The sequence below is a fragment of the Mycobacterium sp. E735 genome, assembly GCF_001666955.1.
GTDB lineage: Bacteria > Actinomycetota > Actinomycetes > Mycobacteriales > Mycobacteriaceae > Mycobacterium.
Genome location: NZ_LZIX01000003.1, coordinates 1 through 57,671 on the forward strand (window position 1 = coordinate 1; position 57,671 = coordinate 57,671).

At 69.2% G+C, this 57,671-nt stretch carries 47 protein-coding genes and 1 riboswitch (1 of these 48 running past the window's edge); of the genes, 32 read left to right on the forward strand and 15 right to left on the reverse strand.

What is annotated here, in order from left to right; genetic code table 11:
• Window positions 1-768, forward strand: a 768-nt coding sequence (locus A5704_RS00490; protein WP_156737572.1) for a DUF2867 domain-containing protein, incomplete at its 5' end; no start/stop codon positions are given.
• Here A5704_RS00490 and A5704_RS00495 read toward each other — a convergent pair.
• From A5704_RS00495 to A5704_RS00505, 3 genes are all read right to left on the reverse strand, one after another.
• Window positions 765-1,487 carry a CPBP family intramembrane glutamic endopeptidase gene (locus A5704_RS00495; RefSeq protein ID WP_067755865.1) on the reverse strand — a complete coding sequence of 241 codons (723 nt, stop codon included), beginning with the start codon at window positions 1,485-1,487 and terminating at the stop codon, window positions 765-767. The genes A5704_RS00490 and A5704_RS00495 overlap by 4 nt on opposite strands.
• Window positions 1,484-2,620 carry an NAD(P)H-binding protein gene (locus A5704_RS00500; RefSeq protein ID WP_067886929.1) on the reverse strand — a complete coding sequence of 379 codons (1,137 nt, stop codon included), beginning with the start codon at window positions 2,618-2,620 and terminating at the stop codon, window positions 1,484-1,486. The genes A5704_RS00495 and A5704_RS00500 overlap by 4 nt, the downstream gene beginning before the upstream one ends.
• Window positions 2,621-2,717: 97 nt before the next feature.
• Window positions 2,718-3,527 (reverse strand): enoyl-CoA hydratase, encoded by an 810-nt coding sequence (locus A5704_RS00505; protein WP_067755859.1) that lies wholly within the window; start codon window positions 3,525-3,527, stop codon window positions 2,718-2,720.
• A gap of 97 nt (window positions 3,528-3,624) precedes the next feature.
• Between A5704_RS00505 and A5704_RS00510 the strand changes: the two genes are divergently transcribed.
• The gene (locus A5704_RS00510) at window positions 3,625-4,710 is read left to right on the forward strand and encodes a CaiB/BaiF CoA-transferase family protein (protein ID WP_067755856.1); all 1,086 of its coding nucleotides are present in this window, start codon (window positions 3,625-3,627) and stop codon (window positions 4,708-4,710) included.
• Window positions 4,711-4,754: 44 nt separating this feature from the next.
• Window positions 4,755-5,507 carry a 3-hydroxyacyl-CoA dehydrogenase gene (locus tag A5704_RS00515; protein WP_067755853.1) on the forward strand — a complete coding sequence of 251 codons (753 nt, stop codon included), beginning with the start codon at window positions 4,755-4,757 and terminating at the stop codon, window positions 5,505-5,507.
• Window positions 5,508-5,638: 131 nt separating this feature from the next.
• Here A5704_RS00515 and A5704_RS29515 read toward each other — a convergent pair whose 3' ends face one another.
• Window positions 5,639-5,761, reverse strand: a complete 123-nt coding sequence (locus tag A5704_RS29515) for a hypothetical protein (protein WP_003878506.1) — start codon at window positions 5,759-5,761, stop codon at window positions 5,639-5,641.
• Between the two features lie 310 nt (window positions 5,762-6,071).
• On the opposite strand from A5704_RS29515, the gene A5704_RS00520 reads away from it, so the two are divergent.
• Together A5704_RS00520 and A5704_RS00525 are read left to right on the forward strand one after the other, a co-directional pair.
• On the forward strand, window positions 6,072-8,393 hold the full coding sequence (locus A5704_RS00520; protein WP_067886822.1) for an MMPL family transporter: 2,322 nt from the start codon (window positions 6,072-6,074) through the stop codon (window positions 8,391-8,393).
• A 62-nt stretch (window positions 8,394-8,455) separates the two neighbouring features.
• Window positions 8,456-9,085 carry a bifunctional 2-polyprenyl-6-hydroxyphenol methylase/3-demethylubiquinol 3-O-methyltransferase UbiG gene (locus A5704_RS00525; protein WP_067755847.1) on the forward strand — a complete coding sequence of 210 codons (630 nt, stop codon included), beginning with the start codon at window positions 8,456-8,458 and terminating at the stop codon, window positions 9,083-9,085.
• 11 nt (window positions 9,086-9,096) lie between these two features.
• On the opposite strand, the gene A5704_RS00530 is transcribed toward A5704_RS00525, so the two are convergent.
• On the reverse strand, window positions 9,097-9,810 hold the full coding sequence (locus A5704_RS00530) for an NAD-dependent deacylase (protein WP_067755844.1): 714 nt from the start codon (window positions 9,808-9,810) through the stop codon (window positions 9,097-9,099).
• A 37-nt stretch (window positions 9,811-9,847) separates the two neighbouring features.
• On the opposite strand from A5704_RS00530, the gene A5704_RS00535 reads away from it, so the two are divergent.
• On the forward strand, window positions 9,848-10,213 hold the full coding sequence (locus A5704_RS00535; protein WP_067277218.1) for a GntR family transcriptional regulator: 366 nt from the start codon (window positions 9,848-9,850) through the stop codon (window positions 10,211-10,213).
• Between the two features lie 26 nt (window positions 10,214-10,239).
• On the opposite strand, the gene A5704_RS00540 is transcribed toward A5704_RS00535, so the two are convergent.
• Entirely contained in the window at window positions 10,240-10,761 is a 522-nt protein-coding gene (locus A5704_RS00540; RefSeq protein ID WP_067755840.1) for a DUF1697 domain-containing protein, read from the reverse strand.
• Between the two features lie 76 nt (window positions 10,762-10,837).
• On the opposite strand from A5704_RS00540, the gene A5704_RS00545 reads away from it, so the two are divergent.
• Complete coding sequence (locus A5704_RS00545; RefSeq protein WP_067755837.1) at window positions 10,838-11,281, forward strand: PPOX class F420-dependent oxidoreductase; 444 nt, start codon at window positions 10,838-10,840, stop codon at window positions 11,279-11,281.
• Between the two features lie 37 nt (window positions 11,282-11,318).
• The gene (locus tag A5704_RS00550) at window positions 11,319-11,507 is read left to right on the forward strand and encodes a DUF5302 domain-containing protein (RefSeq protein ID WP_067755834.1); all 189 of its coding nucleotides are present in this window, start codon (window positions 11,319-11,321) and stop codon (window positions 11,505-11,507) included.
• A 34-nt stretch (window positions 11,508-11,541) separates the two neighbouring features.
• Here A5704_RS00550 and A5704_RS00555 read toward each other — a convergent pair whose 3' ends face one another.
• Entirely contained in the window at window positions 11,542-12,075 is a 534-nt protein-coding gene (locus tag A5704_RS00555; RefSeq protein WP_067755828.1) for a nuclear transport factor 2 family protein, read from the reverse strand.
• An 88-nt stretch (window positions 12,076-12,163) separates the two neighbouring features.
• Between A5704_RS00555 and A5704_RS00560 the strand changes: the two genes are divergently transcribed.
• Together A5704_RS00560 and A5704_RS00565 are read left to right on the forward strand one after the other, a co-directional pair.
• Window positions 12,164-12,736: an HhH-GPD-type base excision DNA repair protein gene (locus tag A5704_RS00560; protein WP_067755974.1), complete on the forward strand. Its 573-nt coding sequence runs from the start codon at window positions 12,164-12,166 to the stop codon at window positions 12,734-12,736.
• A 28-nt stretch (window positions 12,737-12,764) separates the two neighbouring features.
• Window positions 12,765-12,911, forward strand: a complete 147-nt coding sequence (locus tag A5704_RS00565) for a DUF1059 domain-containing protein (RefSeq protein WP_067277197.1) — start codon at window positions 12,765-12,767, stop codon at window positions 12,909-12,911.
• A gap of 70 nt (window positions 12,912-12,981) precedes the next feature.
• On the opposite strand, the gene A5704_RS00570 is transcribed toward A5704_RS00565, so the two are convergent.
• Both A5704_RS00570 and A5704_RS00575 read right to left on the reverse strand, forming a co-directional pair.
• The gene (locus A5704_RS00570) at window positions 12,982-14,121 is read right to left on the reverse strand and encodes a hypothetical protein (RefSeq protein WP_197505002.1); all 1,140 of its coding nucleotides are present in this window, start codon (window positions 14,119-14,121) and stop codon (window positions 12,982-12,984) included.
• A 32-nt stretch (window positions 14,122-14,153) separates the two neighbouring features.
• Entirely contained in the window at window positions 14,154-14,828 is a 675-nt protein-coding gene (locus A5704_RS00575; RefSeq protein WP_067886825.1) for a hypothetical protein, read from the reverse strand.
• Window positions 14,829-15,018: 190 nt separating this feature from the next.
• Between A5704_RS00575 and A5704_RS00580 the strand changes: the two genes are divergently transcribed.
• On the forward strand, window positions 15,019-16,263 hold the full coding sequence (locus A5704_RS00580; protein WP_067886828.1) for a mannosyltransferase: 1,245 nt from the start codon (window positions 15,019-15,021) through the stop codon (window positions 16,261-16,263).
• Here the strand turns inward: A5704_RS00580 and A5704_RS00585 are convergent.
• Window positions 16,260-16,544, reverse strand: a complete 285-nt coding sequence (locus A5704_RS00585; protein WP_067782518.1) for a 4a-hydroxytetrahydrobiopterin dehydratase — start codon at window positions 16,542-16,544, stop codon at window positions 16,260-16,262. The genes A5704_RS00580 and A5704_RS00585 overlap by 4 nt on opposite strands.
• Before the next feature lie 404 nt (window positions 16,545-16,948).
• Here A5704_RS00585 and A5704_RS00590 point away from each other — a divergent pair, with 404 nt between their 5' ends.
• The 9 genes from A5704_RS00590 to A5704_RS00625 all read left to right on the forward strand — a co-directional run bounded on the left by A5704_RS00590 (window position 16,949) and on the right by A5704_RS00625 (window position 31,549).
• On the forward strand, window positions 16,949-19,108 hold the full coding sequence (locus tag A5704_RS00590) for a hypothetical protein (RefSeq protein ID WP_067782515.1): 2,160 nt from the start codon (window positions 16,949-16,951) through the stop codon (window positions 19,106-19,108).
• A 252-nt stretch (window positions 19,109-19,360) separates the two neighbouring features.
• Window positions 19,361-19,645 (forward strand): hypothetical protein, encoded by a 285-nt coding sequence (locus A5704_RS28110; RefSeq protein ID WP_156736755.1) that lies wholly within the window; start codon window positions 19,361-19,363, stop codon window positions 19,643-19,645.
• 380 nt (window positions 19,646-20,025) lie between these two features.
• The gene (locus A5704_RS00595; RefSeq protein ID WP_067755813.1) at window positions 20,026-20,430 is read left to right on the forward strand and encodes a (deoxy)nucleoside triphosphate pyrophosphohydrolase; all 405 of its coding nucleotides are present in this window, start codon (window positions 20,026-20,028) and stop codon (window positions 20,428-20,430) included.
• A 403-nt stretch (window positions 20,431-20,833) separates the two neighbouring features.
• Complete coding sequence (locus tag A5704_RS00600; protein WP_067886933.1) at window positions 20,834-24,517, forward strand: nitrate reductase subunit alpha; 3,684 nt, start codon at window positions 20,834-20,836, stop codon at window positions 24,515-24,517.
• Between the two features lie 36 nt (window positions 24,518-24,553).
• Window positions 24,554-26,170: a nitrate reductase subunit beta gene (gene narH / locus A5704_RS00605; protein ID WP_067782513.1), complete on the forward strand. Its 1,617-nt coding sequence runs from the start codon at window positions 24,554-24,556 to the stop codon at window positions 26,168-26,170.
• Complete coding sequence (narJ, locus tag A5704_RS00610) at window positions 26,167-26,832, forward strand: nitrate reductase molybdenum cofactor assembly chaperone (RefSeq protein ID WP_067782510.1); 666 nt, start codon at window positions 26,167-26,169, stop codon at window positions 26,830-26,832. Before narH ends, narJ begins: the two co-directional genes overlap by 4 nt.
• Window positions 26,825-27,556 (forward strand): respiratory nitrate reductase subunit gamma, encoded by a 732-nt coding sequence (gene narI / locus A5704_RS00615; protein WP_067755804.1) that lies wholly within the window; start codon window positions 26,825-26,827, stop codon window positions 27,554-27,556. The genes narJ and narI overlap by 8 nt, the downstream gene beginning before the upstream one ends.
• A 159-nt stretch (window positions 27,557-27,715) precedes the next feature.
• Window positions 27,716-29,605: a translational GTPase TypA gene (gene typA / locus A5704_RS00620; protein WP_067755801.1), complete on the forward strand. Its 1,890-nt coding sequence runs from the start codon at window positions 27,716-27,718 to the stop codon at window positions 29,603-29,605.
• Window positions 29,606-29,650: 45 nt separating this feature from the next.
• Window positions 29,651-31,549, forward strand: coding sequence for an ABC transporter family substrate-binding protein (locus A5704_RS00625; protein ID WP_197505001.1), 1,899 nt, complete (start codon window positions 29,651-29,653; stop codon window positions 31,547-31,549).
• 9 nt (window positions 31,550-31,558) lie between these two features.
• Here the strand turns inward: A5704_RS00625 and A5704_RS00630 are convergent, their stop codons facing one another.
• Window positions 31,559-32,164, reverse strand: coding sequence for a TetR/AcrR family transcriptional regulator (locus A5704_RS00630; protein ID WP_067755794.1), 606 nt, complete (start codon window positions 32,162-32,164; stop codon window positions 31,559-31,561).
• A 79-nt stretch (window positions 32,165-32,243) separates the two neighbouring features.
• Here A5704_RS00630 and mshB point away from each other — a divergent pair, with 79 nt between their 5' ends.
• From mshB to A5704_RS00650, 4 genes are all read left to right on the forward strand, one after another.
• The gene (gene mshB / locus A5704_RS00635; RefSeq protein WP_067886833.1) at window positions 32,244-33,146 is read left to right on the forward strand and encodes an N-acetyl-1-D-myo-inositol-2-amino-2-deoxy-alpha-D-glucopyranoside deacetylase; all 903 of its coding nucleotides are present in this window, start codon (window positions 32,244-32,246) and stop codon (window positions 33,144-33,146) included.
• A 93-nt stretch (window positions 33,147-33,239) separates the two neighbouring features.
• Complete coding sequence (locus A5704_RS00640) at window positions 33,240-33,701, forward strand: hypothetical protein (protein WP_067780060.1); 462 nt, start codon at window positions 33,240-33,242, stop codon at window positions 33,699-33,701.
• Window positions 33,702-33,809: 108 nt separating this feature from the next.
• Window positions 33,810-36,428, forward strand: coding sequence for a bifunctional FO biosynthesis protein CofGH (locus A5704_RS00645; protein WP_082954731.1), 2,619 nt, complete (start codon window positions 33,810-33,812; stop codon window positions 36,426-36,428).
• 29 nt (window positions 36,429-36,457) lie between these two features.
• Window positions 36,458-37,222 carry a maleylpyruvate isomerase N-terminal domain-containing protein gene (locus A5704_RS00650; RefSeq protein ID WP_067886843.1) on the forward strand — a complete coding sequence of 255 codons (765 nt, stop codon included), beginning with the start codon at window positions 36,458-36,460 and terminating at the stop codon, window positions 37,220-37,222.
• A gap of 10 nt (window positions 37,223-37,232) precedes the next feature.
• Here A5704_RS00650 and A5704_RS00655 read toward each other — a convergent pair whose 3' ends face one another.
• The gene (locus A5704_RS00655; RefSeq protein ID WP_067755777.1) at window positions 37,233-37,565 is read right to left on the reverse strand and encodes a hemophore-related protein; all 333 of its coding nucleotides are present in this window, start codon (window positions 37,563-37,565) and stop codon (window positions 37,233-37,235) included.
• A gap of 374 nt (window positions 37,566-37,939) precedes the next feature.
• Between A5704_RS00655 and fdxA the strand changes: the two genes are divergently transcribed.
• From fdxA to A5704_RS00690, 7 genes are all read left to right on the forward strand, one after another.
• A complete protein-coding gene (gene fdxA / locus A5704_RS00660) occupies window positions 37,940-38,266 on the forward strand; it encodes a ferredoxin (protein ID WP_067755774.1) in 327 nt (108 codons plus the stop codon).
• A gap of 53 nt (window positions 38,267-38,319) precedes the next feature.
• Window positions 38,320-39,405, forward strand: coding sequence for a succinyldiaminopimelate transaminase (dapC, locus tag A5704_RS00665; RefSeq protein ID WP_067755771.1), 1,086 nt, complete (start codon window positions 38,320-38,322; stop codon window positions 39,403-39,405).
• Between the two features lie 88 nt (window positions 39,406-39,493).
• A complete protein-coding gene (locus A5704_RS00670; RefSeq protein ID WP_067886935.1) occupies window positions 39,494-41,857 on the forward strand; it encodes an APC family permease in 2,364 nt (787 codons plus the stop codon).
• A gap of 276 nt (window positions 41,858-42,133) precedes the next feature.
• Window positions 42,134-48,442, forward strand: a complete 6,309-nt coding sequence (gene pks2, locus A5704_RS00675) for a type I polyketide synthase (RefSeq protein ID WP_067886846.1) — start codon at window positions 42,134-42,136, stop codon at window positions 48,440-48,442.
• Window positions 48,443-48,726: 284 nt separating this feature from the next.
• On the forward strand, window positions 48,727-49,410 hold the full coding sequence (cysC, locus tag A5704_RS00680) for an adenylyl-sulfate kinase (RefSeq protein ID WP_067780184.1): 684 nt from the start codon (window positions 48,727-48,729) through the stop codon (window positions 49,408-49,410).
• A gap of 64 nt (window positions 49,411-49,474) precedes the next feature.
• Window positions 49,475-50,740, forward strand: coding sequence for a sulfate adenylyltransferase (gene sat, locus A5704_RS00685; protein ID WP_067886850.1), 1,266 nt, complete (start codon window positions 49,475-49,477; stop codon window positions 50,738-50,740).
• Entirely contained in the window at window positions 50,737-51,054 is a 318-nt protein-coding gene (locus A5704_RS00690) for a hypothetical protein (protein ID WP_067755762.1), read from the forward strand. The genes sat and A5704_RS00690 overlap by 4 nt, the downstream gene beginning before the upstream one ends.
• 9 nt (window positions 51,055-51,063) lie before the next feature.
• On the opposite strand, the gene fadD21 is transcribed toward A5704_RS00690, so the two are convergent.
• From fadD21 to A5704_RS00705, 3 genes are all read right to left on the reverse strand, one after another.
• Window positions 51,064-52,803 carry a fatty-acid--AMP ligase FAAL21/FadD21 gene (gene fadD21, locus A5704_RS00695; protein ID WP_067886853.1) on the reverse strand — a complete coding sequence of 580 codons (1,740 nt, stop codon included), beginning with the start codon at window positions 52,801-52,803 and terminating at the stop codon, window positions 51,064-51,066.
• A gap of 158 nt (window positions 52,804-52,961) precedes the next feature.
• Window positions 52,962-54,623: a PPE family protein gene (locus tag A5704_RS00700; RefSeq protein WP_067886856.1), complete on the reverse strand. Its 1,662-nt coding sequence runs from the start codon at window positions 54,621-54,623 to the stop codon at window positions 52,962-52,964.
• Window positions 54,624-54,790: 167 nt separating this feature from the next.
• Window positions 54,791-54,973: riboswitch (cobalamin riboswitch) on the reverse strand.
• 41 nt (window positions 54,974-55,014) lie between these two features.
• The gene (locus A5704_RS00705; protein WP_067886861.1) at window positions 55,015-56,592 is read right to left on the reverse strand and encodes a CdaR family transcriptional regulator; all 1,578 of its coding nucleotides are present in this window, start codon (window positions 56,590-56,592) and stop codon (window positions 55,015-55,017) included.
• 81 nt (window positions 56,593-56,673) lie between these two features.
• Between A5704_RS00705 and pruA the strand changes: the two genes are divergently transcribed.
• Window positions 56,674-57,671, forward strand: the 5' portion of a protein-coding gene (pruA, locus tag A5704_RS00710) for an L-glutamate gamma-semialdehyde dehydrogenase (protein WP_067886864.1). Its footprint extends 634 nt past the window's final position; the window shows 998 of its 1,632 coding nt (coding positions 1-998); it begins with the start codon at window positions 56,674-56,676; its stop codon lies off the right edge, out of view.

Consider the following 57,671-nt stretch of genomic DNA (forward strand, 5'->3'; position numbering starts at 1 on the left):
TACCTGGTCGCCGCGGCCACGGCGCCGGTCCCGTCATCGCGCACCTGGGACATCGGCGGACCCGACGTGCTCGAGTACGGCGACATGATGCGCGTCTACGCCGACGTGGCGGGGCTGGGCAAGCGCTATCTGATCGTGCTGCCGTTCCTGACACCGACGATCGCCAGCCTCTGGGTGGGGACCGTGACACCGATCCCGCCGGGGCTGGCGCGGCCGCTGATCGAATCGCTGGAGTGCGACGCCGTCATGCGCAACCACGACGTCGACGGCATCATCGAAGCGCCGCCCGGCGGCCTGACCGGCTATCGCCGGTCCGTCGAACTGGCGCTCGAGCGGGCCGCGCGGGGCGTCCCGGAACCCTCGTGGTCGTCGCTGCGGTCCGAACCGGCCGAGGCACTGCCCAGCGACCCGGACTGGGCGGGCGAGATCGTCTACACCGATCTGCGCACCGCCGAAACCGCCACCGAACCCGCCGACGTCTGGCGGGCGGCGGAGGCCGCCGTGAATTCACGGGCGGGCGGTTGGCGGGTGGAGGAGCGCGCGGCGGGGGCCGTGCTGCGGCTGCGCTCCACCAAGCGGGCGCCGGGACGGGAGTGGCTCGAGATCGCGGTCACGCGGCGGGACGGCCGCGGCAGTCGCTACACCCAGCGATCCATCTTTTTGCCGCGGGGCATCCCTGGGCGGGTGTACTGGTTCTTCGCGCGGCCCGCGCACAACGCCGCGATGCGGGCGCTGGCCCGCGAGGTCGCCGGCTCGGCTGGCTCCTAGACGCCGAACATCGGGGGCAGCACAAGAACCATGATCAGGCCCCACACCAGGTGGGTGAGCACCGGCGCGAGGACCCCGCCGGTCGCCCTGCGTTCGAACGCGCACACCGTCCCCAGGATCACGGCGGCGAACCCGAGCATCGGGTTGCCACTGGCCAGCGTCGCGATCGTGTAGAGGATCGTCGAGATCAACACGGGGTGATACCGGCCCAGGGCCGTGTAGAGCGCGCCGCGAAAGAAGACTTCCTCCGCGACGCCGTTGACGAGCGTGATCGCCACGATCACCGGATACCACCCGTGATGGGCGTATTCCAGCACCCGGGTGATCAGCTCGGCCACGGGCGTGATCTCCCGGGCGATCAGCCCGCCGACCACGAAGATCGCGCCGAGCAGCAGGCCGATCCCCGTCCCGGTGATGACCGGCCGCTGGTTGCGGCCGCGCCAGCAGATGCCACCCAGGTGCAGCGGGCCGGAGGCGAACGCGCCGGCGACCCACACCCCCGCCAGCGCCAACGTCAGCCAGTAGAAGCTGGAGTCGCCCGGATGGCGCCGCAACGAAAACCCGAGCACCACGGCACCGAGGACCACGGTGATGGCCACGATGACCCGCCGACGCCGCACGACTACGGGCGACTCATGATGCGGCACGGCGACTTTGGTGAGAGCCCGGCGCAGCTCGGACAGCGTGCCGGTGGCGGGCGAGGCGGTTGACTGGCTCATGCGGGACGCACCTTCGGGGTCAAGGCGATCAGGAGGTCGAGTCCGGTTCGAAGCGCTCCGGCCAGCGGACCCGGGACCATGTTGACAAGCCCCAGAGCCGGCCGCGCGACCGGTGGGGTGAGCCGCCGCGCGACGTGGCGGATGCGCCGCGCGTCACCGCCGGCCCACACGGGGTCGGTGTTGGCCAGGTGATGGGGGTCGGCCAGGGCGTTGACCGGGGACGGGCGATGGGGCTGATCGGCCAAGGCTAGGGCAATGGCGTCCTCGACGCCGAGCAACCCACCGGGCGGGTCGGGCACTCGGTCGCGAAGGTCGGTCTCGGACGCCGTCATCGGGTGGTCCAGCGACTCGACCAGATCGCCGGCCAGCCCCGGTGGCACCGGCAGCGCGACGCCGGTGACCAGCGACGCCAGCCCGGTGTCGACCCTGCCAACCGACAATCCGGCATGCCATCTCCCCGAGATCCGCGCGTACGTTTTGAGCAGCTCACGGTAGGACGTGGTGTCCGGGCCGGCGATGTCGTACGCGCCCGCCGGCAACAGGCCGGGATCGGCCGCGGCGACCAGGTAGTAGAGCACGTCGCGCACCGCGATCGGCTGAATCTTGTTGTGCACCCATTTCGGGGTGGTCATCACCGGCAACCGGTCGGTGAGGTGCCGAATCATCTCGAACGAAGCCGATCCCGAGCCGACCACGACCCCCGCCTGCAGCACGACGGTTTCGATGCCCGAGGCGATCAGCGCCTCGCCCACCGCCGCCCGCGACTCGAGATGCGGCGAGAGCTTGCCGCCCTCGGGATGCAGCCCGCTCAGGTAGACGACGCGCCGCACCCCGGCGCGGCGCGCCGCCGTCACCACGTTGCCGACCGCACGGGCTTCCTCGTCGGCGAAATCCTTCGACGTGCCCATCGAGTGGACCAGGTAGTAGACGACGTCGATCCCGTCGAACGCCGCGATGAGGGAATCGACGTCACCCAGATCGCCGCGCGCGACCTCGGCCTGTTGCCGCCACGGCACGTCCTCCAACTTGGCCGGGTTGCGGGCCAAGGCGCGCACCTCGTGACCTTCGTCCAGCAGTCGCGGCGCCAGCCGGGCGCCGATGTAGCCGGTCGCCCCGGTCACGAGACAGCGCAGCTGTCCAGCCATGGGATCTCCGTTCGTCGTCTTCCAATTATTCGGACCCGACGCGGGGGAGGATTACCGGCTTGGGCCACCCGTAAGCGCGATGGCGTCAGCGATCGGTGAAGTCCGGCGTGCGGCGCTGCTGGAAAGCGGTTGCGCCCTCGACGAAGTCATGCGAGCGCAGCAGCACGGCCTGCCCCTCGTATTCGCGCTGCAGGGCCGGATCCAGCTGGGCGAGCGTGGCCGCGTTGATGGCGAGCTTCGTCTTGCCGAACGCCACCGCGGGGCCCGCCAACAGCCGCGCGATCACCTTGTCCACCTCCGCCTCGAACTCGTCGGCCGAATAGACCGCGCTGACCAGGCCCCAGGACAGCGCCTCGGCGGCCGGTAGGCGTTCGGGCAGCAACGCCATGTGCATCGCCCGGATGCGCCCTACGGCGGCGGCGATCAGCGCGGACGCGCCACCATCCGGCATCAGCCCGATCTTGGTGAAGGCGAGCATGAAAAACGCGCTCTCCGAAGCCAATACGACGTCACAGGCGAGCGCCAGGGAAACACCCACGCCGGCCGCCGGTCCCTGGACCGCGGCCACCACGGGGTGCGGCACGGCCGCGATCGCCCGGATCAGGCGGTTGATCTCCAGCACGATCTCGTCCGGCTGGACCCCGGTCTCGGACACGTCGTCGGCGCTGATGCCGGCCCCGGAACAAAACCCCCGGCCGGCACCGCCCAGGCGCACGACCCTGACTTCGGGGTCGGTCGCCGCGCGCTCCATCGCGTCGGCGATGCCGGTAATCACCGGCACGGTCAGGGAATTGAGGCTGTCCGGCCGGTCGATGGTCACCGACAGCACGCCGTCGGACAGCGTGACGGAAAGGCCTGCGACGGGCGCCAGTGTGTCGATCGCGGATTGGGGCATGGGCTCACCCTAAGTGACCGGGCTGCGTGCCCGTCGAACGCGGCTGCGAAGATGCCAACAACAACGGGCGTCAGAGCAGACGAAAGGTCGGTAGATCGTGGCTGGACCGCTGAAGGGGCTTCGGGTCGTCGAGTTGGCCGGGATCGGGCCGGGCCCGCACGCGGCGATGATCCTGGGGGATCTGGGCGCCGACGTGGTGCGCATCGATCGGCCGTCAACCGGTCCCGGTGGTGTGGCCAAGGACGCCATGCTGCGCAACCGGCGCGTGGTGGCCGTCGACCTGAAGTCCGACGAGGGACGCGCCGTCGTGCTGAAGCTCGTCGCCAAGGCCGACGTGTTGATCGAGGGCTTCCGGCCCGGCGTCACCGAGCGGTTGGGGCTCGGCCCCGAGCAGTGCGCCGAGGTCAACGAGCGGCTGATCTACGCCCGGATGACCGGCTGGGGACAATCCGGCCCGCGCAGCCAGCAGGCGGGCCACGACATCAACTACATCTCGCTCAACGGGATCCTGCATGCCATCGGCCGGGCGGACGAGCGGCCGGTGCCACCGCTGAACCTGGTCGGCGACTTCGGCGGCGGCTCGATGTTCCTGTTGGTCGGGATCTTGTCCGCGTTGTGGGAGCGGCAGAAGTCCGGCAAGGGTCAGGTCGTCGACGCCGCGATGGTCGACGGCTCGAGCATGCTGATCCAGATGATGTGGTCAATGCGCTCGCTGGGCATGTGGTCCGACGTGCGCGGCACCAACATGCTCGACGGCGGCGCGCCCTACTACGACACCTACGAGTGCGCCGACGGACGCTACGTCGCCGTCGGCGCCATCGAGCCGCAGTTCTACGCCGCCATGCTGGCGGGGCTGGGCCTGGACGCGGCGAACCTGCCGGCGCAGAACGACGTCAGCCGCTGGCCCGAGCTGCGCGCGGCGCTGACGGCGGCGTTCGCCGGCCACGACCGCGACCACTGGGCCAAGGTGTTCGCCGATTCCGACGCCTGCGTGACCCCGGTGCTGGCGTTCGGGGAGGTGCACACCGAGCCGCACATCACCGAGCGGAACACCTTCTACGAGGTGGACGGCAGCCCGCAGCCGTTGCCCGCACCGCGGTTTTCCCGCTCCACCCCGGACGTGCCCCGCCCGCCGGCGGCCCCGCTGCCCGACGTCCAAGCGGTGCTGGCCGACTGGGTATAGTCGCCAACCAACTGGTTGGCTGGACTCGTAGGGAAAGGACTCGCATGAAGATCAAGGACGCCGTCGCCGTCGTCACCGGAGGCGCCTCAGGACTGGGCCTGGCCACCACCAAGCGGCTGCTCGACGCCGGGGCGCAGGTCGTGGTGATCGACCTGCGCGGCGAAGAGGCGGTCCAGGAGCTCGGCGAACGCGCGCGTTTTGTGCAGGCCGACGTCACCGATGAGGCCGCCGTCGGCAACGCGCTGGACACCGCCGAGTCGATGGGTCCGCTGCGCATCAACGTCAACTGCGCGGGCATCGGCAACGCCATCAAGACGCTGTCCAAGGACGGCCCGTTCCCGCTGGACGCCTTCAAGAAGGTGGTCGGCGTCAACCTGATCGGCACGTTCAACGTGCTGCGGCTGGCCGCCGAGCGCATCGCCAAGACCGAGCCGATCGGTGAGGAGCGGGGCGTGATCATCAACACCGCCTCGGTGGCGGCGTTCGAGGGCCAGATCGGCCAGGCCGCCTACTCGGCGTCCAAGGGCGGCGTGGTCGGCATGACGCTGCCGATCGCCCGCGACCTGTCGCGCGAACTGATCCGCGTGGTGACCATCGCGCCCGGGCTGTTCAAGACGCCGCTGCTGGGCTCGCTGCCCGAGGAGGCGCAGGCCTCGCTCGGCAAGCAGGTGCCGCACCCGGCCCGGCTCGGCGACCCCGACGAGTACGGCGCGCTGGCCGTGCACATCGTCGAGAACCCGATGCTCAACGGCGAGGTCATCCGCTTGGACGGGGCCATCCGCATGGCGCCCCGCTGAGACCCCTGAACACGAAAGCCCCCCGCTCGTCGCGGGGGGCTTTCGTAAAGGAGAGAGAACTTATCGACGGAACCATCGACTGACTGCGGGTTCGGCCATCAACAGCCGTGCGAGCATGCTCATGGCGTTGCTCAGCTCGCCGCTTGCAGTTCGTCGAACTGCTCCGAGGTTTCGCCTTCCACCAGCACGTCGCCGTGGTAGAGGGCTTCGAAGTCAACCTTGATGACGTCGGCACTTGTGTCGTCGATCCACATGACACTGAGCGTATGGGCCACCATTAAGGAATCTTTGAGTCACGATTCGGAAAATGGTGGCAATTTACCGGCCGGTAGGTTGTCGGCGGTCTATCGCGGCATTCAGGCCCGTGACCTGCTTACTTGCCGGCCAATTTTCTGGCCGGACTCTTACCGTCGCCGCGGTTTAGACCGCCGCGTTGAACCGTCCTTCCGGTGCGCTCCGTGCTTAGTAGCGAATCTGTTTGACGCGTGAAAACTAGCGTTTGTTACGTTGACGCGGAAACGCCAGCGGCCAGCGCGATCAGCACCGGCGGCGGAAGGGCTCGAAATGCTGCAGGGGATCGCCCGGGTGGCCATCGCGGCGCCGCGCCGCATCATCGCAATCGGTGTCCTGGTCTTCATCGCCGCCGCGGTCTTCGGCATCCCCGTCGCCAAGAGCCTGTCGCCCGGAGGTTTTCAGGACCCGGACTCGGAGTCCGCCCGCGCGATCCAGGTGCTGACCGACAAGTTCGGGCAGAGCGGTCAGCAGATGCTGATCCTGGTCACCGCGCCCGGCGGCACCGGCAGCGAGCAGGCCCGCAACGTGGGCAGCGACCTCGTCAACCAGCTACAGAAGTCCCCGCTCGTCTATAACGTCTCGTCACCGTGGACCGTCCCGCCGCAGGCGGCCGCCGACCTGGTCAGCCGCGACGGCAAGACCGGCCTGCTCGTGGTCAACCTCAAGGGCGGCGAGAACTACGCGCAGAGCAACGCCCAAACCGTCGCGGACCAATTCATCCATGACCGGGACGGCGTCACCGTCCGCGCCGGCGGCGCCGCGATGCAGTACGCCCAGATCAACACACAGAACCAGGCCGACCTGCTGGTGATGGAGATGATCGCGCTGCCGCTGAGCTTCCTGATCCTGATCTGGGTGTTCGGCGGACTGCTGGCGGCGGCGTTGCCGATGGCGCTGGGCGCGCTGGCCGTCGTCGGGTCGATGACGGTGCTGCGGCTGATCACCTTCACCACCGAGGTGTCGATCTTCGCGCTGAACCTGAGCACGGCGTTGGGCCTGGCGCTGGCGATCGACTACACCCTGCTGATCGTCAGCCGCTACCGCGACGAGTTGGCAGAGGGCAGCGACAGGGAGCAAGCGCTGATCCGCACGATGGCCACCTCCGGGCGCACCGTCTTGTTCTCAGCCGTCACCGTGGCGTTGTCGATGTCGGCGACCGTGGCGTTCCCGATGTACTTCCTCAAGTCGTTCGCCTACGCCGGCGTGGCGACCGTGGCCTTCGTCGCGACCGCCTCGATCGTCATCACCCCGGCCGCGATCGTGCTGCTGGGCCCTCGGCTGGACGCGTTCGACGTGCGCCGGCTGATGCGCCGGGCATTTCGGCGGCCCGAGCCGGTGCACAAGCCCGTCGAGCAGCTGTTCTGGTACCGGTCGACCAAGCTGGTGATGCGCCGCTGGGCGCCGATCGGGCTGACCGTCGTCGCGCTGCTGCTCCTGCTCGGGTCTCCGTTCATGGGCGTGAAATGGGGCTTCCCGGACGACCGGGTGCTGCCCCGTTCGGCGTCGTCCCATCAGGTCGGTGACCAACTGCGCAACGACTTCGCGCACGACTCCGCCACGTCCGTGCCCGTCGTCGTCCCCGACGCGCGCTGGCTGAACCCGGCGGACCTCGACCGCTACGCCGCCGACTTGTCGCGGGTGCCCGACGTGTCGGCGGTGTCGGCCCCCGGCGGGACGTTCGTCGGCGGGAACCGGACCGGACCCCCGGCGGGGGCCACCGGGCTGGCCGACGGCAGCGCATTTTTGACCGTCAGCAGCACGGCCCCACTGTTCTCCCCGGCGAACGACGCGCAACTCAAGCGGCTGCACGAGGTGCCCGGGCCGGCGGGCCGGTCCGTCGTGATGGGCGGCGTCGCGCAGGTCAACCGCGACAGCGTGGACGCGGTCACGGACCTCCTCCCGCTGGTCCTCGGGCTGATGGCGGCGGTCACCTTCGTGCTGCTGTTCCTGCTCACCGGCAGCGTGCTGTTGCCGGCCAAGGCGCTGGCCTGCAACTTCCTGTCGCTGACCGCGGCGTTCGGCGCGCTGGTCTGGATCTTCCAGGACGGGCACCTGGGCGCGCTCGGGACGACCCCGAGCGGGACGCTGGTGGCCAACATGCCGGTGCTGCTGTTCTGCATCGCCTTCGGGCTGTCGATGGACTACGAGGTGTTCCTGCTCTCGCGCATCCGCGAGTACTGGCTCGCGTCCGGCGCGGCCCGGCCGGCGCGGCCGACCGCGAAGGAGGCGCACGCCGCCAACGACGAGAGCGTCGCGCTCGGCGTCGCCCGCACCGGCCGGGTCATCACGGCGGCCGCGCTGGTGATGTCGATGTCGTTCGCCGCGCTGATCGCCGCCCACGTGTCGTTCATGCGGATGTTCGGCCTCGGCCTGGTGCTCGCCGTCTTCGCCGACGCCACACTGGTGCGGATGGTTGTCGTGCCGGCCTTCATGCATGTGATGGGCCGGTGGAATTGGTGGGCGCCCAGGCCCCTGGCGTGGCTGCACGACCGGTTCGGCATCGACGAGGGCGGCGCGGTCGAGACCGCATACCCCGAGCCGGTCCAGGTCGACGGCAAACCGCTGGGGGAGCCGGTGCCGAATATCGGCTGACGCGCCGGCCGGCCCGTCGGCAAGTCCCTATTCTTTGGCCCAGAGTCGGAAGGTTGACGTGTATGACAACGGCGGTGGACAACCCGTTCTTCGCACGCATCTGGCCCGTCGTCGCCAGCCACGAAACCGAGGCGATACGCGCCATGCGCCGCGAGAATCTGGCCGGGTTGTCGGGGCGGGTGCTGGAAGTCGGTGCGGGCATCGGGACGAACTTTCCGCACTACCCGGAGTCGGTCCACGAGGTGGTCGCGGTGGAGCCCGAGCCGCGGCTGGCGGCCCAGGCCCGCGCGGCGGCGGACGTGGTGCCGGCCCGCGTCGTGGTGCTGGGCGAGACGGCCGAGGGCTTCAGCGGCGAGGAGCCGTTCGACGCGGTGGTGTGCTCGCTGGTGTTGTGCTCGGTGCGCGACCCCGGCGGTGTGCTGCGGCGGCTGTACTCGGTGCTGCGTCCGGGCGGGGAACTGCGGTACCTCGAGCACGTGGCGAGCGCCGGCGCGCGTGGCCGCCTGCAACGGTTCGCCGACGCGACGCTGTGGCCCCGGCTCTTCGGTAACTGCCACACCCACCGCGACACCGAGCGCGAGATCATCGACGCCGGGTTCGAGGTCGACGTTTCCCGGCGCGAGTTCACGTTGCCGGCGTGGGCGCCGATGCCGGTCTCGGAGCTCCTGCTGGGCCGCGCCCGCCGGCCGTAATCGCGGCGGGGCTATTTCAGCAGGGCGGGCAGCCGCTGCAGCAACCCGGGCAAGGCCTGGCTGGCGGTCTCGCGGATGCTTATCGTCGCGTGCCGCGACAGCGGGGTCACCTCGGGGTTGACCTCGATGACGGCCGTGCCGCGGGACAGCGCCAGCTCGGCGAGCCCGGCGGCCGGGTAGACGATCGCCGACGTTCCGACCACCACCATCACGTCTGCGGCCTCGGTCGCCTCGACGGCCGATTGCCACGGCCCGTCGGGCAACGGCTCACCGAACCACACGATGTCCGGGCGGATCAGGCCTCCGCAATGACAGACCGGGGGCTCCACCTCGAGCGTCGGTTCGGCCATCTTGGGCAGCGCGCCGGTGTACGGCATACCGCAACGGTCGCAACGGAATTCGAACAGGCTGCCGTGCAGGTGGTGAACCGGTGTGCTGCCGGCGCGCTCGTGTAGGTCATCGACATTCTGGGTGATGACGCTGACCTCGGCGCCGTCCTGCCAGGCGGCGATGGCGCGGTGTCCGGTGTTGGGCGCGACGTCGGCGACCAGATAGTGACGCCACAGGTACCAGCCCCACACCCGTTCGGGATTGTCACGCCACCCTTGAGTGCTGGACAGCTCGTACGGGTCGAAGCGCGCCCACAACCCGTTCTTGTCGTCGCGGAAGGTCGGCACCCCGCTCTCCGCGGAGATTCCCGCGCCGCTCAGCACCGTTACTCGCATCCCACAAAGATAGCCGTGCGTGGGACATACTGAAGACGTGGAGCTGCGGGATTTGCTGAAGGTCGACGTGAAGGCGGGCAAGCCGCTGTTCGACCAGCTCAGAACGCAAGTCATCGACGGCGTCCGCGCCGGCGCGCTACCGCCCGGGACCCGGCTTCCGACCGTGCGCGACCTGGCCGGGCAGCTGGGGGTCGCGGCGAACACCGTGGCCCGCGCCTATCGGGAACTCGAGTCCGCCGCGATCGTCGAAACGCGCGGGCGCTTCGGGACTTTCATTTCCCGTTTCGACCCGACCGACGCGGCGATGGCGGCCGCCGCCAAGGAGTACGTCGAGGTTGCCCGCGCGCTGGGGCTGACCAAGTCCGACGCGATGCGCTACCTGACCAACGTGCCGGACGACTGAGCCCAATCAGCTTGGCGCGAAGCGCTTTAGCGCAAGACCTTGGCCAGCGTGCGCAGGTTGCGCGTCGTCGTCGACGACTTGTAGCGGGGCTTGCCCATCGTCTTGCCGATCGCGCTGTCCAGGGTGGCGCCCTTGGGCACCTGCCAATAGATCACGCCGGCGCCGGGGCTGATCTTCTCGTCGGCGCCGGCTTTGTCGCCCAGGGCGGCGAGTTCGTCGAGCACCGCGTCGTCCGCCACGAACGTGACGTAGGACTGGTAGCCGTCGACCTCGGGCTCGAAGGGATAGGCGTCCACGACGGCGCGCACCGTTTCGAGGTCATAGACCAGCACCCACGCGTCGTAGCCGAAACCGTCGCGCAGCGCGGCTTCGGCCTTCTTCCGCACCCCCGCGGCGCGGGCGGACGACTCCAGCACGATGTTGCCGCTGGCCAGGATGGTGCGCACGTTCTTGCAACCCGCATCGGTCAGCGCGCGTGCCACCTCGGCCATCTTGAGGTTGACGCCGCCGACGTTGACTCCGCGCAGGAAGGCCGCGTACTTGGTCATGGTCCGATTTCACCAGGTCGGTGCGGGCCGGCGCGATCCGGGACCGGTCGCTGGACGCGCGACGTAGGCTGCTGGGATGGGACGCCAAGTCTTCGACGACAAGCTGCTGGCCGTGATCAGTGGGAACTCTCTCGGGGTGCTGGCGACCATCAAGCGCGACGGGCGGCCCCAGCTGTCGAACGTCAGTTACCACTTCGACCCGCGTGACTTGGCCGTGCGGGTGTCGATCACCGAGCCCCGGGCCAAGACCCGCAACCTTCGCCGCGACCCCCGGGCGTCGATCCTGGTCGACGCCGACGACGGGTGGTCGTATGCGGTGGCCGAGGGCACGGCCACGCTGACGCCGCCGGCGTCCGACCCCGGCGACGACACCGTCGAGGCGCTGATTGCCTTGTACCGCAACATCGCCGGCGAACACCCGGATTGGGACGAGTACCGCCGCGCGATGGTCACCGATCGGCGGGTGCTGCTGACCCTGCCGATCTCGCACGTCTACGGCATGCCGCCGGGGGTGCGGTAGCCGCCCGATTCCGGCCGCGCGGCGCTAGGCTGCCGGTATGGCTGAATCGAAGTCCTCCGAGGCGCCGGAATCGGACGACGACACCAAGCGCAAGTTCCGCGAGGCCCTGGACCGCAAGCTGGCCAAGTCGTCGGGTGGGTCCGACCACAAGGACAGCGGGGGCAAGCAGTCGCGGGCGCACGGGCCGGTTGAGAACCGCCGCGAGTTCCGCCGTAAGAGCGGGTGAGGATCGGCGGTTAGCCGTTGCCTCCCAACGGTTTTCAGCCCGCGGGCGGCGTGAACAGGCCGATCGAGGGGTCGTCACGGCCCGGCTTGCCGCGCAGGCTGCCGCGGGTGCTGGGGTGGGAGAAGTCCACCCGGGACGGGTCGTTCTGGTACGACCAATCCGCCACGATGGTGCGTTGGCCGAACTTCCAGCGGCCCTCGTGTCGCGTGTAGGCGTCCAGGTACCTACCGCCGATGACGACGTCGACGTCGCGTTCGGGGCCGGCGAAGGTGTGGAAAACGAGGCAGTAGACCTCGCCGCGGGCGGTGTCGCCCTCGACGACGAAGTTGGTTGTGGTGACGTTGTGTTGGGACACCCGCACATACGGTTCGGACGCCTGCAGCTGCGCGATGAACTGTTCGACGCCGCCCGCCGAGAACGAGCCGTGCGAGTCGGTCGCGTCGGGGTGGTAGAGGTCGCGCAGCGCTTCGTAGTCGGCGCGGTCGACGGCCCGGCAATAGGCGGTGACGAGGGCGTGCAGTTCGTCGCGGGCCAGCATCAGCGCCAGTCGGGCCTCATCCACCACCACGCCACGATAACGCGGTGGTTGGGTGAGTAGTCTGCCAACTACGGCTCATCGGTCTTAGGGTGTTCAGCGGAAAGGTTGGTCGTTGACGGTGAAACTTTGGCTCGCTCAGGATCCCGAGGCCGACGCGCTGCTGGACGAGGATCCGCTGGCGCTGCTCATCGGGATGGTCCTTGACCAGCAGGTGCCCTTCGAGACCGCCTTCTCCGGGCCGAAGAAGATCGCGGACCGGATGGGCGGCTTCAGCGCCGCCGAGATCGCCGACTACGACCCCGACAAGTTCGCCGCGCTGTGCTCGGAAAGGCCTGCGATACACCGCTTTCCGGGATCGATGGCCAAACGTATCCAGACCCTGGCCCAGATCATCGTGGACCGTTACGACGGTGACGCGGCGGGTTTGTGGACCGCCGGGGACCCCGACGGCGCGGAGCTGCTGCGGCGGATCAAGGGGCTGCCCGGTTTCGGCGATGTCAAGGCGCAGATCTTTGTGGCGCTGCTGGGCAAGCAGTACGGCGTCACCCCGAAAGGCTGGCGCGAGGCGGCCGGGCAGTTCGGCAAGGCCGGCACCCACATCTCCGTCGCCGACATCGTCGACGCCAAGTCGATGGGCAAGGTCCGTTCGTACAAGAAGCAGATGAAGGCAGCTGCCAAGGCGGCGAAGTAGTTGGTGACCAGAAGGGAAGGGCGGCAACGTGAAGACTCACCTGACGTGTCCGTGCGGGGAAGCCATCGTCGGCAAGGATGAGGACGAGTTGGTCGAGCTGACCCAGGCTCATCTCGCCAGCGATCATCCGGGTCTCGAGTACGACCGCGACGCGATCCTGTTCATGGCGTACTAGCCGCCCGCCAGACCGGAGCGCGCGTGTCCCCGAGGGGAGCACGCGCGCCATGGCGGGGGACAGTGCCGGCCTACGGCACCACCGTGGAGCCGATGGTGGGCATGAACTGGCACTGCTTTTCCTTCGTGGTGACCTGCCCGAAAATGGTCGACATGATGCTGCCGGACCCGGTGTCGGCGATCGCGGTCAGCGTCGTCGGCCCGTCGGCGTTGATGTCGGTGCGCGGCTTGAGCGCAACCGTCCCCGACTTACCCGTGGTCAGGTTCACCCAGGTGACGTTCAACGGCAGCTTCTGCACCTCGGCGGGCCCGGGCGTGCCGACCGCGGTGAACACGTAGGCGGTCTGCCCGGGGCCCGGGCCCGGCGTCGGGATCTTCGCCGGACCCGCCACCGACAGCGCCGTGGCGATCGCGCTGGTGCCGTCCGCCAGGCAGTTGGTGCCGATCGAGGGGTACATGAAGTCCTGCGTGGGCGGGGCGTCGGGGCCGAACCCGGGAGCCGCCGCGGGTGCGGCGGCCGGCGCGGGAGCCGCGTCCGGCGCCGGAGCGGCCGGTGCGGGAGGCGCCGGTACGGGCGCCGCGACGGGTGCCACGGTGCCGGGAGCCGGTGCGGAAGCCGGCGGGGCCGCGATCGACGGGGCGGCGGCCGGTGGTGCGGCCACCGGGCCGGGGCCGGCCGCGTGGGCCGGGTCGATCCCGGCCGGCAGGTGCGCCTGGGGACCGGCCTCCACGCCCGCCGGTGGGGCCGCGGCCGGCCCGGGACCCGCCGCGTGCGCGGGATCGATGCCGGTCGGCAGGTGCGACTGCGCGCCCGGTTCGACGCCCGCGGCGGGCACGTGTGGCACCGGTGCGCCGTCGGGCAGCGCCGCGCCGGGCTCGGCCGGCGCGCCCGGCATCGCCAGGAACTGGTTCACCGACTGGGCCACGTTGCGGGACTCGCCGGGCGCGCTTTGGTTGTGGCTGAAGGCCTGCGCCGCGGCCATGAGCAGCTGGGTGGCCTGCCCGGGGTTGGTGGCGGCTTGCTGAATGATCGGGCTCAGCTGCGACAGCGCGGGCAGGCCCGGGAGTTCTTGAGTCGAATTCGGTTGCGGTGTCGCCGGGTCGGCTGCCGCGCTCGGGCAGAACCCGAACGCGGCAGCCGATGCCGTCACGACAGCGGCCAATCCTTTGGACAGATTCCAAGTGGTCGCCACGGTGTGTCCTCCGGTCAGTAGGGGGTTGGCGTTGCTGTCTGGCTAATTACTCAGGGCAGCCCTGCGAGCAGCGGGGCAACCGGGTTGGCCCCGGTGGCCGGCGCGGCCGGCGCCGCCGGAGCGGCGGCCGGCGCCGCGGGAGCGCCGGCGAGCGCCGGCAGGTCCTGCGGCAGGGTCATCTGCGCGGGCAGGTTGACCGGCATGTTGGGCAGGAACGCCGGCATGTCGACCTTCGCCTGCGGAATCTGCGGGGTCGGCGGGGTGGCGGGGGCGGCGGGCGTCGACAGCCCCGGGATGGCCGGCAGTCCGGGAATGGACGACGTGGCCGGGGCGGCGGGCGCCGCGGGTGCCGGCTGCGTCAGGCCGGGGATCAGCCCCTGCAGGCCCTGCGCCGTCGACGGGGCGGAAGGCGTCGGTGCCTGCGCCAGTCCGGGGATCGACGGGATCGCCGCGTTGGTCGCCGGTGACGGCGCGGCGGCCGACGGCACACCCGGGAAGGTGATGCCCGGGGCGGCCGGCGCGGCCGGCGGGGTCGCGCCGAGCGCGGTGGCGAGGTTCTGCAGGATTTGGGGCGCGTTGGCCGCCGAACTGATCAGCTGCTGCGGAATGTTCGGGATCGGCGGAGCCGGCACGGGGTCGGCGTGGGCGATACCGCCCGTGAGTAGGGCTGCGGACGAACCGACTACGACGGCGGCTGCACGCAAGTAAGTCCAGATGGTTGGCATGACTCTCCCTGGTTGTGGATTACGGGGTCCAGCGCCGAAGTTACGTTGATACTGGTGGGACTCAAGTGACACGTGTGGCATTTATTTGATCGTTATTGATACGAGTGACGGCGGTGACCGAACGCCCGCCGACCAGGTCGTTGGGCGCGACGGCGTCCGCTCGGGCCGCCGCGATCGCTAAAGTCGGCTCATCGACACCACCTCGGCCGCCCCGGCGGCATCGGATCGCCGGCGGTTCGCGAGTCTGCTGCGGGCGGCCGCACCGGCCCTGCTGCTCGCCAGCGTCACCGCGCGGCTCGCCTGGACCTACCTGGCGCCGCACGGCGCCAACTTCGTCGACCTGCACGTCTACCTCGGCGGGGCCGCGGCCATCGACCACCCCGGCACGCTGTACAGCTACGTCTACGCCGACCAGACGCCGGACTTCCCGCTGCCGTTCACCTATCCGCCCTTCGCCGCGGTCGTGTTCTACCCGCTGAGCCTGTTGCCGTTCGGCCTGGTCGCCCTCGCGTGGCAGATCGCGACCATGGCCGCGTTGTACGGCGCGATCCGGATCAGCCAGCGCCTGATCGGCGTGGCGCCCGGCGCCGACGGTCGCCGCCTGGCCATGGCGTGGACGGCGATCACCATCTGGATCGAGCCGCTGCGCAGCACATTCGACTACGGGCAGGTCAACGTGTTGCTGATGCTCTTGGTGCTGTGGGCGGTGTTGACGACGCGGTGGTGGCTGTCGGGGCTGCTGGTCGGCGTGGCGGCCGGCATCAAGCTGACGCCCGCGATCTCGGGCGTCTACCTGGTCGGGGTGCGGCGGTGGGCCGCGGCGGCCTTCTCCGCCGTGGTCTTCCTCGCCACCGTCGGCGTGTCGGCGATTGTGGTCGGCGATCAGACCGCCTACTACTTCACGAAGCTGCTGGGCGATGCGCACCGAGTGGGGCCCGTCGCCACCTCCTTCAACCAGTCCTGGCGCGGCGGCATCTCCCGGATCCTGGGTCACGACGCCGGCTTCGGCCCGCCGGTGTTGATCGCCATCGGCGCGACCGCGGTGGCGGCCGTGCTGGCCTGGCGGGCGCTGGACCCGGCCGACCGGCTGGGCAAGTTACTGGTGGTCGAGCTGTTCGGGCTGCTGCTGTCGCCGATCTCCTGGACCCACCACTGGGTGTGGCTGGTGCCGCTGATGATCTGGGCGATTCACGGGCCACCCCGCGAGCGCCCCGGCGCGCGGATCGTGGGCTGGGGCTGGCTGGCGCTCACCATCGTCGGCGTGCCGTGGCTGCTGAGCTTCGCGCAGCCGACCATCTGGCAGATCAGCCGGCCCTGGTACCTGGCCTGGGCCGGCCTGGTCTACATCGTGGCGGCCGTGGCGACCTTGGTCTGGATCGCCGCCACCGGCGCGCGCCGTACCGGCGAGATGGCCGGCGCCGAGTCCAAGGACTAGCCGCCGACGATCCCGTCGATGTCGTGCGCCATGGCGACGTCCTTCTCGGTGATGCCGCCCTCGGAATGCGTCACCAGGGCGAAAGTCACCGTCCGCCAACGAATATCGATATCCGGGTGATGATCCTTGCTCTCCGCGTGCTCGCCCACCCGGCGCACCGCGTCGATGCCGGCGAGAAAGCTCGGAAACTTGATCGACCGGCGCAGCGCACCGTCGGCGCGCTCCCATCCCTTGAGATCGGGCAGTGCGGCGTCCACCTGCTCATCCGTTAACACAGCCATATTGTCAGTGTCCTTTCCCGGAACAATCGCCGCAGTCAGATACACGGATTCAGTGGGCAGACGATGGGAATTGGGCACCGCAGGCGCGGTCACCCGTCTAAAGCTCAGCACCGCCGCTCCGAGCGCATCGCGAAGGGCGGTCACCAATTTCAGCCCGAAGTCGATGGCATCGATGTCACGTAGCGCGAAGCATATGCCCGGAAGATCACCGCCCGCACTTCACCTATGTGGTGTACCCATCGACGGGTTAACACATCGACAGAAGGCAGGCCTTCCATCCTTCGACGGCGGGGTAACGTCACTCACGCAGGGTTTGGTTCTCGTCGATCCGAGACTTGTACGGCGTCGTAGACAAGCGTGGCGGAAAAGGCGACGTGGATCCCGTAAAGGAAGATTATTGATGCGTGAAAATTGCGCACGAGACAGACCCGGCTAACGGCGAAGAGTGGATCGATCGACTGAAGCGCGCGGCGAAGGCCGGACGGCCTCTAGACCTGGCGCTCGGCGACCAGGTTGATCGCGCATCATGTGCGAAGTGGCCGGTGGAGCGAACGATGCCCGCAGCCGCGTTGCGGGCGGTGCTCACCGATCCACAAATTCAGATCGACCCGGGCGGTATTCAGATCCGGGGCGCCAGATTTGCTGACCATGTGGACTTAGAGTATCTAGTGTTCGCTTATCCCCTGCGCTTGTACGAGTGCGTCCTCGAGCAAGGGCTAAACGCTAATTACGCCCAGATCCGCGGGCTAACACTGGCTGAAGTCACCGTCAACCATGGGGTGCTCGCGAAGGGTGCGACCATTGGCGGCGAACTCGACCTCACCGGCACGACCCTCATCAACCCCGACTCGAACGCTCTAGACCTCGAGGGTGCGTGCGTCACAGGAAACGTGGTCGCTGCGGGCGATTTCCATGCCACCGGCATGATCTGGGCCACCGGCGCGACCGTCGGCGGCGACCTTATCCTCACCGGTGCGACCCTCGTCAACCCCGCCACCAAGGAGAACCCCGAGCGGTACGCTCTCGTCCTCGACGGTGCGAGGATTACTGGCAGCATGTTCGGCAGAAATCCGTTCTGCGTTACCGGCGCGGTCAGTGCTATCGGCGTGACCATCGGCTCCACTCTTGAGCTCGATGGCGCCACCTTCAACAATCCCGACGGAGACGCCCTTGGGCTCAGCCGCGCACACATCACGACCGACGTGTTCGCCCAGAACGGATTTCGCGCTATTGGCACTGTACGCGCGATCGGTGCGATCATCGGCGGGCATATTCATCTCGATGGCGCCAGCCTCTACAACCCCGCCACCGAGAAGAACCCCGACCGATACGCTCTCGTCCTCGACGCTGCGCAGATCACTGGCAACGTATTCGCGGGCGAGTACGCCGAAGCCAACAGCGAGACCCGCAAGTTCCACGCCACGGGCATGGTCCGCGCCCGAGGTGTGACCATCGGCGGAGAACTCGACGTTACTGGCGCGACCTTCGAATGTCCGGGCACCGCCGGAAAGCTCGGCAAGGCAGCCCTAGACCTCGGCGGTGCCCGCATCACCGGCAGCGTGTTGGCCGGCGAGGGTGCGGATAAAGAAAAACGCCCCTGCCACGTCGAGGGGACGGTCCGCGCCATCGGCGCGACCATTGGCGCCCAACTCGATCTGAGTGGTGCAACCGTCAACAATCCCGATGGGGTTGCGCTGAATTTGGAGGCTGCGACGGTCTCGCGCTTAATCCTCACGCCGAAGGAGTGGTGTGGATCAGTGAACCTGGTCAGGGCTCAAGTCAGCGACCTTGAGGTTGGTCGGGTCGTCGACGGCGCTTACCAAATTCCTCCGAACCCGCTCTCTGCGACCGGCTGGCAAGTCGATGATCTACGTGGCCCTCTGCGTGAGCGGTGGCGACTTGCACACCAATGGCTCAATACGGCGTCGGCTCATAGTGAGCCCAAGACATCGGGTTCTCGGGCATGGCGGCGTCGACTCGTGGAATGGTTGCGTCCCAAGAAACCTGTCCCGGTACAACCTTGGTATGCGTTGGCCGAAGTCTACGATCGCAATGGCGACCCCACCGGCGCCAAGAGATTGCGGTTCGCGGCCGCGAATAAGGTTTCCCGGCAGTCACCCTTGCCGACACGGGTCCTCCGATCCCTTTACCGGGTGCTGGTCGGGCACGGCTACTACCCGCTGCGTGCCGGTCTCTGGCTGGCCGGGGTGTTACTCGTCGCCACATTCATTGTCGCCACTAACCGCGCTGACTTCGTCCCCACGAAGAGTGACGCCGCCGCGAAAGCCGCCGACGCCTACACTGCGCAGACCCACAAGCCGGCTCCATCGCGAATTACTGCCCTAGAATCGTGTGATCTGCGACTCGCTTACCCGTGCTTGAATCCCTTCACCTACACGATGTCGGCAGTAGTTCCCAACTTTGGCAACATGACCTCTGACTGGACTATCCCTTCGGACGCAACTAATTGGCTCACCATCGCACTCCCCATGCTCAAATTGACCGCCTGGGCACTGACCGCGCTGCTCGGGGCCGGGGTCACCGGAATCCTGCGGAAAACGTAACGAGTTGAATGTTGAGGAGCGGCGGCAGTCGTTCGTCAAACGACTCTTTGGCGTGTCGCAGGCCGATGCCGTTTAGACGCTATAGGGCCGAAAACTTGTGCGATTTAGATGCAGGTCTTGTCCGCATGAACGCTCGTCGACCGGTCCGGGCTAACGGCTCGCCGCCGTGCCCGCTGATTGAGTGACGGAGGGAGCGCCGGCAAGCTTGGGAATCGCTGTCCACCGCGGCGGCGGGGCGGGGAGAATGGCGGAATGAAACCTGACCGCGCGGACAAGCAAGAGTTGTTACAAAAGTTTGGCGCAACAGTGGCTAATTGGTTAAACACTCGCGAGCAAGTAGAAAAGACCGGTGGCGCCTCAGGTGACTTTGAAACGCAACAACACGACTTCTGGTTGACCGTGGACAGGTACAACACCGATAGCCTGAAGCGCCTGTTCGATTACGCCAGCGAGTGGGGCGTCGATGAGACTGAGCTTTCACGAGCTGCTGGGGTATCGCCCGAGAAGCTTCGCGATATAAGGGAAAGTCTCAACTGACACATCCGTCAACGAGGCAAAAGAGTTTGGCTGCGGGGTGCGGTTCCGGCGATGGACTCGACGACCGCTGCCAGCGCGCGTAGCTCGTCGAGCATGTAATCATCTAAGATCACTTGCTTCGCCGATCTCGCCCTCGATGTAGCGTCACGAATGTGTCTACCGCACCAGTTGCCACCTCAGTGCGCTTGGTGGTCCCCTGGCGTTTGGTCTTAGCTAGTGGATATGGCAAAGCCGAACAATGCCTCTGCTCATGCGGTTACTTACGGATAACGGACGCTACAGCGTCAGACGGGCAGCAGTGTTCAGCACTCAAGTACAGCGCGCGGCGTCCACCTGCTCATCCTTAACACAGCCATATTTCGACCGTATACCGTCTGGCCATGCCGACCCAGATCGTCGTCGCGGGCGCGGTCATCCGCCGCGCCACGGTGCTGGTGGCGCAACGCCTCCGGCCGCCCGAGCTGGCCGGCCGCTGGGAACTGCCCGGCGGTAAGGTCGCACCGGGTGAAACGGAGCGGGATGCGCTGGCCCGCGAGCTCGCCGAGGAGCTGGGCCTCGAGGTCGGCGACGTCGAGGTGGGGGGCCGGCTGGGCGACGACATCGCGCTCGAGGGCATGACCCTGCGCGCGTACCGCGTGGGATTGCTCAGCGGAGAGCCGCATGCGCGTGACCATGGGGCGGTGCGCTGGGTGACCGCGGACGAACTGCCCGATGTCGACTGGGTGCCCGCCGACCGCGGCTGGGTCGCTGACCTGGTGCGGGCGCTGTCCGCAGCGGCCTCATAACACGTCCACAGCTTTTCCGCAGCCGACGCCCAGCCGCGCAGAAGGTCGCGAGGGTGAACTTGAGATATAAACCCAACGTGTACTTGTAAAAACTACTTGACCTGGAAGCGTGTACCGGGACCGAGCCTGCGGCTGTACCTCGTGGTGACAGCGTCCCGGCCGGATGTCTCTAAGTCGCTAAAACCCATGTTGACCAAACGATTTCGATATCGGGCCGCCCGTCGCGGAGGTGTTAGGCGCGTCCTACGCGCCCCGCGCCGGTGCGCGATCGTTCCCCAGGCCAAAGGCCGTCGGCCATGGTTCGTGCCGGCCGATGAATCGATGGGCCGATGCCCGGTACGACGCACCCGGGCCGAAACGCCGGCCCGGCACGCGCGGCGCTACGGAGTGGAAGGGATACCTGTTGACTGTCACACCACACGTCGGTGGAGCGCTCGAGGAGTTGCTGGAGCGCAGCGGGCGGTTCTTCACCCCCGGTGAATTCTCGGCCGACCTGCGCACCGTGACGCGCAAGGGCGGCCGCGAGGCCGACGTGTTCTACCGCGACAGGTGGAGCCACGACAAGGTGGTGCGCTCCACCCACGGGGTCAACTGCACCGGTTCCTGCTCCTGGAAGATCTACGTCAAGGACGGGATCATCACCTGGGAGACCCAGCAGACCGACTATCCCTCGGTGGGCCCGGACCGGCCGGAATACGAGCCGCGCGGGTGTCCCCGCGGCGCGTCGTTCTCCTGGTACAGCTACTCGCCCACCCGGGTGCGCTACCCCTACGCGCGGGGCGTGCTGGTCGAGATGTACCGGGAAGCCAAGGCGCGACTGGGCGATCCGGTATTGGCCTGGGCCGACATTCAGGCCGACCCCGAGCGCCGTCGCCGCTATCAGCGCGCCCGTGGCAAAGGGGGACTGGTCCGGGTCACCTGGGCCGAGGCCACCGAGTTGATCGCCGCCGCCCACGTGCACACCATTAAGACCTACGGGCCCGACCGCGTCGCGGGATTTTCGCCCATCCCGGCGATGTCGATGGTGTCCTACGCGGCCGGGTCGCGGTTCTTCGAGCTGATCGGCGCCCCCATGACGTCGTTTTATGACTGGTACGCCGACCTTCCGGTCGCGTCGCCGCAGGTGTTCGGCGATCAGACCGACGTGCCCGAGTCCGGCGACTGGTGGGACGCAGCGTATTTGATGATGTGGGGCTCCAACGTCCCGATCACCCGGACCCCCGACGCGCACTGGATGGCCGAGGCGCGCTACCGCGGCACCAAGGTGGTGACCGTCAGCCCCGACTACGCCGACAACACCAAGTTCGCCGACGAGTGGATGCCGTGCGCCGCCGGCACCGACGGGGCGCTGGCGATGGCGATGGGCCACGTCATTCTGACGGAATGTTATGTGCGGAAAGAGGTTCCGTTCTTCACCGACTTCGCGCGCCGCTACACCGATCTGCCGTTCCTGATCAAGCTGGAATCCCGCGGCGACATGCTGGTGCCGGGAAAGAACCTCACGGCGGCGGACCTGGGCAGGGGCGTCGAGAACGCGGCGCTCAAACCGGCGGTGCTGGACGAGGCCACCGATTCGGTGGTGGTGCCCCACGGCTCGCTGGGATTCCGCTACGGCGAGGACGGTGTCGGCAAGTGGAACCTCGACCTCGGCGGCCTGATGCCGGCGCTCAGCGTGCGAAACGCGCACGGCGACACCGCGCTGGTGCACCTGGCCAGCTTCGACACGCTCAACGGTGAAGGCGCCACGGTGGCGCGCGGCGTCCCGGTGCGCCGCGTCGGCAAGCACCTGGTGTGCACCGTTTTCGACCTGATGCTGGCCCAGTACGGGGTGGCCCGACCGGGATTGCCCGGCGACTGGCCCACCGGTTACGACGACCCGACCCAGCAGAACACCCCCGCCTGGCAGGAGGGAATCACCGGTGTCTCGGCCGCGCAGGCCATCCGCGTCGCCAAGGAATTCGCCCGCAGCGCAGAGGAATCCGGCGGCCGGTCGATGATCATCATGGGCAGCGGGATCTGTCAGTGGTTTCACGGTGACGCCATCTACCGGGCGGTGCTCGCGCTGCTGATGCTCACCGGCTCGATGGGGCGCAACGGCGGGGGCTGGGCCCATTACGTCGGACAGGAAAAGGTGCGTCCGCTCACCGGTTTTCAGACCATGGCGATGGCCACGGACTGGGTGCGTCCGCCGCGGCAGGTGCCGGGAGCCTCCTATTGGTACGCGCATACCGACCAGTGGCGCTACGACGGTTACGCGGCCGACAAGTTGGCCAGCCCGCTTGGCCGCGGCCGGTTCGCGGGCAAGCACACGATGGACCTGCTGGCCTCCGCGACGGCGATGGGCTGGAGCCCGTTCTATCCGCAGTTCGACCGCTCCAGCCTGGACGTCGCCGACGAGGCGCGCGCCGCCGGTCGCGACGTCGCCGACTACGTCGCCGAGCAGCTCCGCGACCGCAAACTCAAGCTGTCCGTCACCGATCCCGACAACCCGGTCAACTGGCCCCGGGTGCTTACGGTGTGGCGGGCCAACCTGATCGGATCGTCGGGCAAGGGCGGCGAATACTTCCTGCGTCACCTGCTGGGCACCGATTCCAACGTGCAGGCCGAGCCGCCGGCCGACGGGATATCGCCCGTCGACGTGGTGTGCGAGGGGGACATCCCCGAGGGCAAGCTCGACCTGATGATGTCGATCGATTTCCGGATGACCTCGACGACGCTGGTCTCGGACGTCGTGCTGCCCGCGGCGACGTGGTACGAAAAGGCCGACATCTCCAGCACGGACATGCACCCCTACGTGCACGCGTTCAGTGCGGCGACCGATCCGCCGTGGGAAACCCGTTCGGACTTCGACGCTTTCGGCGCGATCGCGCGCGCCTTCAGCGCGCTGGCCAAGCGGCACCTGGGCACCCGCGGCGACGTGGTCCTCACCGCGCTGCAGCACGACACCCCCGACGCGATGGCCTATCCCGACGGCACGGAGGAGGACTGGTTGCACACCGGCGCGACGCCGGTGCCCGGACGCAGCATGGCCCGGCTCACCGTGGTGGAACGCGATTACGGCGCCGTCTACGACAAGTGGCAGACCCTGGGACCGCTCGTCGAGACCTTCGGGGTGACCATCAAGGGCATCACGGTGCATCCGTTCCGGGAGGTCGAGGAGTTGTCCGCCAAGTTCGGCGTGATGAATTCCGGTGCGGGAGCGGGCCGCCCGGCCATCACCACCGCGGCGCGGATGGCCGACGTGCTGCTGCTGTTGTCCGGCACGACCAATGGCCGGCTCGCCGTCGAGGGCTTCCGCGAGCTGGAAAAGCGGACGGGTCAGCGGCTCGCGCATCTGGCCGAGGGCAGTGAGGAGCGCCGCATCAGCTACGCCGACACGCAGGCGCGTCCGGTGCCGGTGATCACCAGCCCGGAATGGTCGGGCAGCGAAACCGGCGGGCGCCGCTACGCGCCGTTCACCATCAACATCGAAAACCTCAAGCCGTTCCACACGCTGACCGGCCGAATGCATTTCTACCTGGCCCACGACTGGGTCGAGGAACTCGGCGAGCACCTGCCGGTGTTCCGCCCGCCGCTCGACATGACGCGGCTGTTCGGCCAGCCCGAGCTCGGCCCCACCCCGGACGGGATCGGGCTCACCGTGCGGTATTTGACCCCGCACTCGAAGTGGTCCTTCCACTCCACCTACCAGGACAACCTGTACATGCTCTCGTTGTCCCGCGGCGGACCGACGATGTGGATGAGCCCCGGCGACGCGGCCAAACTTGAAGTGCGGGACAATGATTGGGTCGAAGCGGTCAACGCCAACGGCATCTACGTCTGCCGCGCCATCGTCAGCCACCGCATGCCCGACGGCGTGGTGTTCGTCTACCACGTGCAGGAGCGCACGGTCGACACGCCCCGCACCGAAACCAACAACAAGCGCGGCGGCAACCACAACGCGCTGACCCGCGTCCGCATCAAGCCCAGCCACCTCGCCGGGGGCTACGGCCAGCACGCGTTCGCCTTCAACTACATGGGGCCGACCGGCAACCAGCGTGACGAGGTCACCGTGGTACGTCGCCGCAGCCAGGAGGTGACGTACTGACATGAAACGTCCGAGCGAAGCTTGCGGAGCGAGACAATGAAAGTAATGGCGCAACTGGCGATGGTGATGAACCTCGACAAGTGCATCGGCTGCCACACCTGCTCGGTCACCTGCAAGCAGGCATGGACCAACCGGTCCGGCACCGAATACGTGTGGTTCAACAACGTCGAAACCCGTCCGGGACAGGGCTATCCGCGCACCTACGAGGATCAGGAGCGGTGGCGGGGCGGCTGGATACGCGACAAGAAGGGGCGGCTGCGGTTGCGTGACGGCGGCCGCATCCAGAAGCTGTTGCGCATCTTCGCCAACCCCAGGCTGCCGGTCATCGACGACTACTACGAGCCATGGACCTACGACTACGAGAACCTGACCACCGCACCCGCGGGCGACACGTTCCCCACGGCCGCACCGAAGAGCCAGATCAGCGGCGAACCGATGAAGATCTCCTGGGGGCCGAACTGGGACGACAACCTGGGTGGCTCGCCGGAGATCCTGGCCGGCGACCCGATCCTGAAGAAGGTCAGCGAGGACGTCAAGCTCGCGCTCGAAGAGACCTTCATGTTCTACCTGCCCCGGATCTGCGAGCACTGTCTCAACCCCTCCTGCGTGGCGTCGTGCCCGTCGGGCGCGATGTACAAGCGCAGCGAGGACGGCATCGTGCTGGTCGACCAGGACCGCTGCCGCGGCTGGCGGATGTGCGTCTCCGGATGTCCTTACAAGAAGGTCTATTTCAACCACAAGACCGGCAAGGCCGAGAAGTGCACCCTGTGCTATCCGCGGATGGAGGTCGGGCTGCCCACCATCTGCTCGGAGACCTGCGTGGGGCGGCTGCGGTATCTGGGCCTGGTGCTCTACGACGTCGACCGGGTGCTTCAGGCGGCGTCGGTGGAGAACGAGACCGACCTGTACGAGGCGCAGCGCCGAATCCTGTTGGACCCGAACGACCCCGAGGTGATCGCGGCCGCACGCGCCGAGGGCATCTCGGACGAGTGGATCGAGGCCGCCCAGCGCTCGCCGGTCTACGCGCTGATCAACGACTACCGGGTGGCCCTGCCGCTGCACCCCGAATACCGCACCATGCCGATGGTTTGGTACATCCCGCCGCTGTCCCCGGTGGTCGACGCGGTCAGCCGTGACGGCCACGACGGTGAAGAGCTGGGCAACCTGTTCGGTGCGCTGGACGCGCTGCGCATTCCGATGCAGTACCTGGCCGAGCTGTTCACCGCCGGGGACACCGCCGTGGTGGAGGGCGTGCTGCGGCGGCTGGCGGCGATGCGTTCCTACATGCGCGACATCAACCTCGGCCGCGAAACCCAGCCGCACATACCGCATTCGGTCGGCATGACCGAGGAACAGATCTACGAGATGTACCGGCTGCTGGCCATCGCGAAATACGAAGACCGGTATGTCATTCCGACGGCGTTCAGCCCGCAGGCCCGCGACCTCGAGCAGATGGGCTGCTCGCTGACCGGTGACGGGGGCCCGGGGATGTACGAGTCGGGTGAGCCGGTGCCCGTCGCCGTGGAGACGTTCCATGCGCTCAAGCACCCCCGCGGGGAGGCGGCCGCCAACGGGCGGCCGCGGGTGAACCTGCTGAACTGGGACGGGCGCCAGGCGCCCGCAGGCATGTTTCCCGACGGGCGGCAGCAATGAGGCTGCTGGCCGGGCGCCGCGGGCGCGCCGACATCCTGCAGGACCGACTCGTCTGGCAGGCGGCGTCGCTGCTGCTGGCCTACCCGGACGACGACCTGCCGGGGCGCCTGGACACCGTCGACGAGTTGCTCGGCCACATCACCGGGCCCGCGGCGGCGCTGCTCGGGCAGACGCTCGCCGCGCTGCGGGCCCGCGAGCCGATGGCCGCCGCGATGGATTACGTGGCGACCTTCGACATGCGGCGCCACTGCACGATGTACTTGACGTACTGGACCGCCGGGGACACCCGCAACCGTGGCCGCGAGATGGTCGAGTTCGCCACCGCCTACCGGGAAGCGGGCGTGCGGCCGCCGCGCGCCGAGGCGCCCGACCACCTTCCGGTCGTGCTCGAATTCGCCGCCACCGTCGACCCCGCGGCGGGGCGGCGGCTGCTGACCGAGCACCGCGTTCCGATCGACGTGTTGCGGGGCGCCCTCGCCGGCGCGGAGTCGCCGTACGAGCCGACCGTGGCGGCGGTGTGCGCGACGCTGCCGGCCGCGACCGACTCCGACGTGCGCCGCGCTGAGCGCCTGGCGAAAGCCGGTCCGCCCGCGGAAGCCGTTGGGCTGCAACCCTTTAACTTGACGGTGCCGCCCCGACGCGAAGGAGCGCCAGGTGTTTGACAGCGTACTGTTCTGGGACATCTCGCCCTACGTCACGTTGTCGGTCTTGATCGTCGGCACCTGGTGGCGGTACCGCTACGACAAGTTCGGCTGGACCTCGCGCTCCTCGCAGATCTACGAGTCGAAGTTGTTGCGGGTGGCCAGCCCGATGTTCCACTTCGGCATCCTGGCGGTCTTCGCCGGACACGTGATGGGCCTGTTCATCCCGCCGCGGGTGACGCAGATGCTGAAGATGAGCGACCATGCCTACCACCTGCAGGCCGTGATCGCCGGGTCATTGGCCGGCTTCGCCACGTTGGCCGGAATCGGGCTGTTGATCTACCGGCGGTTCACCCGGCCCGCGGTGACCATGGCCACCACCCGCAGCGACAAGGTGATGTACGTGGTGCTGGTGCTGGCCATCGTGGTGGGCCTGTACTGCGACCTGATCGGCACCGGCCCGCACGGCGGCGAGTTCCACTACCGCTACACGGTCGGCATGTGGTTCCGCCGGATCTGGCTGTTCCAGCCGCACGGTGAGGTGATGATCAACGCCCCGCTGGACTACCAGCTGCACGCCCTGATCGGCATGGTGCTGTTCACGCTGTTGCCGTTCACCCGGCTGGTGCACATCTTCAGCGCGCCGATCGCCTACCTGTTCCGGCCCTACATCGTCTACCGCAGCCGCGACGAGGTGACCAAGGGCGAATTGGTCGGCACGGCCCCGCGCCGGCGGGGCTGGTAGGTGTTCGGGCACCCAGCAATGCGTGTGCGTCCTGGGCTTTCCGTGTGCGTCCAGGCCGGCGACACGCCGTGCCGGGCCGCCCTGGACGCACACCGGGCGACCGGCGGGGCGCACCTGCCAGTTCGCCTTTGACCGCCTCGCGCTGCCACAATCACCGACGTGCCATTCCGTAACGTCGCCATCGTCGCCCACGTCGACCACGGCAAAACGACCCTGGTGGACGCGATGCTGCGGCAGTCGGGCGCCCTGACCCACCGCGGCGACGACACCCAGGAACGCATCATGGACAGCGGTGACCTGGAGAAGGAAAAGGGCATCACCATCCTGGCCAAGAACACCGCGGTGCACCGCCGCAACCCGGACGGGACCGTCACGGTCATCAACGTGATCGACACCCCCGGGCACGCCGACTTCGGTGGTGAGGTGGAGCGCGGCCTGTCCATGGTCGACGGTGTCCTGCTGCTGGTCGACGCGTCGGAGGGGCCGCTGCCGCAGACGCGGTTCGTGCTGCGCAAGGCGCTGGCGGCGCACCTCCCGGTGATCCTCGTCGTCAACAAGACCGACCGGCCCGACGCCCGCATCGCCGAGGTCGTCGACGCCAGCCACGACCTGCTGCTGGACGTCGCGTCCGACCTGGACGACGAAGCCGCCAAGGCCGCCGAGCACGCGCTGGGCCTGCCCACGCTCTACGCCTCCGGCCGCGCGGGCATCGCAAGCACCACCCAGCCGGCCGACGGCGAGGTGCCCGCCGGCGACAACCTGGACCCGCTGTTCGACGTCCTGATGGAGCACATCCCGCCGCCGTCGGGGGACCCCGAGGCGCCGCTGCAGGCGCTGGTCACCAACCTCGACGCGTCCGCCTTCCTCGGCCGGCTCGCCCTCATCCGCATCTACAACGGCAAGCTGCGCAAGGGCCAGCAGGTCGCCTGGATGCGGGAGGTCGACGGCCTGCCCGTGATCACCAGCGCCAAGATCACCGAGCTGCTCGCCACCGAGGGCGTCGAGCGCAGCCCCACCGACGAGGCGATCGCCGGTGACATCGTCGCGGTCGCCGGGCTGCCCGAGATCATGATCGGGGACACCCTGGCCGATCCCGATCACGCCCACGCGCTGCCGCGCATCACCGTCGACGAACCGGCGATCTCGGTGACCATCGGCACCAATACCTCGCCCCTGGCGGGCAAGGTGTCGGGCCACAAGCTGACCGCGCGGATGGTCCGCAACCGCCTGGACACCGAGCTGGTCGGCAACGTGTCGATCCGGGTGGTGGACATCGGCCGGCCGGACGCCTGGGAGGTGCAGGGCCGCGGCGAGCTGGCCCTGGCCGTGCTGGTCGAACAAATGCGACGGGAAGGCTTCGAGCTGACCGTGGGCAAGCCGCAGGTGGTGACGAAGACGATCGACGGCAAGCTGCACGAGCCGTTCGAGGCGATGACGATCGACTGCCCCGAGGAATTCGTCGGCGCCATCACCCAGTTGATGGCCGCCCGCAAGGGCCGCATGGAGGAAATGGCTAACCACGCGGCCGGCTGGGTCCGGATGGACTTCGTCGTGCCCAGCCGCGGCCTGATCGGCTTCCGCACCGACTTCCTCACCATCACCCGCGGCACCGGCATCGCCAACGCGGTGTTCGACGGCTACCGGCCGTGGGCGGGGGAGATCCGGGCCCGCCACACCGGCTCGCTGGTGTCCGATCGGTCCGGAGTCATCACGCCGTTCGCGATGATCCAGCTCGCCGACCGCGGGCAGTTCTTCGTCGAGCCGGGCCAGGACACCTACGAGGGCATGGTCGTCGGAATCAACCCGCGCGCAGAGGATCTCGACATCAACGTCACCAGGGAGAAGAAGCTCACCAACATGCGCTCGTCGACCGCGGACGTGATCGAGACCCTGGCCAAGCCGCTCGAGCTCGACCTGGAGCAGGCCATGGAGTTCTGCGCGCAGGACGAATGCGTCGAGGTGACTCCGGAGATCGTCCGGGTCCGCAAGGTCGAACTGGACGCCACGACCCGGGCCCGCAGCCGGGCGCGGGCCAAGGCCCGGGGTTAATCGCGCGTGCTTGGGCGGGCTGCCGGGCAGCTGGTCGTTACCCTGATCGGCATGCCGAGACGAGTCCGCCGTTTCTTCGTGACGGTCGGCGTGCTCCTCTCGCTGTCTGGATTGGCGCTGGCGGCGTGCACGGTCAACCCGCCGCCGGCGCCGCAGAGCACCGACACGCCGCACAACTCGCCACCGCCCCCGCCGCGGCCCACCCAGATCATCATGGGCATCGACTCGATCGGCGCCGGCTTCAACCCGCACCTGCTGTCCGACCTGTCGCCGGTGAACGCGGCGATCAGCGCGCTGGTGCTGCCGAGCGCGTTCCGGCCCGTGCCAGACCCCGCGACGCCCACCGGCTCGCGCTGGGAGATGGACCCGACGCTGCTGGAGTCCGCCGAAGTCACCAACCAGAACCCGTTCACGGTGACCTACAAGATCCGGCCGGAGGCGCAGTGGACCGACAACGCCCCGATCGCCGCCGATGACTTCTGGTACCTGTGGCGGCAGATGGTCAGCCAGCCCGGCGTCGTCGACCCCGCCGGCTACGACCTCATCACCGGCGTGCAGTCGCTGGAGGGCGGCAAGCAGGCGGTGGTCACCTTCGCCCAGCCGTATCCATCATGGAAAGAGCTTTTCAGCAACATCCTTCCGGCGCACATCGTCAAGGACGTGCCGGGCGGGTTCGCGGCCGGGCTGGCCCGGGCGCTCCCGGTGACCGGCGGCCAGTTCCGGGTGGAGAGCATCGATCCGCAGCGCGACGAGATCCTGGTGGCCCGCAACGACCGCTATTGGGGATCACCGGCCAAGCCCGCCGTCATCCTGTTCCGGCGCGCCGGGGCGCCGGCCGCGCTGGCCGATTCGGTGCGCAACGGCGACACCCAGGTGGCCCAGGTGCACGGCGGATCGGCGGCCTTCGCGCAGCTGTCCGCCATCCCCGACGTGCGCACCGCCCGGATCGTGACGCCGCGCGTCATGCAGCTGACGCTGCGCGCCACCGAGCCCAAGCTGTCCGACGCCCAGGTGCGCAAGGCGATCCTCGGGCTGCTCGACGTCGACCTGCTCGCGGCGGTGGGCGCGGGCAGCGACAACACCGTCACGCTGGACCAGGCCCAGATCCGCGCGCCCAGCGATCCCGGCTACGAGCCGACCGCGCCGCCCGCGATGACGACGCCGGCGGCGCTGGCGCTGCTGGAGGGGGCCGGCTACAAGGTCGAGGGCAACGCTTCGGCTTCAGCGGGGTCACCGGCCCCGACGCCGGCGAACACCGGGCCGCCCGAGGTCATCCGCGGCCGGATCAGCAAGGACGGCCAACAGCTGTCGCTGGTCATCGGCGTGGCGGCCAACGACCCGACCTCCGTCGCGGTGGCCAACACCGCCGCCGACCAGTTGCGCAACGTGGGCATCGCCGCCAGCGTGCTGGCGCTGGACCCGGTCACGCTGTATCGCGACGCGCTGAACAACAACCAGGTGGACGCGATCGTCGGCTGGCATCAGGCCGGCGGGAACCTGGCGACGCGGCTGGCCTCGCGGTACGGCTGTCCGGCGCTGGAGGCGACGCAGGTGCCGACATCCACGGGGCCGACCACGAATCCGCCCTCGTCGAGCGCGCCGCCGTCGACCGGGTCAAGCGCGTCCTCCACCACGCCAACCTCGTCCGCGCCCAGCCGGCCGCCGGACCCCAACGCCCTGGTGCAGGCGCCGTCGAACCTCACCGGAATCTGCGACCGGAGCGTCCAGTCGAACATCGACGCCGCGCTCAACGGCACCAAGAACATCAACGACGTGATCACCGCGGTCGAGCCGCGGTTGTGGAACATGTCCACGGTGTTGCCGATCCTGCAGGACACCACGATCGTCGCCGCCGGCCCGAGCGTGCAGAACGTCAGCCTGACGGGAGCGGTGCCGGTCGGCATCGTCGGCGATGCCGGCCAATGGATCAAGACCGGGCCCTGATCGGCCCGTTCAGTCCCGTCTGGTCCGCGGCGGGATCACGGTATCGACGATCAGCGCCAGCTCCCTGCGGTTGGGCGGCGATCCGGTCAGCAGGAAGTGCTGGTTGATCAGAGCCGGGCCGATGCGCGCGGTGAGCGGGGTGGTCATCTCCGGATCGAGGTCGCCCTCCGCGACGGCGGCCTGCAGGATCGATTCGATGATCTGCAGGCGGGGAGCCACCACCGCGTCGGCGAAGATGGCCCGCATCTCGGGCTCGTGCAGCAGCTGGTTGACGGTGGCCATGCCGGGGAACGCGGTCTTGCCGGCGCAGACGTCGCGGTGCGCGGTGAAGACCGTCAGCAGGTTGTCCCGGGCCGACCGGCCGGCCCGCGCCTCGGGCAACGGCGGCAACGTATGGACCAGGGCGGCGTGCACCAGCTCGCACTTGGTGGTCCAGCGCCGGTACAGGGCGGCCTTTCCGGTGTGGGCGCGCGCCGCGATGCCCTCCATCGTCAACCCCCCGTACCCGACTTCGGCCAGCTCGGCCAGAGTGGCCTCGTACAGCGCGCGTTCGAGGACCTCGCCCCGTCGGCGGCTCCTGCCGCCGGCCGGGGCGGTCTTGGTGAGCTGCGGCATCCCTCGATAGTAGCCGCACGCGTTCCTATCGGCTGCGACGAGACCGCTACCGCCGGCCGGGGACGGGTAGGGTGCGTCCATGCCTGAGACTCCACGGCTGCTGTTCGTCCACGCGCATCCCGATGACGAGAGCATCAGCAACGGCGCCACCATCGCCCACTACACCGCCCGCGGGGCGGACGTGCGCGTCGTCACCTGCACGCTCGGCGAGGAGGGCGAGGTCATCGGCGAGCGGTGGGCCGAGTTGGCCGTCGATCGCGCGGATCAGTTGGGGGGCTTCCGGATCGGCGAGCTCACCGCCGCGCTGCGTGAGCTGGGCGTCGGCGAACCGCACTACCTGGGCGGCGCCGGACGCTGGCGCGACTCGGGCATGCGGGGCACGCCCGGGCGGCGGCGCCAGCGGTTCATCGACGCCGACGAGCGGGAGGCCGTCGGCGCGCTGGTCGCCATCATTCGCGAATACCGGCCGCACGTGGTGGTGACCTACGACCCGGGCGGCGGTTACGGCCACCCCGATCACGTCCACACTCACACCGTCACGACGCGCGCCGTCGCCGCCGCGGGCTCCGACGACTTCCCCGGCGAGCCGTGGACCGTGCCGAAGTTCTACTGGTCGGTGCTCGCCACCGACGCCTTCGTAGCGGGCATGCGCGCGCTCGAACCCGAGGATCTGCGACCCGGGTGGACCATCCCCCCGGAGGAGGAGTTCGGCTTCGGGTACGCGGACGCCGACATCGACGCCGTCGTCGAGCCCGCCGTTGCGGCGTGGGCGGCGAAGCGGGCCGCGCTGGCCGCGCATGCCACCCAGGTGATCGTCGGGCCGACGGGCCGGGCCTGCGCCCTGTCGAACAACATGGCGCTGCCGATCATGGCGGACGAACACTACGTGCTGGTCGCCGGCACGGCGGGGGAGCGCGACGAGCGCGGCTGGGAGACGGACCTGCTCGCCGGGCTTGATTTCGGCGCGGTCGTCACGCGGTAGGCTTGCCAATCAGGCAGCCACGGAAGGATTTCGCATGGACCCCGACCTGGACCCTAATCAGCAGCATTGGCAGGACCGGCTCGACAGCCTGCAGTGGGTTATCGGCTCGATACTCTCCAACATCGACAGCGTTCCGACCTGACCGAAACGAAGCCGCGCGCCATACCCGTCGAAGACGGCGGCGCGACAGACCCCGCGATCCGTTTCGTTGTCCTGACGCTGCTGGCCGTCGACGGGGTCCTCTCCGCACTGGCCGGGGCCCTGCTGCTGCCTTCCTACCTCGGATCGATCCCGTTCCCCATCAGCGGATTGATCTCTGGATTGGTCAACGCCGCCTTGGTCTGGGCCGCCGGCCGGTGGACCGCCTCGTCGCGGCTGGCCGCGCTGCCGCTGTGGACGTGGCTGCTCACCGTGGCCGTGATCAGCATGGGCGGCCCGGGCGACGACGTCATCCTGGGCGGCCGCGGCCTGCTGGCCTACGGGGCGTTGCTGCTGATCGCGCTGGGGGCGGCGCCGCCGTTCTGGGTGCTGTGGCGGCGCGGCCACCGGGCCTGACGTTCGTGCGGTCGCGGCAAGGGATGTCCCCGCTTGCCGGTGTGGGCCTGACGCTACTGTTGACTGTTGCGCAGACCGGGCCCGCACGGGCCTGAAAGAAAATTTCACATGTTGGGACACGCGGATGAAATTCGATCGTGGGGAAGTTACACGAAGGTGCCGCTGACTCCGGGCGAGGAGCCTACCGCTCTTCCTAATCCTGTGGTTCCGCCAAAGACGAGCGCATCCGCGCTGCGGCGGGTGCTGCGCCGCGCCCGAGACGGCGTCGCGCTCAACGTCGACGAGGCGGCCGTCGCGATGACCGCGCGGGGTGACGACCTCGCGGATCTGTGCGCCAGTGCGGCACGGGTACGCGATGCGGGTCTGGCGTCGGCCGGCCGGCGCGGCCCCGGCGGCGGACTGCCGATCACCTATTCGCGCAAGGTGTTCATCCCGGTCACCCACCTGTGCCGCGACACCTGCCACTACTGCACCTTCGTCACCGTCCCGGGCAAGCTGCGCGCGCAGGGCGCGGGCATGTATCTCGAGCCCGACGAGATCCTCGACATCGCCCGCCGCGGGGCCGAACTCGGTTGCAAGGAAGCGCTTTTCACCCTCGGTGACCGCCCCGAGGATCGGTGGCCGGAGGCGGCGCAGTGGCTCGGCGAACGCGGTTACGACTCCACGCTGTCCTATGTGCGGGCCATGGCGATCCGGGTGCTCGAGGAAACCGGGCTGCTGCCACACCTGAACCCCGGCGTGATGAGTTGGTCCGAGATGGCCCGGCTCAAGCCGGTGGCGCCGTCGATGGGCATGATGCTCGAGACCACATCGCGGCGCCTGTTCGAGACGAAAGGGCTTGCGCACTATGGCAGCCCGGACAAGGACCCCGCCGTCCGGCTGCGCACGCTGACCGACGCGGGCCGGTTGTCCATCCCGTTCACGACGGGCCTGCTGGTCGGCATCGGCGAGACCCTGACCGAACGGGCCGAGACCCTGCACGCGATCCGCAAGTCGCACAAGGAGTTCGGGCACGTTCAGGAAGTGATCGTGCAGAACTTCCGGGCCAAGGAGCACACCGCGATGGCCGGCGTCCCCGACGCGGGGATCGACGACTACCTGGCGACGGTAGCGGTCGCGCGGCTGGTGCTCGGTCCCGGCATGCGCATCCAGGCGCCGCCCAACCTGGTGTCCCCCGACGAGTGCCTGGCCCTGGTCGGCGCCGGGGTCGACGACTGGGGCGGCGTCTCGCCGCTCACGCCCGACCACGTCAACCCCGAGCGGCCGTGGCCCGCGCTGGACGACCTCGCCGACATCACCGCCCGTGCCGGATACGAACTGGTTCAGCGACTGACCGCCCAACCCAGGTACGTCCAGGCGGGGGCGGCGTGGATCGACCCCCGGGTGCGCGGGCACGTGCTGGCGCTGGCCGACCCGGCCACCGGACTGGCCCGCGACGTCAATCCCGTGGGACTGCCCTGGCAGGAGCCCGACGACGTCGCGTCCGCGGGGCGGGTCGACCTCAACGCCGCAATCGACACCGAGGGCCGCGCCACCGAGGCTCGCAGCGATCTGGACAGCGCCTTCGGCGACTGGGAATCGATCCGCGCGCAGGTGCACGAACTGGCCGCACGCGCCCCCGAGCGGATCGACACCGACGTGCTTGCCGCGCTGCGGGCGGCCGAGCGCGATCCGGCCGGCTGCAGTGACAGCGAGTACCTGGCGTTGGCTACCGCCGATGGGCCGGCGCTGGAAGCCGTTGCCGCTCTGGCAAATTCGCTACGCCGCGACACGGTCGGCGACGACGTGACGTTCGTGGTGAACCGCAACATCAACTTCACCAACATCTGCTACACCGGCTGCCGGTTCTGCGCCTTCGCGCAGCGCAAGGGCGACGCCGACGCGTATTCGCTGTCCACCGACGAGGTGGCGGACCGCGCGTGGGAGGCGCACGTCGAGGGCGCCACCGAGGTGTGCATGCAGGGCGGGATCGACCCGGAGTTGCCGGTCACCGGCTACGCCGACCTGGTCCGCGCCGTCAAGGCGCGGGTGCCGTCGATGCACGTGCATGCCTTCTCGCCCATGGAGATCGCCAACGGCGTCACCAAGAGCGGGCTCAGCGTGCGCGAGTGGCTGATCAGCCTGCGCGAGGCCGGGCTGGACACCATTCCGGGCACGGCCGCCGAGATCCTGGACGACGAGGTGCGCTGGGTGCTCACCAAGGGCAAGCTGCCGACCTCGGAGTGGATCGACATCGTGACCACCGCGCACGAGGTGGGCCTGCGGTCGTCGTCGACGATGATGTACGGGCACGTCGACAGCCCGCGGCACTGGGTCGCCCACCTCAACGTGCTGCGCGGGATCCAGGACCGCACCGGCGGGTTCACCGAGTTCGTGCCGCTGCCATTCGTGCACCAGAGCTCGCCGTTGTACCTGGCGGGCGCGGCCCGGCCCGGGCCCACCCACCGCGACAACCGCGCTGTGCACGCATTGGCGCGAATCATGTTGCACGGCCGCATCTCCCAGATTCAGACCAGCTGGGTGAAGCTGGGCGTCGAGCGCACCCAGGTGATGCTCAACGGTGGCGCCAACGATCTGGGCGGCACGCTGATGGAGGAGACCATCTCGCGAATGGCCGGTTCGGAACACGGGTCGGCGAAGACGGTCGAGGAGCTGACCGAGATCGCCGAGGGGATCGGGCGCCCGGCCCGTCAACGCACCACCACCTACGCCCCGCGGGCCGCTTAGCACCCAGACCGGGCGGGTACCCCGACGCCGTGAACCGACAGATCGACGACGACCGGTTCCCGGAGTGGCGCCCATTCGTGGACGCGGTGCAGCAGCGAAGGCCCGACGCCGGCACCTGGTGCGAGGCGTGGACGGTCCGCGACGTCGTCATCCATCAGGCCGGGAACGCCGAGGAGATCGCCCGGGTGCTGGCCGCTCACCTGGAGGGTGAACCGGTCGGCACGCGGGGCTTCGAGGAGCGTGAGGGACCGTTGCGCGCCTTGAACGACCCCGATTTGTGGGACGCGTTCCTCGATCGGATGGCCACCCTGAACCGGGTTGCGGCGGCCGCCGACGACGTGCCGCAGGACACCGACGTCGCGTGGACGGGCCGCACCATGAAGGTGCCCTGGTTCGCCGAGCACATGCGCGAAGAGCTGGTGCTGCACGGCTGGGACATCACCGGCGACGACGCGGCGGCGCGGGCGCGGCTGGCCGAGCCCTGGATGACCACCCACAGCGTCTTGGCGGTCGGAAGGCCGCTGCTGGCCAAGGGCGCCAAGCAGTTAGCGCCGGGCGAGCGTATCGAGGCGCGGCTGCGGGTCCCCGGCGCCGACGACGTCGTGGTCAGCGCAGAAGCCGACCGCACCTCCGTCGAGCTCACCGAACCCGAGGGTCCGGCGACGCTGGAAACCGATGCCGCGGCGCGGGTCCTGCTGCTCTGGGGGCGTAGGCCCGCGGACCCGTCCCGGATTTGCAGCCGCGTCGGGCCGCAGACGCTGGGCCGCGTGCGCGGCCTGCTCAGCGGTTACTGAACCCGCGGGCTCAGAAGTTGTTACAGGTGACGGCGACCTGGTTGATGTCGTCGTAGTACTTCATCGCCGACGGCATCGCCTGGATCTGCTGGGCCATCTGCTGGCGCTTCGGCGGCGGCGAGGCCAGGAAGCTGCGGATGTAGGACTGCGCCACGGGCGAGCTGTTCAGCTGCGCGGCGGCCGCCGGATCGGTGGCGTTGAGCGCCGCGATCACCTGTCCGTAGTTGCACGTGGTGTTGATGATCGCGTCCGTCGGGTCCGCGGATGCGATCCCGGCGCCGGCGGTCAACGCCACCGCGGCGCTACCGATCGCGACGGTCAATTTGGTCAACGACAGCCTCATGTGTGGACACCTTCCCCGTTAATGCACCGCTATCAAGGCGACGACATCTGCCCAGCGGTTGCCGTCTTCCGGTCGAGGTTACCAGGCGCCACGACCGTGCTTCCATTTCAATGGTTATCGCACGACCCCGCCGGACTGCGACTTTGCGCAGGTCGGCGGCCCGGGGCCGGTGTTCGCCCTTGGCGAAACGCACCCCGCCCGCGGCCTCCGAGACCGGCGGTCTTAAATCGTCTGTTTAACGGGCGCGCCAAGTGGTTGACGTGTATGTGCAACGTCTAGTATCAGTAACCGAAAGCTTTGTCTGGAGCGGCCGGCAGCACCGGGCGCGAGCCGAAGAGCAGCCCACACCGAAGTAGTACATAGAGGAGACGTCTGTGACCTACACGATCGCCGAGCCCTGTGTCGACATCAAAGACAAGGCATGTATCGAGGAGTGCCCGGTCGATTGCATCTACGAGGGCGCGCGGATGCTGTACATCCATCCCGACGAGTGCGTCGACTGCGGGGCGTGCGAGCCGGTCTGCCCCGTCGAAGCGATCTACTACGAAGACGACGTGCCCGAGCAGTGGAGCCAGTACACCCAGATCAACGCCGACTTCTTCACCGAACTGGGATCGCCGGGCGGCGCCGCCAAGGTCGGCATGACCGAGAACGACCCGCAGTCGGTCAAAGACCTGCCGCCGCAGGGCGAGGGCGACTGAGCCGGCCGGTGCTGGATCAGCCCGGTGTGAGGCCGCGCGCCGCACGCGGGCGAGTGTCGGCGTCCCTGCCGGAATTCCCGTGGGACACGCTGGCCGACGCGAAAGCGCTGGCCGGCTCCCACCCCGACGGGATCGTCGACCTGTCCGTCGGGACACCGGTCGACCCCGTCGCGCCGGTGATCCAAGAGGCGCTCGCCGCCGCCGGATCCGCGTCCGGTTACCCCGCCACCGCCGGCACTCCGCGACTGCGGGAAGCGGCGGTCGCCGCGCTGGCCCGCCGCTTCGGCGTCACGGGGGTCAGCGAGGCCGCCGTCCTGCCGGTGATCGGCAGCAAGGAGCTCATCGCCTGGTTGCCGACGCTGCTGGGGCTCGGACCCGCGGACGTGATCGTGGTGCCCGAGCTGGCGTATCCCACCTATGACGTCGGGGCCCGGCTGGCCGGAGCGCCGGTGCTGCGCGCGGACTCGCTGACCCAGTTGGGCCCGCAATCGCCTGCGCTGGTCTACCTGAATTCCCCGAGCAACCCGACCGGCCGCGTGCTGGGCGTCGACCACCTGCGCAAAGTGGTCGGCTGGGCGCGCGAGCGGGGCAGCGTGGTGGCCTCCGACGAGTGTTACCTGGGCCTGGGCTGGGACGCCCAACCGCTGTCGATCCTGCATCCGTCCGTGTGCGACGGCGACCACAGCGGGCTGCTGGCGATCCACTCGCTGTCCAAGAGTTCGTCGTTGGCCGGTTACCGGGCCGGGTTCGTCGCGGGTGACCCCGACCTGGTGGCCGAGCTGCTGGCGGTGCGCAAGCACGCCGGGATGATGGTGCCCACGCCGGTGCAGGCGGCCATGGTCGCGGCGCTGGACGACGACGCCCACGAGCGGGCGCAGCGGGAGCGGTACGAACGGCGGCGCGCGGCGTTGCTGCCGGTGCTGCGGGCGGCCGGATTCACCGTCGACCACTCCGAAGCCGGCCTGTATCTGTGGGCCACGCGCGGCGAGCCATGCGCGGACACCGTCGACTGGCTGGCGGGGCGCGGCATCCTGGTGGCGCCCGGCCACTTCTACGGCCCGCGCGGCGCGCAACACGTGCGCGTCGCGTTGACGGCCACCGACGAGCGGATCGCCGCCGCGGTGCAGCGACTCGCCTGACCGGCGCCGCCCAACTGCCACCGTGGCGGCGGCGAACGTGCACAATGCATCGCAGGTGTTTCGCCCGCTCACGGTAAGGACGGTGGTCGTGACCGCTTCGGCCGGCAAGCTACGGATCCCCCTTTCGGTCGGGGACATCGCCAAGCGGGTGTTCCTGGGCAAGCCGTTGGTCACCGAGGACATCGCCTCCGAGAAGTTGTCGAATCCGGTTGCGCTTGGCGCTCTTTCACCGGACGCCGTGTCATCGGTCGCCTATGGTCCCGAGCAGATCCTGATCGAGCTGTTGCCGCACGCGGGGCTGGCCGCCTTCCTGTTGTTGCTTCCGATCACCGGTGTCATCCTGCTCATCCTCGTGCTGGTGGCCGCCTCGTATCGGCAGGTGGTCATGGCCTACACCCGGGCGGGCGGCTCCTACATCGTCGCCCGCGAGAATTTCGGGCCTCGGGTGGCGCAGATAGCCGCCGCCGCGTTGCTGATCGACTACGTGGTCACCGTTGCGGTGCAGTCGGCGGCCGGGACGGTCGCGGTGGTGTCGGCCGTCCCCGCGCTGGGCCCCTACAGCCTGGAAATCACGGTCGGTGTGGTGCTTGCCATCTGCTACGCCAACCTGCGCGGCTTGAAGGAAGCGGGCCTGCCGTTCGCGCTGGCCACCTATGCCTTCATCGGCATGGTCGGCCTGACCATCGTGGTCGGCGTCATCCGCGCGGCCATGGGGAACCTGCCGGTCTACGATCCCACGCACATGGCGGGAACCGTGCCCGTCCACCAGGGCAACGGGCTGGTGCTGGGGGCGACGATCTTGGTGTTGCTGCGAGCCTTCGCCAACGGAGGCTCGTCCCTGACGGGGGTGGAGGCCATCTCCAACACGGTCGACCACTTCCGAAAGCCGCAGGGCCGCAACGCCCGCCGAGTGCTCACGGCCATGGCCACCATCCTTGGCGTGTTGCTGGCCGGGGTCGCCTATCTGGCGCACGTCACCCACGCCACCCCGTATCTCACCGAGTACCCGTCGGTGCTGTCGCAGATCGGTCGCGCCGTATTCGGCAACGGCCTGCTCGGCAACGTCTTCTATACGCTGGTCCAGGCCGCCACCGCCGCCATCCTGTACACCGGCGCGAATACCAGCTTCAACGGGTTCCCGGCGCTGGCCAGCTTCGTCGCCGAGGACCGCTTCCTGCCGCGCCAACTCACCAAACGCGGTCACCGCCTGGTCTTCTCGAACGGCATCATCACGCTCACGGCGCTGTCCGTGCTGCTGTTGGTGGTGACGGGCGGCTCGGTCAACGCGCTGGTTCCCTTCTACGCGATCGGCGTGTTCACGGGGTTCTCGATGGCCGGCTACGGGATGACCAAACACCATTTGAGGCACCGCGAACCGGGATGGCGACGCCGCCTGGCCATCAACCTCTCCGCGGCCGTCCTGTCCACGATCGTGGTGGGCATCTTCGCGGTGGCGAAGTTCACCGAAGGCGCGTGGCTGGTGGTCATCGTCTTCCCGCTGCTGGTGTTCATACTGACGCGGCTCAACCGCGAATACCGCGCCGAGGCAGCCATTCTCGAGATGTTCCGCACCGACCGCCCGGAGTTGGTGAAGTACGCGCGGCACCGGGTGTTCGTGTTCGTCGACTCCGTCGACCTGGCGGTGATCGAAGCGTTGCGCTACGGCAGGGGATTGCGTGCCGACGAGTTGACCGCCGTGCACTTCATGGTGGACCCGGCCCACGCCGCCATACTGCGGAAGCGTTGGGACCACTTCGATCTGGACACCCCGCTGCGGGTCGTCGACTGCCCGGACCGGCGGATCATCCGGGCCGCGCAGCTGTTCGTCGCCAAGGCCCGCGACGAACAAGCGCGCACCAACGTGACGGTGCTGCTGCCGCGCCGGACGTTCGGGCGGCTGCTGGGGCGGCTGCTGCACGACCGCACCGCGGACAAGATCTCCAGCGCGGTGAGCCTGATCCCCGACGCGGCGGCGACGATCGTGCCGTACGACGTGGAATCGCGCATTCGGGAGGCCTACCCCGACACGTTCGAGCAACGGATCGCCGACGAGATCGACAAGCTCGAGGCGTGGGTGTCCAGGGGCGAGGACGAGAAGGTGGACGCCTACGAGCACCCGGAGCGGCCGGGGTCGGTCATCCTGGTGGCCGGCCTGATCTCCGGGCAACGGGCCACCGTCGAGGGGCGGGTCAGCGAGGTCGAGGACGTCAACGACCGCGGCCGCACCCTGCGCGAGGTCGTCGTCGGGGACAACAGCGGGGCGATCACCATCACCTTCCGTCCCGGCCACGGCGGCGCCGACATCCAGCCAGGCCAGCTGTTGCGGATAACCGGGAAGGCCCGCCAGACGGGCAACCGGCCCATTTCGATGGTCGACCCGACGTATCAGGTGATCGAGGACCCCGCGGAGGAGGTCGATTCCAGCGAGTCGGGGGACGCCGGCAAAGCGTAGCGCCTACCGGATTGCCCCCAAACGCTGTGGCTTCACAGCGTTTCGCGCACGCGGCCCCGTCCGGCGGGCGCTCTTCGTCGGTGTTCACCATCGCCGTTGCGCTGCCGGGGAAACCGCGGAAGCCACAGTCGCGACAGAGGTTTCACGGCGATCCGTCCCTGGCAAATTCGCGGGCCGGCCGTATTCTCCAAGCGGTTAAGCTGACGGAGTTCAGGTCGGTAAGCTGACACCCGCGCGACTGGCCAACGCCGTTGGGGGAGAACAGAGGACTGCACATTGCGTGCCGCAACCGCCACACCCGTTGCTGTCATCGGTATGGCCTGCCGGCTTCCCGGTGGAATCGATTCCCCGCAACGGCTGTGGGAGGCGTTGCTGCGCGGCGCCGATTTCGTCGGCGAGATACCCGCCGACCGGTGGGACGCGGACCTGTACTACGACCCCGAACCCGGCGTGCCCGGCCGGTCGGTGACGCGGTGGGGGGCCTTCCTGGACGACGTCGGCGGCTTCGACTGCGATTTCTTCGGCATGACCGAGCGCGAAGCCACCGCGATCGACCCCCAACACCGTTTGCTGCTGGAGACGTCCTGGGACGCCATCGAGCACGCGGGCCTCGATCCCGCGCGGTTGTCCCACTCGCAGACCGGCGTCTTCGTCGGGCTGACGCACGGCGACTACGAACTGCTCTCCGCCGACTGCGGCGCCGCCGAGGGCCCGTACGGCTTCACCGGCACCAGCAACAGCTTCGCGTCCGGGCGGGTCGCCTACACGCTGGGGCTGCACGGCCCGGCCGTCACCGTTGACACCGCGTGCTCGTCGGGGTTGATGGCCGTGCACCAGGCCTGCGGCAGCCTCAACAGCGGCGAGAGCGATTTGGCCCTGGCCGGCGGTGTCGCCGTGACCCTCGAACCGCGCAAGTCCGTCTCGGGGTCGCTGCAGGGCATGCTGTCGCCGACCGGCCGCTGCCACGCCTTCGACGTCAACGCGGACGGCTTCGTCTCCGGTGAGGGCTGCGTCGTGCTGCTGCTCAAGCGGCTCGACGACGCGCAACGCGACTCCGACCGCATCCTGGCCGTCCTGCGCGGCACGGCGGCCAACCAGGACGGCCGCACCGTCAACATCGCGGCGCCGTCGGAAACCGCCCAGGTGGCCGTCTACCGCAAGGCCCTGGAGACCGCCGGCGTCGACGCCGCCACGGTCGGCTTCGTCGAGGCGCATGGGACCGGCACCCCGGTCGGGGATCCGATCGAATACGCGAGCCTGGCCGCCGTGTACGGGACCGGCGGGCCCTGCGCGCTGGGCTCGGTCAAAACCAATTTCGGCCACCTGCAGTCGACCTCCGGACCGCTGGGGCTGATGAAGGCCATCCTCGCGCTACAGCACGGCACGGTGCCGCAGAACCTCCACTTCACCCGGCTGCCCGACGGGATGGCCGCGATCAAGACGGAACTGTTCGTGCCGCAGGCCAACACGCCGTGGCCCGGCGACCGGCGCCCGCGCCGCGCCGCGGTGTCGTCATACGGGATGTCCGGCACCAACGTGCATGCCGTCTTGGAGGAGGCGCCGCCGGAACAAGCGCCGCCGGCCGCCCCGAATGCCAACGGGGCGTTGTTGTTCCCGGTGTCGGCGACGTCCGCCGAACAATTGCGCGTCACGGCCGCCCGGCTGGCGGATTGGATCGACGCCGGCGGTGCCGGCACCGCCGGCCTGTCGGACGTCGGCTACACACTCGCGCGCCGCCGCGCACACCGGCCGGTGCGCACGGTGGTGTCCGCCGGCGACCTCGGTCAGCTGAGCGCGGCCCTGCGCGAGGTCGCCGGCGGCGACATCCCGCATCTACCCGCCGTGGGGCAGGACGACCGGGGACCGGTCTGGGTGTTCTCCGGCCAAGGCTCGCAGTGGTCGCAGATGGGCGCCGGGCTGCTGGCCTCCGAACCGGTGTTCGCCGCGACGATCGCGGCGATGGAACCGCTGATCGCCGCGGAATCGGGGTTCTCGGTGACCGAGGCCATGTCGGCGCCCGAGGTGGTGACCGGCATCGATCGGGTGCAGCCGACGATCTTCGCGATGCAGGTCGCGCTGGCCGAGACGATGAAGTCCTACGGGGCCCGTCCCGGCGCGGTCATCGGCCATTCGCTCGGTGAATCCGCCGCGGCGGTCGTCGCCGGTGGCCTGTCGCTGCAAGACGGCGTGCGCGTCATCTGCCGGCGCTCGAGGCTGATGGCGCGGCTCGCCGGGAGTGGCGCCATGGCGTCGGTGGAACTGCCGGGCCAACAGGTGTTGTCGGAACTGTCCATTCGCGGGATCTCCGACGTGGTCCTCTCGGTGGTCGCGTCGCCCACGTCGACGGTCGTCGGCGGCGACACGCAGTCGATCCGGGACCTGGTCGCGGTCTGGCAGGAGCAGGACGTGGTGGCGCGCGAGGTGGCGGTGGACGTGGCCTCGCACTCGCCCCAGGTCGAGCCGATCCTCGACGAACTGGTCGAGGCCCTCGCCGGCCTCGAGCCCAGGGAGCCGGAGGTTCCCTACTACTCGGCGACGCTGTGGAACCCCCGCGAACGGCCGTCGTTCACCGCCGACTACTGGGGCGAAAATCTAAGGTACACAGTGCGATTCGCGGCGGCCGTGCAGGCCGCCCTCAAGGACGGTTTCCGGGTGTTCGGCGAACTCTCGCCGCACCCCCTGCTCACGCACGCCGTCGAGCAGAATGCCGCCAGCCTGGACATGCCCATCGCGGCGCTGGCGGCCGTGCGCCGCGAACAAGAGCTGCCGGCCGGGTTGCGGGCGTTCGTCGCCGACGTGCACAGCGCCGGCGCCGTGGTCGACTTCTCGGTCCAATACCCGAGCGGCCGCCTGGTGGACGCGCCCATCCCGACGTGGACCCATCGCAGGCTCATGCTCAGCCGCGAGGCGAAGGAGCAGGCGCACGGCGCCTCGGTCCAGGCCGTCCATCCGCTACTCGGTGCGCACGTGCACCTGTACGAGGAACCGGAGCGACACGTCTGGCAGGGCGATGTCGGCACCGAGGCGCACCCGTGGCTCGGCGATCACCAAATCCACCACGTGGCAGCGCTTCCCGGCGCCGCGTACTGCGAGATGGCGCTGACCGCCGCGCGGGCGGTCCTCGGCGAACGGTCCGAGGTCACCGACATCACGTTCGAGCAGACCCTGCTGCTGGACGGCGGGACGCGGGCGTCGTCGGCGGCGACGGTCACCGCGCCCGGCGTTCTCGAGTTCACCGTGGACACCCACGAGGACGGCGAACGCGTGCGCCGGGCGCGCGCGGTCCTGCGCGCGCAGGAAGGGGCGGACGAGGACGGGCCGCAGCAGCCGCCCGCCCACGACATGGCCACGCTGATCGCCAATCATCCGTCCGGCATGGACGGCGCCGAGTTGCGAAAGGCGTTCGACGCCATCGGGATTCAATACGGTCCCGCCTTCTCGGGCCTGGCCGCCGCGCTCCTCGGCGACGTGGACACACCCACGGTGCTCGCCGAGGTGGCGCTGCCCGGAGCCATCCGCTCGCAGCAGTCGGGCTACGTGATCCACCCGGCCCTGCTGGACGCATGCTTTCAGTCGGTGGTCGTCCACCCGGTGGTCCAGCAGGCCGGCGCGGGTGGCCTGCTGCTGCCGGTCGGTGTGCGCCGGCTGCGCAGCCATGCCCCGGCGCGCAATGCGCAATACTGCCTGGCCCGGGTGACGTCGTCGGGCCCCGGCGAGTGCGAGGCGGACATCGATGTGCTGGACCAGTCCGGCGCAGTGCTCCTGACCGTCGAGGGGCTGCGGCTGGCCGGTGGGGTCTCCGAACGCGAACGAGCCGAGCGGCTGCTCAACGAGCGGTTGTTGGCCATCGAATGGGAGCCGCGGGAACTCCCGGACGCCGCGCGGGCCGAGCCGGGATCGTGGCTGCTGCTCACCGCGTGCGAGGCGACGGATCCGCTCGCGACCCAGCTGGGCGAGGCGCTCGATTCCGATGGCGCCCACTGCACCACGCTCTCGTTGCCGGTCGGGCCGGTGGAAACCGCCGGGCTGCGCGCGCTGCTGTCCGGCAACGGCCCGGCCGCCTCGAACGGGCACGGCCCGCTCAAGGGCCCGACGGGTGTCGTCGTGGTGACCGCGCCACCGGGCGGCGGCCCCGACCAGGCGCGGCGCGCCCGCGACTACGTGTCGCACCTGGTGGCCGTCGCGCGTGAGCTCTCCGAGCTGCCCGGCGAGTCGCCCCGGCTCTTCGTGGTCACCAGGAACGCCGCCAGCGTGGCCGCCGGCGATGTGGCCAACCTGGAACAGGCCGGGCTGCGTGGACTGCTGCGGGTGATCGACTCCGAGCACCCGCACCTGAGCGCCACCCAAATCGACGTCGACGCGACGACCGGGCCGGAACACGTTGCGGCGCAACTCAAGAGCGGCTCGGGAGAAGACGAGACCGCCTGGCGCCAGGGGGAGTGGTACACCGCGCGGCTGCGGCCCGGTCCGCTGCGCCCGGCCGAACGGCAGACCGCGGTCGTCGATCACGAGCGGGACGGCATGCGCCTGCAGATCCGCACCCCCGGTGACCTCGAATCGCTGGAGTTCACCGCGTTCGACCGCGTCCCGCCCGGGCCGGGGGAGATCGAGGTCGCGATCGCCGCGTCCACCATCAACTTCGCCGACGTGCTGGTGGCCTTCGGCCGCTATCCCACCTTCGAGGGCTACCAACAGCAATTGGGCGGGGACTTCGCCGGCGTGGTCACCGCCGTCGGCCCCGACGTCACCGAGCATCGGGTGGGCGACCGCGTCGGCGGCATGTCCCGCAACGGCTGCTGGGGCACCTTCGTCATCGCCGACGCCAGGCACGCGGTCACCCTGCCGCCCGACCTCGCTTCCGAAGACGCCGCCGCCGTGGCCACCGCCTCGGCGACCGCCTGGTACGGCCTGCATGACCTGGCCCGCATCGCGCCGACCGACAAGGTGCTGATCCACTCCGGCACCGGGGGCGTGGGACAGGCGGCCATCGCGATCGCCCGGGCCGCGGGCTGCGAAATCTTCGCGACCGCGGGCAGCCCCCAGCGCCGGCAATTGTTGCGCGACATGGGAATCGAGCACGTCTACGACTCGCGCAGCACGGCGTTCGCCGACGAGATCCGCCGTGACACCGGCGGATACGGCGTCGACGTGGTGCTCAACTCGCTGTCCGGCGCCGCGCAGCGTGCGGGAGTCGAGTTGCTGGCGTTCGGCGGCCGATTCGTCGAGCTGGGCAAGCGTGACATCTACCGCGACACCCACCTCGGGCTGTTCCCGTTCCGCCGCAACCTGTCGCTGTTCGCGGTCGACCTGGCGTTGCTGACGTTCAGCCATCCCGGCACCGTCCGACGCCTGCTGACCACCGTGTACCGCCGCACGGCCGACGGCGGGCTGCCGTTGCCGCGGACCACGCACTTCCCGATCCACGACGCGGCCGCCGCGGTCCGCCTGGTGGCGGGCGCCGGCCACACCGGCAAGGTGGTGCTCGACGTGCCGCGCACGGGACGCAGTGTGGCCGCCGTCCCGCCGGAAAACGTGCGACCGTTCCGCACCGACGGCGCCTACATCGTCACCGGCGGCATCGGCGGGCTGGGCTTGTTCCTGGCGGGTCAGATGGCGGCGCGCGGCGCCGCACGGATCGTGCTGAATTCCCGCTCGGCGCCCAACGAGCAAGCCCGCCAAGACATCGAGCGTCTCCGCGCCGACGGGGCCGACATCGCGGTGGAGTGTGGCGACATCGCCGAGCCGGGCACGGCCGAGCGGCTGGTGGCGTCCGCGACCGAGACCGGACTGCCGGTGCGCGGCGTGCTGCACGCGGCCGCGGTGGTCCAGGACGCCACGCTGGCCAACGTGACCGACGAACTCATCGACCGATGCTGGGCGCCAAAGGTTTACGGAGCCTGGAACTTGCATCACGCGACGGCGGACCAGCCGCTGGACTGGTTCTGTTCGTTCTCCTCGGCCGCCGCGCTGGTCGGATCGCCGGGCCAGGGCGCCTATGCCGCGGCCAACAGCTGGCTGGACGCCTTCGCCCATTGGCGGCGCAGCCAGGGGTTGCCGGGCAGCGCGATCGCCTGGGGCGCATGGTCGGAGGTCGGCCGCGCCACGGCGCTCGCGGAAGACGCCGGCATCGCGATCAAGCCGGCGGAGGGTTACCACGCCTTCGAATCCCTGCTGCGCTACGACCGCGCCTACACCGGCTACGCGCCGATCATGGGAACGCCCTGGTTGACCTCGTTCGCGCAACGCAGCCGGTTCGCCGAAGCTTTCCAGTCGATGGGATCCGGCAACCCCGACACCGGCAAATTCCTGGCCGAACTCAAGGCGCTGCCCCGCGAGGAATGGCCGACCGCCATCCGCCGGCTGGTGTCCGGCCAGATCAGTCTGTTGCTGCGCCGCACAATCGATCCCGATCGTCCACTCTCCGACTACGGACTGGATTCGCTGGGAAACCTGGAGCTGCGAACGCGCATCGAGACCGAAACCGGGATCCGCATCAGCCCCACCAAGATCACCACGGTTCGCGATCTGGCCGAGCACCTGTGCGACGAGTTGGCCGCCGCGGAAACCGCGGCTTCGCCGTCCTGACCGGAAGCGCGGCCGGGAACTTCGGCTCACCGTGCTCGTAACCGTCGGCGCCGGGGCCAGGCGGCGCGCCCCGCCCGCCCGGCGCGGCGGCGCTCGACCCCGCGACGCCCGGAGCTGGTCGAATGCGGCGGGCGCGGCCGCCGCGGCACGGTGGCGGGAAGACGGAAATCTCCTGTAAATTGGCCATCTTAAGTAACCGACCGGCCACAACCCGGTTTGATTGGTGAGCGATCTGGTGAAGGTCGTGGGAGGACTTGCACGGGATCGGTGTCGAGGAGCCGAAAATGTCGAACAACATCACCTGGCACGAACACCACATCAGTCGCGACAGCCGGGAGAAGCTCAACGGGCACCGAGGCTGCGTCCTCTGGTTCACCGGGCTCAGCGGCAGCGGGAAGAGCACGGTGGCCAACACCGTCGAGCAGAGGCTGTACGAGCGGGGCATCCGGAGCTATCTCCTCGACGGGGACAACGTCCGCTACGGGCTCAACGCCGGGCCCGACACCCTGGAGCCGCGCCACGGCGTGGCGTTCGCCAAGAGGTTCGGCCTGGGCTTCTCCGCCGAAGACCGCGAGGAGAACATCCGGCGCATCGGCGCGGTCTCGAAGTTGTTCTGCGAGGCCGGCGTCATCGCGCTGACGGCCTTCATCAGTCCCTACCGGCGGGACCGCGATGCGGTGCGCGAAACGCTGCTCGAGGGCGACTTCCAGGAGATCTTCGTCGACACCCCCATCGAGATCTGCGAAAAGCGCGACCCCAAGGGGCTGTACAAGAAGGCCCGGGCCGGCGAGATCAAGGGGTTCACCGGCATCGACGACCCGTACGAGGCTCCGGTGGAACCGGAACTGCGACTCGAGGGCGGCGCGAAGGACGCGGACACGCTGGCCGAGGAGGTGATTGCGCACCTCGAGAAGGTCGGCGTCATCCCCGCCCTCGCGCGCAGCCAGGAGCCGACGGGCGGGGTTTAGGAATCGGCACGGGCACCGAAGACGTTGCCAGGAAAGTGTTGCACTGCGAAGCGAGAGGCATCGAATGAGCTATACGGGTCACAACGGCAAGCCGATCGTGGAGCGGGTGGCCACCGAAAACGCGGCCGGCCGGATCCAGGGCCTGGCGCGGGTGCCCATCTCGAAGGCGACGGCGCACGAGGTCATCAGCCTGTCCTACGGGTTCTTCACGCCGCTGACCGGGTTCATGGGCCGGCAGGAGGTCGACACCACGCTGGACAAGTTGGCCTTGCCGGACGGGACGCTGTGGAGCATCCCGATCGTGTTCGACCTGTCCTCCGACGACATCGACACGCTGGGCGTCCAAGAGGGCGCCAGCGTCGTGCTGGAGTACTCAGACGCTCCCATCGCGATCCTGGACGTCACCGAGATCTACGAGTACGACCTGCAGCGACTGGCTGAGAAGACTTACGGCACAACGGATCCCCGGCATCCGGGAGTGAAGAAGACGCTGGCGTACGCGAACCGGTTCGTCGCCGGCGACGTCACGCTCATCAACGAGCCGGTGTTCAACGAGCCCTTCAAGAGCTTCTGGCTCACGCCCAGGCAGCACCAGGACGCGCTCGCGGAAAAGAACTGGACCCACGTCGTCGCGCATCAGACCCGCAACGTCCCGCACACCGGACACGAGGCGCTGATGAAGCAGGCGTGGTTGGCCGCCAACGAAGACCAGCCGGTCGACGACCTGAGCACGGGCGTGCTGGTCAACGCGATCATCGGGCAGAAACGGGTGGGCGACTACATCGACGAGGCGATCCTGCTCACGCAGGACGAGCTCAGGAAGAGCGGGTATTTCCGGGAGGACGTCCACAAGGTGACCTTCACGCTGTGGGACATGCGATACGCGGGTCCGCGGGAGGCCATCTTCCACGCGATCCTGCGCACCAACCTCGGGTGCACGCACCACATGTTCGGCCGCGACCACGCCGGCGTCGGCGAGTTCTACCACCCGTACGACTCGCAGAACCTCCTTCAGGAACACCGTTCGGAGCTGGGCATCAAACCGGTGTTCCTGCGCGAGAACTGGTATTGCCCCGAATGCCGGGAAGTGACCAATTCGGCGCTGTGCGGGCACGACTCCAAGGCGCAGAGTTTCAGCGGAAGCCTGATCAGAAGCATCCTGACCGACGAGGTGAAGCCCACCCAGCAGGTGATGCGGCACGAGGTGTTCGAGGTGGTTCTCGAGGCGGCCGCCAAGTACGGCCAGGGCTCGCCGTTCGTCACCGAGGAGTACCTGGCGGACCGGCTGCCCGTGTTCACGCTGAACCCGCTGGAGGGGGCCCGATCATGAGCGGCGACGTCAAGAAGATCAAGGTCAACGTCTGGATCAACGAGGAGCGGCTCGAGGCGCTGGCGAAAGCCGGGATGGCCGACTCGGCGAAGGAAGCCTTCGCGGGGATGAAGCTCTTGGAGATTTATACCACCGAAGAGCAGAAGGACGTTGTGCTGCAACGCTTTCCGGGGTCAAAGTACGACTCCGCCACCACGAAGTCCATCGAGTTGCTGCCCAAGAAGGTCAAGGACCGGCTGCTGGAGCTGTCCATCGCCCTGCACTCCACGGGCCCCGACGTGGTGGACCGCTTCCTCGCCGAATCGCAGCCGTAGGCGCGGCGCTCAGGCGTCCAGTCGGGTGAACTCCTGACGGCGGTACTGCTCGACGCAGGCCGCGCGCCGGATCTTGCCGCTCGTCGTGGTGGGAATCGACCCGGGCGACACCAGCACGAGATCGGCGACATTGAGACCGTGCGAATTCGAAATCGCCGCGGTGACATCGTTTTTGACGACGGCGAACCGGCGCGACACCTCCTCGTCGGAGTCGCCGCGCTTCTTCATCTCGATGATGGTCACCAGCTTCTCGGTCTCGTCCACCGGCACCGAGATCGCCGCGACGCGGCCCCCGGTGATCCCCTGCACCGTCGACTCGATGTCCTCGGGATAGTGGTTGCGCCCGTAGACGATCAGGAGATCTTTGGTCCGGCCCACGATGAACATCTCGCCCTCGGAGACGAACCCGAGGTCGCCGGTGCGCAGCCACGGTCCTTCCGGCGTGCCCGGCGACGGGTCGACCAGGACGCCGACGAAGGTGCGTGCGGTCTCCTCGGGCTTCTGCCAGTAGCCGCCGGCAACGTTTTCGCCATGGACCCAGATCTCGCCGACCTTTCCCGGCGGGCATTCCCGGCGGGCGTCGGGGTCGACGATCCGCACCGCCGGCGATGTCGGCATGCCGTAGCTCAGCAGCGGCGAGCCACTCTCCGCCGGGCAGCGTTCCGCGGACCCCTCGGACAACTTCTCTGATTCGAAGTGCACCACCCGCGGGGCCCCGCGGGTGGTGCGGCTGGTGACGTACACCGTGGCCTCGGCCAATCCGTAGGACGGGCGCATCGCGCGGTCGTCAAAGTTGTACGGCGCGAAGCGTTTAGCGAACCGGTCCAGCGTGGCGGGGTGGATGCGTTCGGCGCCGCTGACGACGCCCAGGACGTTGCCCAGGTCGACGCCGTCCAGGTCTACGTCCTTCGTCTTGCGGACGGCCAGCTCGAAGGCGAAGTTCGGCGCCGCCGACATCACCGGGGTGCCGATCGACATCGCATGGATCCACCGTGCCGGTCGTTGGAGGAAGGCGACCGGGCTTGTCAGGTCACCGCGATAACCGCCCATGATCGGCGCGATGACGCCGAGCACCAACCCCATGTCGTGGTAGAAGGGCAGCCAGGAGACGGCGGCCGTTTCGCGTGGCGGGACGCCGTTGAACTCGGCGAAATAGGCGGCCATCAGCTGCTGGAAGTTCACGCGCAGGTTGCGGTGCGAGATCATGACGCCGGCCGGCAGTCGCGTCGAGCCGGACGTGTACTGCAGGTAGGCCGTGTCGGGGGCGCCGTTGAGCCGGATGCCCGGCGCGGAGGGGTCGTCCAAATCGAGCGCATCGACCTCGACGACCGCCGGGGTGGTCGTCGGGCCCGGCTGCCCGAGGTACTCGGTGATGGTGCCGGCGACCGCCGACGTGGTGAGCACGACGGTGGGTGTGGTGTCGGCCAGGACGGCGCTCACGCGTTCGTCGTGTGAGCCCACCGCCGGGACGGGCAGCGGCACCGCGATCAGCCCGGCCTGCATGGCGCCCAGGAAGGCCACGATATAGGGCAGGCCCTGCGGAGCCAGGATCACGGCCCGGTCCCCGACGGCGCCGTGCCGCTTGACCTCGTGCGCGACGTTCAGGGTCCGCTGGTACAGCTGCGCCCACGTCAACGTCTCGGTGACGCCCGCCCAATCGTGCTCGTAGTCGGTATAGCGGAACGCGATTTCGTCGGGCTGCAGACCCGCGCGTTCACGCAGCAGGGAGACCACCGACGCGTTCTGCATGCGGGTTAGGCTACCGCTCTTCTTCCGCTTGCGGACGAAGGTCGCGCCAGGCCCCGGTTCCGCCCGCCGGCGCTACGGTCCCGGCCGCGGGCCGCCGCGTGCGCCCGACTGCGCCGGGCCGTCCCGCGCCAACGAATACCGTTGTGGCCCAGCCTCGTTCAAGGTGCATCCGGGCCGTGGTCCCAGGTGTGCGGCAACATCGGTGTGCGCGCGGCGCCGTCGAAGGCATCGTCGCGCAGCGCGGTCAGTCCTGCCGGCATGCCGGCCCCCTTGGCGGGCGCGGTTCCGGTGAAGCCCAGGGTTTCCGCGCCCCGATCCGAGGCGCTCGACGACGGTTCCGCGTCCAGGTACTCGTATCGGCGGCCGAGTTGCGTGACCTCCGCCCGGCGGCGCCGCGCCTGCGAAACCTGGTTCGGGGCCTCGGCCGCCGCGGGGACCTCGACGAGACCCGACCGGGCCGCCCGCTTCGCGCGCGCCCTGGCGCTCACCGAACCACGGGCATCGGCCGTCAACTGGCCGACCAGGTACGCCAGGGCCGGCATCGTCGTCCCGGGCGGCGCCGACGGCGTCGGTGGCGGGGGGCCGGGCGTGGGCGGCGCGGGTGCCGCGGCGGGCGCCGGGGCCGGCGCGGCCGCAAGCGCCGGAGCCGGGCTGGGCGCGGGCGGCGGGGTCGGTGCCAGCGCCGCCGGGACGAACGACGGGGCGGGCAGGACCGGAGGCACCGGGATGGCATGCAGCCCAGCCAAACCCGTCAGGCCGGCGAGACCACCGGCCAGGGCGGGAACCACCAACGGAATCACCGACGCGGTCAGCAGCGGCACGATGACCGGGATCAGCACGATCATCTGCTCGAGCAGCGTCTTGATCAACGCGATGGTGTCGGTGATGATCGTGCCGATGGCTTCGATGGCGGTGAACAACAAGGTCCAGGCGATGGTCGCGGGATTGCCCGAAGCGAACGCCGCGGCAAGGTCGGCCGCGATGAACGAGAAGGTCTGCGCCAGATAGGCGAAGTACGAGCCGAAATCCATCGGATAGCCGAGGGCGAACGCGATGTTGAACGGGTTGAGGAAGCTCAGCGGATTGCCGAGGACGGGCAGCCACGGGTCGAACCCCGAGAACAGCGTTTTGAAGAACGGGTTGTTCATCAGCAGATCGATGAACGGCTGGATGAACCTGTTGTAGAAGTCGATGAAGCCGATCCGCTCCAGCCAGTCGAGCACCTCGTTCTGCCGGTCGGGTGGCAGCGGCGACACGGAGGAAGCGGCCGCCGGCGTGTTGGCGGCCATGACTTGGGGGGCCGGCGTCGTTTCCGGGGCGGCGGCTACCGCAGCGGCGGCGGTGCCCTCGTAGGCGCTCATCACGGTGGCGGCCTGTGTCCACATCCGGGCGTAGTCGGCCTCATTGAGCGCGATCGGGACGGTGTTCAGGCCGAAGAAATTCGTCGCCACCAGCACGGCGTGGGTGGCGTGGTTGGCGGCCAGCTCGGGCAGGCTCGGCATGGCGGCCAGCGCCGCGCAATAGGCGGCGGCCACCGCTTGGTGCTGGGCGGCCATGGCCGCGCCGTCGGCGCCGGCGCGCGCCAGCCACGCGAGATACGGCGTGTGCGCGGCCAGGTAGGCATCCGCGGTCGGCCCGTCCCAAGCCCCGGCCTGCACCGCGCCCAGTAGCGCGGTCAGCTCGGCGGCGGCCTGGCCGTACTCGGCGCTCAGCGAGCTCCAGGTCGCCGCGGCGGCCAGCAGCGGGCCCGGCCCGGGTCCGCCGCTGAGTAGCGCGGAGTGCACCTCGGGAGGGGAGGCCATCCAGATCGGGGCGGTCATCGGCCGCCGCCTTGGGGAGTGGTCAAAGCCGTTGCCGCGCAGATCATGCGGGCGGGTCGGGTGTGAGCGTGGCGCCGGGGCGCCGAATCGGTGGTGGCGTCGACGGCCACCCATGCCTGGAGACGGGACATGGTGAGTGACAGCTCTCTCGGGGTGCACCGCCCCGGGTCGCAGGACGCGATGACGCGAGTGTCCTGGCTCTCGGATCGCCGCTCGCCTCGCCTTCCAGCTTTTCAGCCGTGGCTCTTGAGGGTCGCTCCCCGATGACAGTGGCGGGACCGCGCCGGATTCGCACCGGCTTCCTGCATCGTCATCACCTTACGGGTGACATTGTCGCATGGGTCGCGACCGCAGGTTGGCAAACCCCGGCAAAGTCCTCGGCGAAACCGCGTCAGCCGCCTTCGGCTACTCGCAGTGCCAGCGAAAACAGCAGCCGCGCCTCGGGATCGGCCAGCGATGTGTCCAACAACTTCTCGATACGCCGGATGCGATAGCGAACCGTGTTGGGGTGCACCCGCAACTTCCGCGCGGCGGACGCGATATCGCCGAAACCGTCCAGATACACGCGCAGCGTCTCGGCCAGGACGGGATCGTCGGCCCGCAGGCCGACGATCCGCGGGTCGGTCAGGCGCCGCTCGCGACCGATCAGGGTGACGATCTCGTCGAGCAGGACGGTGGTGCGCGCCTCGGCCAGCGACGTCACCTGCGGAATCGAAATGGGATGGCGCGCAGCGCTGTCCAGCACGCGGTCCAGCTCGGCGCGCGCGCCGGCGATTCCGGCGAGGCCGGCGACCGGTGCGGCGATGGCGGCCCGCAGCTGCACCCCGAGCTCCGTGCGCATTGCCGCGACGGTGCCGCGCACCCACGAGGACACGGCGCGGGCCTGCGTCTGGGGCAGCAGGACGTAGATGCGCGACCCGCGAGAGGCCACCTGGGCGTCCCGGCGAAAAGCGCTGGCGCTCAGCGCCATCACGTCGGCGAGCCGGACCTGCCGCGGTATGTCGTCCCCGGCGTCCCAGCCGATCAGCGCCGCGGTGTCGTCGGCGGCGAGGCCGAGTTCGCGGGCGACCGCATCCACGTCGGGTTCGCCGTCGACCAGGCCCAACAGCTGGTGCACCCGCCGCGCGTGGGTGGACGGCCGGGCGGCCAACCGCGCCATGATGCGCGCGGCCAGCACCGCCGCGCCCCGCAAGATCTCCTCGGCGTCGTCGGCCAGGGGTTGGCTGCCCTGCTGCACCCAGATGGTGCCGGCGAACTCCGGCGGCCGCCGCGCGTCGGGTTGGTAGATCCCGACGGCAAGCCGGGGGCGCAGACCCAACTCCGGGCGCTCGGCCACTCGGACCACCCCGTCGCCGGCTCGCAGCGCGTCGAAAATGCCCCACTGGCCGATCCATTCGAGATGCTCGGGCGGCCCCGCCCTGCCCAGGATGGACAGCCGGCGCAGCTCGTCGGCTTCGTCGTTGGAGGCCGAATACGCCAACACGTGCGACTGGGCATTCTCGATGCTGACCATGCCGTGGATGCGGTCGGCCAGCGACTGCGCCAAGCCGAACAGGTCGGTGCCCGAGTCCTCCGCCGCGTCCGCGCGGTCGCCGTGGTGCGCCAGCACGTGATTGACCAACTGATAGAGCCGCTCCCAGCGCGCCCGCGGCTCGACGGCCACCACCGCCGCCCCCGCCCCGACCGCCGCGCCCACCAACGCGGTCGACGGCTCCTTCGCGAAGATCGCCGCCGGCACGCGCTCGCGCGCCTGCTTGGCGATCCACCGCAGCGCCTCGTCGTCGGCGACCCCCAGCAGGAAGAACACGTCGGCCGAGCCCGCGGCCGCCGCCAACCCCAGCCGCACGTCGTCGCTGTCGATCAGCGCCGCCGAGCCGACCGCAAGGTCCAAGCCCCGCGGCGCCTCCACCAGGCTGACCAGGGTCGCGTCCAGCGCCAGCAGCAGCTGCCCCAGACCCACACCTGCCATTGTCCGATCGTACTACCGCAACGGCACTATCTTGTCCGATCAGCTAACTCGGGGAGTCGGCACGGCGAGGATCCTGGCCACATGGACGCGATCACCGAGGTGCCGTTGCCGGCCAACGAGCCGGTCCATGACTATGCGCCGAACTCGCCCGAACGCGGCCGGTTGCGCGGCGAATTGGCCGCGCTCGCCGACCAGCCCATCGACCTCCCGCACGTCATCGGCGGCAGACACCGGATGGGCGACGGTGACCGCGTCGACGTCGTTGCGCCACATCGTCATTCCGCCAGGTTGGGCACCCTGACGAACGCCGGCCACGCCGAGGCGGTAGCGGCGATCGACGCCGCCACCGCCGCCAAGCACACTTGGGCGGCAATGCCTTTCGACGAGCGCGCGGCCGTGTTCTTGCGGGCCGCCGATCTGCTGGCCGGGCCGTGGCGGGAGAAGATCGCCGCGGCGACGATGCTCGGCCAGTCAAAATCCGCCTACCAGGCCGAAATCGACTCGCCCTGCGAGCAGATCGACTTCTGGCGCTTCAACGTGGCCTTCGCGCGCCAGATCCTGGCGCAGCAGCCGATCAGCGGACCCGGGGAATGGAACCGCAGCGACTATCGCCCGCTGGACGGCTTCGTCTATGCCATCACGCCGTTCAATTTCACCTCGATCGCCGGCAACCTGCCGACCGCGCCGGCGCTGATGGGCAACACGGTGGTGTGGAAGCCGTCGATCACCCAGACGCTGTCGGCCTATCTGACCATGCAGCTGCTCGAGGCGGCCGGGTTGCCGCCCGGCGTGATCAACCTCGTCGCCGGTGACGGCTTCGCCGTCTCCGAGGTCGCGCTGGCCGACCCGCGGCTGGCCGGCATCCACTTCACCGGTTCGACGGCCACCTTCCAGCACCTGTGGCAGCAAGTGGGCACCAACATCGGCCGCTACCACAGTTATCCGCGACTGGTGGGCGAGACCGGCGGCAAGGATTTCGTGGTGGCGCACCCCTCGGCGCAGCCGGATGTGTTGCGCACCGCGCTGATTCGCGGTGCGTTCGACTACCAGGGGCAGAAATGCTCGGCGGCGTCGCGGGC

Excerpts from the sequence above, each read along its gene's own strand:
- A5704_RS00655 (WP_067755777.1), bottom strand. The coding sequence starts at position 37,565 with ATGAGGCTGTCGTTGACCAAATTGACCGTCGCGATCGGTAGCGCCGCG.
- A5704_RS00645 (WP_082954731.1), top strand. The coding sequence starts at position 33,810 with ATGTTGGGACACGCGGATGAAATTCGATCGTGGGGAAGTTACACGAAG.
- A5704_RS00585 (WP_067782518.1), bottom strand. The coding sequence starts at position 16,544 with ATGGCTGTGTTAACGGATGAGCAGGTGGACGCCGCACTGCCCGATCTC.
- A5704_RS00505 (WP_067755859.1), bottom strand. The coding sequence starts at position 3,527 with ATGCCCCAATCCGCGATCGACACACTGGCGCCCGTCGCAGGCCTTTCC.
- mshB (WP_067886833.1), top strand. The coding sequence starts at position 32,244 with ATGCCTGAGACTCCACGGCTGCTGTTCGTCCACGCGCATCCCGATGAC.
- A5704_RS00575 (WP_067886825.1), bottom strand. The coding sequence starts at position 14,828 with ATGCCAACCATCTGGACTTACTTGCGTGCAGCCGCCGTCGTAGTCGGT.
- A5704_RS00700 (WP_067886856.1), bottom strand. The coding sequence starts at position 54,623 with ATGACCGCCCCGATCTGGATGGCCTCCCCTCCCGAGGTGCACTCCGCG.
- A5704_RS00545 (WP_067755837.1), top strand. The coding sequence starts at position 10,838 with ATGGGACGCCAAGTCTTCGACGACAAGCTGCTGGCCGTGATCAGTGGG.
- A5704_RS29515 (WP_003878506.1), bottom strand. The coding sequence starts at position 5,761 with ATGTGGATCGACGACACAAGTGCCGACGTCATCAAGGTTGACTTCGAA.
- narJ (WP_067782510.1), top strand. The coding sequence starts at position 26,167 with ATGAGGCTGCTGGCCGGGCGCCGCGGGCGCGCCGACATCCTGCAGGAC.
- A5704_RS00525 (WP_067755847.1), top strand. The coding sequence starts at position 8,456 with ATGACAACGGCGGTGGACAACCCGTTCTTCGCACGCATCTGGCCCGTC.
- sat (WP_067886850.1), top strand. The coding sequence starts at position 49,475 with ATGAGCTATACGGGTCACAACGGCAAGCCGATCGTGGAGCGGGTGGCC.
- fadD21 (WP_067886853.1), bottom strand. The coding sequence starts at position 52,803 with ATGCAGAACGCGTCGGTGGTCTCCCTGCTGCGTGAACGCGCGGGTCTG.
- A5704_RS00705 (WP_067886861.1), bottom strand. The coding sequence starts at position 56,592 with ATGGCAGGTGTGGGTCTGGGGCAGCTGCTGCTGGCGCTGGACGCGACC.
- A5704_RS28110 (WP_156736755.1), top strand. The coding sequence starts at position 19,361 with ATGAAACCTGACCGCGCGGACAAGCAAGAGTTGTTACAAAAGTTTGGC.
- A5704_RS00520 (WP_067886822.1), top strand. The coding sequence starts at position 6,072 with ATGCTGCAGGGGATCGCCCGGGTGGCCATCGCGGCGCCGCGCCGCATC.
- A5704_RS00530 (WP_067755844.1), bottom strand. The coding sequence starts at position 9,810 with ATGCGAGTAACGGTGCTGAGCGGCGCGGGAATCTCCGCGGAGAGCGGG.
- A5704_RS00595 (WP_067755813.1), top strand. The coding sequence starts at position 20,026 with ATGCCGACCCAGATCGTCGTCGCGGGCGCGGTCATCCGCCGCGCCACG.
- A5704_RS00550 (WP_067755834.1), top strand. The coding sequence starts at position 11,319 with ATGGCTGAATCGAAGTCCTCCGAGGCGCCGGAATCGGACGACGACACC.
- A5704_RS00690 (WP_067755762.1), top strand. The coding sequence starts at position 50,737 with ATGAGCGGCGACGTCAAGAAGATCAAGGTCAACGTCTGGATCAACGAG.
- A5704_RS00515 (WP_067755853.1), top strand. The coding sequence starts at position 4,755 with ATGAAGATCAAGGACGCCGTCGCCGTCGTCACCGGAGGCGCCTCAGGA.
- A5704_RS00630 (WP_067755794.1), bottom strand. The coding sequence starts at position 32,164 with ATGCCGCAGCTCACCAAGACCGCCCCGGCCGGCGGCAGGAGCCGCCGA.
- narH (WP_067782513.1), top strand. The coding sequence starts at position 24,554 with ATGAAAGTAATGGCGCAACTGGCGATGGTGATGAACCTCGACAAGTGC.
- cysC (WP_067780184.1), top strand. The coding sequence starts at position 48,727 with ATGTCGAACAACATCACCTGGCACGAACACCACATCAGTCGCGACAGC.
- A5704_RS00495 (WP_067755865.1), bottom strand. The coding sequence starts at position 1,487 with ATGAGCCAGTCAACCGCCTCGCCCGCCACCGGCACGCTGTCCGAGCTG.
- A5704_RS00540 (WP_067755840.1), bottom strand. The coding sequence starts at position 10,761 with ATGACCAAGTACGCGGCCTTCCTGCGCGGAGTCAACGTCGGCGGCGTC.